Origin of the sequence: Aeromonas sp. S12(2024) (assembly GCF_041402305.1) — a bacterium.
GTDB lineage: Bacteria > Pseudomonadota > Gammaproteobacteria > Enterobacterales > Aeromonadaceae > Aeromonas > Aeromonas veronii.
In genome coordinates, this window is record NZ_JBGLRB010000001.1 from 401960 (window position 1) to 442875 (window position 40916).

Genomic DNA, 40916 nt, shown 5'->3' on the forward strand with positions numbered 1-40916 from the left:
CGTTTTATTCGCCGCCCTGCTCTATCCTTATGGGCGTTGCTGTTTCCCCGACGGGAGTCAGGAGGCTGCAAGCTGGACAAGCTGACGACAAGATGTGAACATGGCGCCCTTTATCGAGAGAGAGACTTGGCCAATGAGCTATGAACTGAGCGACACCGAGCGCAATGCCGCGCTGCAACTGAACGCTGATTACCGTTACGATCACTTCATCAGCAAGCTGGTCGAGCATGAAGAGCTATTCGTCCTGACTGACGAGCATGGCGTCATGATGCTGACCACCGACGATGAAGATTGCATCCCGGTATGGCCGCACCCGGAGTACGCCAAGGCGTGGGCCGAAGGCGAGTGGGCCGATTGCAAGCCGCAGTCCATCACCCTCAAGGTGTGGCTGGAGCGCTGGGTTGACGGTATGGAGCAGGACGAGCTGTGTGTTGCCGTGTTCCCGACCCCGGATCAGGAAGGCATCGTACTGGAGCCGGCTGACGTGGCTGACGCCATTGCCGAGAAGCAGGCCAAACGCGGCTGATCACCGAGCTATTCGCAACATCGGTTGCCAACAAAGACCCCGCTATCTGGCGGGGTCTTTTGTTTTAAGGACTTTTGCCGATGGGCTGATGCAATCAGGGCTGGCGATAAGTGGTGTCGATGATAGGCTCGGCCGGGAAAGTCTTGCCACTCTTGATGGCTGCCCTGGTCTCGGATTTTAGCTCTTCATCAATCCATAGCAGACCGCCATAGCTGTAACCGCTGTTGTCGCCCCCAAGAGGCCAGTAAAGCTGCTCGCTCTTGGGTGTTGCAGGTACTTTTGGCAGTTTTATCCAGCGCCATGCCCCTTCCCGGGTGTAGGGCACCTGATAAGCAGGGACGAAGCTTGCCAGCTCATAGAGCCGCTGCTGGATCTGCCGTGACAGGGCCGCCTTTTTGGCAAAGTCGAACTCCTTGTCATACTGCTCCACCAGAGCCGTGATGGCATCGTCATCGATGTTCATGATGTTGTTGGTCTGGGGCTTGTTGGCGTTGACCTTGTGGAAGAACTCCCAATAGGCGGGATAGCGGCTGCCCGCCCAGGCCATCCAGGCGCTCTGGTGCTTTTTCTCCAGCATCGATTTGAAACCGGCCGATGCATCCATCAGGTTGAGATCCAGATTAAGCCCCGCCTTCTTGGCCTCTTCCCGCAACAGCGTGAGCCGCTGGGCATGCTCTGCGGTGGTGTAGGTGATGGCGAGGGTCAGTGACTGCCCCTTGTCGTTTTGCAAAATCCCCTGTGGCCCTACCTTGTTAAAGCCTGCCTTGGCAAAGTATTCCCGTGCCAGTTTGGGATCGAACGGACGGGCCTTGATCTCGCTGTTGGTAAACTCACCCTGACCTGAGCCATAACTGTTGAGTCGCTGGTAATCCCCCCGCAGCAGGGTGGTGAGCATCTTGTCGAGGTTGAGGGCATGCTGGATCCCGAGCCGCACATCTAGATTATTCAGCAGCGGATCGGCGGTGTTGAGATAGAGCCCCATTGGCGATTGCGGGGTCTGGTTGTAGAACCAGGTGCGCCCGATATAACCCTTCTCGAACTCCGCGGTTTTGGTCTTGTCGTGCCACCAGTTGGGCATCACCAGCGGGAAGGTGTCGAGATCGCCGCGCAGGAAGTGCTGCCAGGCGATGTTCAGATCCCTGAGCACCTTGATCTCGATCCGCGCAGGATTGAAGCGATGCTGGAAGTAGCGCTCGTCATCCCCCCACCAGTTTTCAATCCGTTTGAAGGTGACCGATTTGCCCTTTTTCACCTGATCGATCTGATAGGGGCCGGTGACTGGCAACACCTTCCAGTTGTACTCCTTGACCCAGTTGGCGGTGAGCTTGATGGCGTGGCTCGGCTCCGGGCTGATGGGCAGTGATTCGAGCAGGTCCTGGCGGCTCTTTTCGGTGCCGCTGGTGATAGCCAGGGTGTGATCGTCAAACTTGGTGATGTCTGCTATCTGGGTGCTGTAGTAGTTGTTGTACCAGGGGTCGTTGATCTCTTTGCTGCGCATCATCTTGAGGGTAAAGAGCCAGTCATCGGCGGTGACCGGTTGGCCGTCTGACCAGCGCGCCTTGGGATTGATGCGAAAATAGAGGGTCTTGTTGTCGGCGCCGAAGGCCCACTCGTTTGCCAGCATCGGCATGGGGTTGCCGGTGACAGGGTGGGTGCTCAGCAGTGGCAGGTTGGTTTCCCGCACGTAACCGGCAAAGCCGCCGTTGGAGTCGGGGCCATATTTGCGCAGGGTCAGGGGGAAGCTGGTCATAAAGGTGCGAAAGGTGCCGCCGCGCTTGGCGGCCGGATCGGCATAGAGAGGATCCTGGTTGTTGCTCTCCCACTTCAAGTTGGCAGGCAGCGTGGCACTCCAGCCAAACGGGCTCCAGCACAGGGCCAGGGTGATGGCGGTGGCGCGAATGATAGGGGGGAGGCGGCGCTCCCCGGCGGTGATGGTCGATGGCATGTCCTTGCTCTCCTGAAGTCTGCTTCCTGCAGATCACACACTGGTGATGTCAGTCCCGATGGGGACTGGCTCATCATGAAAATTTTATCCTGTCAGGTCAATGAAATAGCGTGAATTAGCGGGTGGCCTAGGCCGCAACGCAGTGCAGGGTGATCCCCTTGGCCGCGATGGCGGCCCGCATGGGGGCGGGCAGGGCATCGTCGGTAACCAGCACGTTGATCTGGCCCGGCGCGCCAAGCTGGCTCGGGTGGATGGCGCCGAACTTGCTGCTGTCGGTGATGACCACATTGGTCATCCCCTTGGCCAGCACGCTGTTGACCACGTCGGCCCGCATCATGTCGCGGCCGGTGAAACCCATCTCGGGATGAAAACCGTCGACCCCGATAAAGGCCTTGGAGAAGTGCACCTGCTCGATGCAGAGGCGCGTGAGCGGCCCCACCACGCTCTCGCTCTGATGTTGGAACAGCCCGCCGAGCAGCACCACCTGAGCCGGGGTGTCTTTGAGCAGATGGGCGATATAGCTGCTGATGGTGATGATGGTGACCCGTTTGTGCAGGGCCAGATGGCGCGCCAGCATGGCGTTGGCGCTGCCCCCCTCGATAAAGACCGTCTCGCCATCTTCCACCAGCTGGGCGGCTCGCTCGGCGAGGCGCTCCTTGAGCAGGTAATTGATGTTCATCCGGGCATCCGGGTCATCGGTCTCCAGCGCCATGGCCGAGCCGTGTACCCGTCTGAGCAGTCCCTGTTTCTCCAGCGCGGTGAGGTCGTTGCGCACCGTCACCTCAGACACGCCGGTATGTCGGGAGAGTTCACTCACGCTCATCTTGCGAGCCTGATGGACCAGAGTGAGGATCAGTTGGTGGCGTGGATTCATGGTGCGCTCACATGCAAGGTGGTGGTTAGCGGCAAGCCACCCTCGGGTGGCTTGCCAATCATATGACGTCACAGGCGCCATGGGGAGCGCCCCGTCAGAGACTGTGCTCGGTGCGGGCGATGATATCATCTTGCGCATCCGGGGATAAGGCGGTGAAGAAGGCCGAATAGCCCGCCACTCGCACCACCAGATCCCGGTATTGATCCGGATTGGCTTTGGCTGCCAGCAGGGTCTCCCGCGAGACGATGTTGTACTGCACATGCCACCCCTTGTGCACTTCGAAGAAGGTGCGCAGCAGGCTCATCAGCTTGGCCTTGTCCCGCTCGTTCTCAAGGCTCGCCGAACTCAGCTTCTGGTTGAGCAGCACCCCGCCGAGGATGGCCGCCGTGGGCAGCTTGCCGATGGAGTTGAACACCGCCGTCGGGCCGAGACGATCCGAACCCGAGGAGGGGCTGGCCCCTTCCGCCAGCGGCGTACGGGCATGGCGACCATCCGGGGTAGCCATGGTGGCGGCACCGAAGGGCACGTTGGCGGAGATGGAGGAGGTGCCCGCATAGTAGGTGCCGCCGATGGGGCCACGGCCGAAGCGGGTGTTGTGCAGCCCCTTGAGCTCGTCGATGTAGCTCTGGTAAGCCTGTACCAGCAGCATGTCTACCTCATCCAGATCGTTGCCATATTTGGGGGCGGCGTTGGTGAGGCGCTGGCGCAACTGCTCCCCTGCCAGCCCGGCAAAATCTTGTTCGAGTGCGGCAGCCAGCTCTTGCTGATCCACAATCCCCTGCTCGAACACCAGTTTCTTCAGGGCTGCCAGACTGTTGCCGAGGTTGGCAATTCCCACCTGCAGACCGGAGACCCAGTCATAGACGGCGCCTCCCTCCTTGATGGTCTTGCCACGCTCGATGCAGTCATCCACCAGGGTGCTGCAGAGGATGTCATGGGCTTGAGCCTCCAGCACGCTGTCGACCACGCAGTCGATCTCGATGGATTTGCGGGTGAAGTAGCGCACCTGCTCATCCCAGCGGGCCATCACCTCGTCAAAGTTGCCAAAGCTCCCGTCTCGCAGCGACTGGGGCTGGGGCAGGAATACCTTGCCGGTGGTGGCATCGCGGCCGCCATCAAGGGAGGCCAGCAGGATGCGGGCGAAGTTGATAAAGCTCATGCCGGTGCAGCGGTAGCCCCACTTGCCGGGCACGGCGGTCTCGATGCAACCGATGGCGGCGTAGTGGTGGGCATCCTCCACGCTTACTCCGAGCTTGATGAACTCGGGGATCACCACTTCGTCGTTGTTGAAGGCGGGCATGCCGAAGCCGCAGCGGATCACCTGAATGCAGGCGTCGAGGAAATCCTCGCTCATCCCGGCATGGTAGCGCACCGAGAGGTTGGGTTGGGTGGATCGCAGCTGGCCGCAGGACTCCAGAATCGCGTAGGAGAGGCCGTTGACCGCGTCATGGGCAGTGCCATCCCGCCAGTTCTGGCCGCCGATGGTGACGTTCTGATAGAGCGGGCTGCCGGCGGAGGCTTTGGAGTGGGTGCCGGAGCGGATCTTGTTTACTTCCAGCAACTTGAGCCAGCACCCTTGCAGCAGTTCGATGGCGCGCGTCCGAGGCAGGGATTCCGACAATTCCACCTCGCGGCGATACCAGGGGTAGAGGTATTGATCCATCCGGCCAAACGACACCGAATGGCCGTTGGATTCGATCTGCAGGATGAGCTGGATAAAGTAGCAGAGCTGCAGTGCCTGCCAGAAGGTTTCGGGTGGCTGGTGGGCGATGTGGGCGCAGTTGAACGCTATGGTCTCAAGCTCGTTTCGGCGCTCGGGGCGAGATTCTTGTGCTGCCATATCATGGGCAAGTGCGGCGTAGCGCGAGATGTGAGCGCTGACCGCATCCAGAGTGATGGCGACGGCGTGCAGGAACTGCTCGCGCTGCAGATCGGCCCAATCCGCCAGATCCAGCCGACTGCGGCGCTCGGCCACCTTGGCCTTGAAGCCATCGAGACCCAGCGTGAGCAGCTCCTCATAGTTGACCGCGAGGTGGGCATCCCCCGAGGTCATGTTGCCCTCGGCCTTTATGATGCCGCTCTCCAGCAGCGCTTTTTGCTCGTCGGTAAAGAGGCCGAAGCAGCGATCCTGCACCGTCTGGCCGCGCCAGAAGGGGGTGAGGGCGTGGATGATCTCCTTGTCGGTTTCGCTGACCGCAAAGCCGGCGCCGGGGCGGTCAGCCAGCTCATCGATCTCCTTCTCAATCCAGCTCACCGTGTATTCGGGAAACAGTGGCGCCGCCCGCACCTGACTGGCCTGATTGCCGACGATCAGCTCGTCGTGCTTGATCCAGATGGTGCGCTCCTTGAGGTGATGAGCCAGCGCCAGAGCGCGGCGCACCGGCAGCGGCCGGGCGAGATGAGCCTGATAGGCCTCGGTGTAGTGGCGGGCACGCTCGGTGCAGACCGGTGGCTGAACGATGTGGATCAGGCTCTCTTTGTGGGCGCGGATCCGCGTGCTGAGGGTATTGAGGTCGAGCTGGGTCATGATCTTATCCTCTGGTCACAGGGGTCAGCCCCTGACGTTGGGCGTATGCGTGGGCAAAGCTGAGTAAATCGGGATCGTCGAGCGGTGTCTCCGGCGCCTGATAGGGCAGATCCAGCAGGGCATATTTACCCATCCCCAGGGTGTGGTAGGGGAGGAAGTGGATCTCCTGCACGGTGCCGAGGCTGGCGGCGGTGTCGGTGATGGCGCTGATCGATGCGCGGTCGTCATTGAAGCCGGGAATGAGCGGCACCCGGATCTGCATCGGCACGCCGTGCTCGGCGAGGCGTTTGAGGTTCGCGATGGGCAGCTCCACCTTGCCGCGGGTCCAGTGGAAGAAACGTTCTTTATCCACGTGTTTGAGATCCGCCAGCACCAGATCCAGTGAGGGGAGGCTTGGCTCAATCTGGTGCCAGGGCACATGGAGGCAGCTCTCGACCGCGGTGTGCAGCCCTTCTGCCTTGCAGCGGGCCAGCAAATCGGCGGCAAAGTCGGGCTGCATAAAAGGCTCGCCACCGGAGAGGGTGACGCCACCGCCGCTGCGCTCGAAGAAGGGGCGATCCCGCAGTATTGTGTCCATCAGGGTGTCCAGGCTCTCCTCCCGACCGCACACCTGCAGGGCTTCGCTGGGGCAGAGGCCGCGCAGCCGTTCCATATCATCGGCCTTGAGGTCAGAACGGCTGAGCTGGATGCCCTCGCTGTCACGCAAGATTGCCGGACAAGCCTGGCTGCAGAGCTGGCATCCCTCGATGCACTGGCGCCGGTCGAGTAGTATGTCCGGCTTGGGAGAGCGGCTTTCCGGGTTTTGACACCAGCGACAGGCCAGCGAGCACCCCTTGAGAAACACCAAGGTGCGAATGCCGGGGCCGTCGTGAGTTGAATATCGTTGCAGGTCGAAAATCATACCGCCTCCTTTTGTATTTGCATTCTATTTGCTTTCATTCGAAAGTTGATTTGATTTTGATCAAGCTATTTGCAGATGTTTTATCGCTAGAATGGCGACATATTGAACATCCCGTTAAGGAGTTAGAGATGGAGCTGTATCTCGATACCGCCGATGTAGCGGCAGTGCGTCGCTGGTCACGGATCCTGCCGTTGGCCGGTGTCACCACCAATCCTTCCATTACCGCCGCCGGGGGATTGCCGCTCTGTGAGCTGCTGCCCGCCCTGCGCGACGTGCTGGGGCCCAAGGCGCGCCTGTTTGCCCAGGTGATGGCCAAAACCGAAACCGAAATGGTGCGCGAGGCATTCGCCCTGCGTGAACTGGACCCGGATCTGGTGATCAAAATCCCGGTATGTGCAGAGGGGCTGGCGGCCATCAAGAGCCTGACAGCCAACGGTGTGCCGACGCTGGGCACCGCTGTCTATACCCCGCTGCAGGGCTGGTTGGCGGCGGTGGCGGGGGCGGAATATGTCGCGCCCTACGTTAACCGGCTGGATGCTCAGGGGGGCGATGGCATCGCCACCGTGCAGGAGCTGCAACAGCTGCTTGAGTTGCACGCCCCGAACAGCAAAGTGCTGGCGGCGTCATTTCGCACTCCCCGTCAGGCCCTTGACTGCCTGCTGGCCGGTTGCCAGTCCATCACCTTGCCGCTCGATGTGGCGGAGCAGTTGCTGAACGTACCGGCAGTGGATGCGGCATTGGCGAAGTTTGATCAGGATTGGCAGCGCGCTTTCGGTCGCTGATCCCGGTGACAAGCTGATTGCAGTGATTGAGGGGGGAGGGTGAAGAAGCGCGGGTGATGGGGATTGACCGACTAGACTGGAAAGAGGTGGCTACATTCGCTGGCCGCCTTGCAGTCTACCGGAGGTATCCCATGAGCGACCATCTGCTGCTCCCCCATGGTGAAGATTTGCGTCGTGCGGTGCGTTGGCTCAGCGAGCACCACCAGCACGATCTCGCCGCCATTGAAGAGGCCAGCCTGCGTTTTGATCTCTCGCCGCTGGATGAGGAGTTTCTGATCCGGCACTGGCTCGACAGCCAGCGCCAATCATGAATATCTGAGGTGAGGGATTAGAAGAAGTTGGCGAGGTTGATGCCAAACTCTTTGGGGTCGACCGTGTTTTCGATGCTCTCCTGCACCCCTGACTTGGCCAGATCCAGCCACTGCACGTCGAGGTAGTGACGCTGGGTGGCGTGATAGATCACCTTGACCACCGGCTTGAGCGGCTGCTGCTCGTTGCGCTGCATCACGATAGCAAGGCGCTGGTTTGAGAGCTGTACCAGAGTGCCCACCGGATAGACTCCCATGCACTTGATGAACTTGGTGACCAGTTCGGCATCAAAGTGCTGATTGATCCCCTTGAGCAGAATGCGGAAGGCCTGGGTCGGCTGCATACCTGCTTTGTAGACCCGATCTGCAGTGATGGCATCATAGACATCGACGATGCCGCTCATCCGGGTATAGAGGGAGAGCTGCTCCCCCTTCAGTCGCTGCGGGTAGCCGGAGCCATCGAGCCGCTCGTGGTGGTTGGCGGCCACCTCCAGCATGGTGGGGGTAATGCCAGGGGTATTGCTGAGGATCTCGTAACTGTGCACCACATGCTGGCGCATGATGGCGAACTCCTCATCGGTCAGCTTGCCCGGTTTGTGGAGCACCTCGTCCGGAGTCATGATCTTGCCCACGTCGTGCAGCAGGCCACCCAGGGTCAGCTCCTTGAGCACGCTGCGCTCCAGTCCCAGATAGCGGCCGAAGTTGGCCAGCAGAATGGCCACGTTCATGGAGTGCTCCATCAGGTAGGCATCCTTGGCGCGAATACGGGCCAGACAGAGCATGGCATCGCCGTGGGTGAACATGGTGTCCACCATCTCTTCGGCGACTTCGGCCAGCGGGGTGATGTCGATGGGTTCACCCGCTTTGAGGTGACGAATGAACTTGCCTTGCAGCTCGCGCGCTTCCTGATAGAGGCGGCGGATTTTAAGCTCCCGCCCTTCACCGTTGGCACTGGCACGGCGCCCTACCTGGGCGCTGTTGGCATTGAGATCGGGGGAGGTAACGGCGTCACTTTCGGCACTGCCCAGCTTGCTGCGGGCCAGATCGATGCGTACCGTGAGCACCCCCTGACGCACCAGATTGGCAATTTGCGACACGCTGGTCACCAAGCCCATCTGGGCGATCTCCATCCCACCTGTCTGGCTGGCGATAGCAATGACATACATGCCGGGTTTCAGCTGGTTGACGGGAATGACGGGATAGGATGCTTGAGACTTCATGAAGGCTTCCTGACTCTTATTATTATGAGTATCGTTCGGATGGGTCACACCGGAGAAGTGTAACATCGGATGACCAGTTCGTCATAATTGGCAACCCCTTAACAGTGGCGTTGTCGCCCCCGCCCGATATAATGACGCCCCTTTACTTGTTGGACTCCGAGGTTGTGAATGCGGCTTGATAAATTTCTGTGCGATTGTTCCGATTTGACCCGCTCGCTGGCAGGCAAACTGATCCGTCAGGGTGAGGTCATGGTGGATGGCATTGTGGTCAAGCAGCCCGCCTTTCATATCAATGAGCAGAGCCAGATCGAGTTTGACGGCGTGCTGCTGACGCTGGAGCAGCGCAACCGCTATTTCATGCTGCACAAGCCGGAAGGTTACGTCTGCTCCAATGAGGATCCGGATCACCCGACCGTCTTCTTCCTGATGGATGAACCGGCGATGGGCAAGCTGCACGTAGTGGGTCGCCTCGACCTCGATACCACGGGTCTGGTGCTGGTGACCGATGACGGTCAGTGGTCCCACCGCATCACCTCGCCGCGTCACGAGTGTGCCAAGACCTATCACGTTTGGCTGGCCGATCCGGTGAGCCCGGATGCAATCGAGCTGTTCGCCGAAGGGGTCTACCTGCGTAACGAGACCGATAAAACCCGTCCTGCCCAGCTGGAAATTCTCGGTGAGTGCGAGGCCCGCCTGACCATCCACGAAGGCAAGTACCATCAGGTCAAGCGGATGTTTGCCTCCATCGGCAACAAGGTCGTTGGCTTGCATCGCGAGCGTGTGGGTGGCCTGACGCTGGATGAAGATCTGGCCCCCGGTGAATACCGCGAGCTGACCGCTGAGGAGATTGCCCTGTTCTGATCAGGGATGGTGCCGGGGGTCAGTGAGTGCTGAAACCCAGCACCAGCGCCGTGCCCAGGGTGGCAATCAGTGCACCCGCCCAGGCGGCAACGGATGGCCGCTCCCCCGAGTGCCACCACAACAGCGGCAGCAGCAGTACCGGCGTGGTGGAGGAGAGAATGGCCACCATGCCCACCTCGCCCTGCCGCAGCGCCATCAGGATCAGCGTCATCCCCAGCCCCATCGCCAGAAAACCGTTGGTGGCAATCATGGCGAGGATATGGCGATTGACCGGTTTGAGCGGCATGGCCAGCGGCAAGCGCCCCAGCCGCAGGACGCAGTGGGCCAGCAGGGCACTGCCCATCCGGATACCCGATGCACTCACCGCATCCACCTCACCACTCATCATCACCGGCTTGGCGATGATGGCTCCCACGCTTTGACACAGTGCCGCCGTCAGGCCAAGGCCAATTCCCAGCGCCAGATTGCCACGGATCTGCTCCCACTCGTTGCTGCTACTGCGTCTGCCAAACAGGATCGCCAGCATTACGCCGGCAAAGACCAGCATGGCCCCCAGCAGTCGCCAGCCCGTCAGCTGTTCATTAAAGAGCCAGAGCCCAAGCAGGGCGGAAAACAGCGCATGGCAGGAGAAGAGCAGGGCACTGCGTCTTGGCCCCAACCGGTTCATGCAGGCAAACAGCGCGGTATCGCCCACGAAGATGCCGACCAGCCCCGAGATGGCGAGCAGGGGCAGGGCGCTTGCGGTGAGGGTTTGCCAGCCACCGGTGAGCAGACTCATGGTGCCGAGCATCAGGCTGACCAGAAACATGCGCCAGCGACTGTAGGCAAATGCGCCGAGATGACGGGCCGGTTTGACCGAAATTAGCGCTGCAATTGCCCATAAACTGGCCGACGCGAGGGCCAGCCACTCATAACCCATAAAAACTCCTGAAAAAATTAACCCGAAAGACTCCATCTCCCGGGCAAGCCCGATACAATACGGGGCGTTTTCGGGGATAACAAGAGCGGCATCAGGCATTCATCAGGCGCGCCGTCGGCCTTCCCCTCCTGCAGTGGTTTTATTCGAGGTTTTGTCATGAGGTATGGTTTCTTCCCCAAGCTGGCACAACGCTGGCTCTCCCCGCTATTGTTTGCCGTGCTGGCAGGGCCCCTGGCCCATGCCACCACCGTTGAGCAGCAGCCTCTGCTTGCCGATCGGCAAACCCTGGTAAAGGGCAACGGTGCCGAGCCGGAGTCGCTGGATCCGGCCCTGGTGCGCTCCGGTTTCCCGGGGGAGGCCGTACTGGTCGATCTGTTTGAAGGGCTGGTCAGCGAAGATGGTCAGGGGCATATCGTCCCCGCTCAGGCACAGCGCTGGGAGGTGAGTGAAGATGGGCTGGAGTGGCGATTCTTCCTGCGCCCCCAACTGAAATGGTCCAATGGCGAGCCGCTGGTGGCCGCTGATTTTGTCTATGCCTGGCGCCGTCTGCTCGATCCGGCCATCAACTCCCCTTCTGCCGGATTGCTGCTGGCAACGGGGATCAACAATGCGCAATCCATCTATGCCGGCGCGCTGGAGCTCGGCAATCTGGGCATTGAAGCGCAAAGCGATCAGATCCTGAAAATCACCCTGGAGCGGCCCGCCCCTTATTTCCTGCAGCTCATCAGTCAGCGCCCCTTTGTGCCGGTCAATCAGAAGGCGATAGCCAAATTTGGCAAGCAGTGGACCGAGCCCGGCAAGCTGGTCAGCAATGGTGCTTATCGGCTGGCAAGCTGGACGTCGAACGAGCGGATCGAAGCCGAGCGCAATATCCACTACTGGGATGACCTTCACACCCGTATCGGACGGGTCACCTATCTGCCTATCACTTCGCAACATGCCGAACGGCTGCGCTATGAGGCTGGTGAAATCCAGCTTACCAACAAGGTCTCCCTCGGCTATTACCAGAAGATGAAGCGCGAATCTCCGGAGCGGCTCTGGGGCTTGCCGCTGTTTGGCACCTATCTCTATGCGTTCAATTTGAAGCGCCCCGAACTGCAGGATGTGCGGGTGCGTCAGGCGCTCTCCATGGCGGTTGATCGACAGCAGCTCATTGGATCGGTGAGCGGGCAGGATGAACAGGCGGCATGGTCGCTGTTGCCGGAGATGCCGGGTTACCCCCGGGTGATATTGCCTGTGGCGCTTGAAGATATGCCAACCCGCCAGGCCAAAGCGGCAGCGTTGTTGTCAGCGGCCGGGTATAACAGTGCCAATCCACTCAAGCTGAGCATTACCTACAACAGCGCAGAAACCCACAAGCAGATGGCGATGGCCATTGCCGCCATGTGGCAGAAGCTGGGGGTACAGGTCACCCTCAACAGTCTGGAGTGGGGCGCCTATCAGGTGGCCAAGGATAGCGGTGATTTTCAGGTGGCCAGAAGCTTCCTGTTTGGCGATTACGTGGAGCCGTCTGCCATGCTGGGCAGCTTCCGTTGTCAGGATCTGCGCAACGAGAGCGGCTACTGCAATCCCGATTTTGATCTGTTGCTGGAACAGGCAGCCAATACGCTGGACAGCGCGAGCCGTGTTGAACTCTACCGGCATGCCGAACAGTTGCTGCTTGAGGAGGCGCCGATCCTCCCCGTGTATCATTACAATCAGATGAGACTGGTCGATCCCGCGCTGCGAGGGCTGCCCAGCCAGAATTTGAAAGGGACGATTGCCACCAAGGATCTCTATTTCAGCCCGCAGTGAGGAGCATTTCATGAAACTTGCCATCATTTCCGACATCCACGGCAGCATCATTGCGCTGGAGCGGGTGCTGACCCAACTTGAGCCTTGGCTGCCGGATCACTATCTGCTGCTTGGCGATCTGCTCAACCATGGCCCGCGCAATCCTCTGCCGGAAGGGTATAACCCGGCCGCGGTGGCCGATCGGCTCAACGAGTTGGCACCGCAGATCATCGCGGTGCGGGGCAATTGCGATTCCGAAGTGGATCAGATGCTGTTGCGCTTTCCCATCACCGCCCCCTACAACCAGTTGCTGGTCGATGAGCGGCGCTGGTTTGTCAGCCATGGCCATCTTTATCGCCCGGACGAGGTTCAGCTTCCGGCGGGTAGTCTGTTCCTGAGCGGCCACACCCATGTGCCGGTGCTGGAGTGGCAGGGAGAACGGATCTTGATGAACCCGGGGTCGATCTGTTTCCCGCGTGGCGAGTTGCCTGCCAGTTACGGGAGCTATGAGGACGGGGTGCTACGCGTCAATGCGTGTGAGGACGGGCGAGAGTTGTTGCGACTGGTGCTTTAACGGAGAGCAAAAATGCAAGGCCTGATAAGAGATGTCAGGCCTTGATACCGTAGGAGCGGGTGCCAGAGCGAGTGTTACCCTTGGCGTCATATGTGAGGCTGTTGCGATCGCGCAGCTGACTCAGAAAGGTTGCCAGACGACGGTTTGAGACGATGCTCAATTCAAGCAAGCGACCGTTGATATCATTTTGTGCCTGGCATGCATCCAGTTTTGCACGAAGCTGTGCCATCTCGTCGGGATAGGCTGCCAGCTGCAGTGCCAGTTCCGGCATCTCTGCCAGTGTCTTGTCCAGAGTTTCTATCGCAGCAAGCAACTGCTGTTTGCGCTCGGTCAGTGCGGGCAGGGCCAATGCCTGATGCTGTTCGAGCAAGCTGAACTCCTCTTCCAGAATGCCTTGCATCTGGCTGAGGTAATCATCTTGGGTGTGCAGTAACGAAGGTAAATCCATCATCCCAGAACTTTGTCCAGATTGGCCTCGAAACTGAACATCTTCTTGGCCACAGCGTCGCTGTTAACCTGATATTCGCCACTCTCGACGGCTTTTTTCAGCCGTTCGACCTTGCTCTCATTGCCAGTCGAGGCGGTATTGAGGTTTTGTTGCATCTTTTGCAATTGTTGCGCCTCACTGGTCAAGGAGACGGAGTCCAGCTTGACAGTAGTCGCTTTGTTTTCGGGCGATGAGGTGACTGACTTGCTGCCTGTCCCCTGGCTATTAGCGGTATTTTGCAACCGATTATTCGCCAAGTTGTTGATATTGTTGATGGCCATTTTAGTTACCTTCGTCTGCTTTAAGGATTGCTTACCTGTTTATCGGTGCGGCAGATCAAAACTTTAGAAAAAAGTTGTCAAGGATCCGGATTTAAAAAGTGACCGATACGGCACCTACCGCACTGACTTTACCCTCAACGGTTTTGCCGGAGCGAATATTGACGAGTTTGATGATCTCTCCGAAGCTGCCATCTTGCAAGGCTCGGGCCATGGTTTTGATCTGGAAGTTGCTGTTTTCTGCCGTCAAGGTGACCTGATCCCCTTTGCACACTACACAAACCTGGCTCAAACGGATGGGTTGCCCCGGTTTTAACTCCCTCTTGCTGCGTACTCCGACAAGAGGGGCTGTGTCAGTCAGGTAGTCGCCGCGGATCAGGGTCTGATCTTGATAGGCCAACACCAGCTGGCTTTCACTCAGCAGGTCCCCCTTGGCGATGGGGTTGGTCACAGTGACATAGGGCTTTTGAATGCTGACCCGCACCGGGAGATAGACGTCCCAGGGTTTGTCTTCCTCACACTTAAGGTAAACTGTTGTATTACGGCGAATTTCCATTTTTGCTGGTAAGCTGATAGTGAGCAGATCTTCGCAGCGGGTCAGTGGGAGCCGTTCATCCAGTGTGGCAGAGGTAACCTCAGCTCTGGCATCCAACGGAATATCCAGCTGGCTGTAAACGAACTCTTGTGCCTTTTCTTGCAGATAAGTAGTGACGTCCGAGGCGTAGCTGGAAGATATGCTGCCAAAAAAGAGGCTGATGAGTGAAAGTCGGTTAATCATTTTCGCTCGTTGGTCGATAAGTTGTTCACGCATATCACCATATTTAACTATGATTGCTTCAGAATCTGTTCGTTGTCACATCGATAGTCTGACGCAATCCATCACGCATGCATGATTAATGCCAAGCGTTTTTAGGGAGTGTTTATGGCCAGTATCCTGGACTCGGTCAACCAACGTACCCAGCTAGTGGGGCAAAACCGGCTGGAGTTGTTGTTGTTTCGTCTCAATGGACGTCAAAGATTTGGCATCAACGTATTCAAAGTGCGTGAAGTGTTGCAGTGCCCCCCCTTGACCGTGATGCCAAAATTGAACTCCTGCATTCGCGGAGTGGCTCATATTCGTGGCCAGACAATCTCGGTTATCGACCTCAGCATGGCGGTTGGCAAACGCCCGATTGATGATCTGAGCAAATGCTTCATTATCATCTCCGAGTACAACCGCTCTATTCAGGGTTTTCTGGTGCATTCGGTCGAGCGCATCATCAACATGAACTGGGAATCAATCCTGCCTCCGCCTAAAGGTGCGGGTCGCATCAACTACATGACTGCCGTGACTGAAGTCGACGGCGAGTTGGTCGAAATTCTTGATGTTGAACGGATATTGAACGAAATTTCGCCGGTTGCAACGGATGTGAGTGAGGAGTTGGTTCAGGCCAGTGTCGACCACCCGACTCTGGGGCGTCCTGTTCTTGTTGCGGATGACTCCTCAGTGGCACGCAAACAGGTACAACGTGCGCTTGAGGCTATCGGTGTCGAGTGCGTGTTGGCAAAAGATGGCCGCGAAGCATTGAACATGCTGCTGGAAATGACCAAAAATGGTCCTATCAAGGATCAGGTTGCGCTGGTTATTTCGGATATCGAAATGCCGGAAATGGATGGCTATACCTTCACTGCCGAGATCCGGAATAATCCCAATCTCAAGGATTTGCATGTTATTCTGCATACCTCGCTCAGTGGAGTATTCAACCAGGCAATGGTGCAGAAAGTTGGTGCGAACAATTTTATCGCCAAGTTCCAGCCTGATGAATTGGCCAAGGCCGTACAAAACGCACTCTAATAAAGAAGAACAGCTGCATGAAGACACTTTCGGACGACTTATACAAACAGTTCAGTAACTTTCTGGCGGTACAGAGCGGAATTGTGCTGGGGGATAACAAACAGTATCTGGTGAAGAGCCGTCTTTCACCTTTGATGGCTCAGTTTGGCATCGAGAGTCTGTCTGATCTGGTTACCCGTGCAATGAGTGTGCGAGAGCGTGACCTGAAAATGGCCGTGGTGGATGCCATGACGACCAACGAGACCCTCTGGTTTCGTGATACCTATCCGTTTCAGCTTCTTACCGACAAGATTTTCCCCGAGTTGGGGAAAAGTGGCCGCCCCATCAAGATCTGGTCAGCCGCATCCTCGTCAGGTCAGGAGCCCTATTCCATTGCCATGACGGCACTGGAGCAGCAGATGAAAAAGCCGGGTACCTTGCCTGGTGGCGTGCAGATTGTCGGGACGGATATTTCGACGACCATGCTCAATCAGTGTAAGGAAGGCGTTTACGACAGCCTTGCTCTGGCGCGCGGTTTGTCACCGGAGCGCAAGAAGATGTTTTTTGAGCCCTACGGTGACAACAAGATGCGGGTTGCTGAGCGAGTCAGAAAATTGACCACCTTCCGGCCACTCAACTTGTTGGAGAGCTATAGTCTGCTCGGCAAGTTTGACATTATTTTTTGCCGTAACGTGCTCATCTATTTTGCGCCGGAAGTGAAGTCGAAGATCCTCAACCAGTTTGCTGCCAGTCTCAACCCCGGTGGATATCTGATGCTGGGAGCGTCGGAGTCACTGGCCGGGTTGACCGATCGGTTTGAGATGATCCGCTGCAATCCGGGGATTGTCTACAAGGTCAAATAGGCCTGATGGCCTTGATATTCGGGGTCTGCCGAATATTGCCAGTTCATGCAAAGAGGGAAGCTACGAGCTTCCCTCTTTCTTAATCTACAGCTCAGTCTTTCTATTTACCTACCATATCTCGCCACTGCAAAAGTGGTTGCAACCTTAAGGTGGCCAAATGATGCCGTCTGACTCAAGGCACGAGATGCTCCTGCCGTTTTCGGTCTGAAATGTGCTCATACCCAAACCCATCGAACTGAGTGATTTGCTTATGGCACACCTCTTGCAAACAAAATAAACCAAGCAGGAGGTGTGCTATGGCTCTTTCATTTGACAAGGCATTCGGTGTGCATCAACACACCATAAGCGTTCGCGCCAAGCGTGCTGAGGTGCTTTCCAGCAATATTGCCAACGCAGATACCCCGGGCTTCAAAGCCAGGGATATCAATTTTGCTCAGGCATTGCAGGAAGCCCAGTCGCATCAGGGGTTTGGTTTGGCAACGACCAGCGAAAAGCATTTTGCCTTGAATATGGACGCCCCAGGTACCGTGCAATATCGCAACCCGCTGCAACCGGATACCGGTGACGGCAATACAGTCGATGTGCAGCAGGAGCGCAGCGAATTTCTGCGCAATAGCCTCGAGTATCAAACCTCCCTTGAATTTATGAATAGCAAGATCAGTGGCCTGCTCAAGGCCCTGAAAGGAGAGCAGTGATGAGTTTGTTCAAGGTCTTTGACATAGCAGGCTCGGCTATGAGCGCACAGTCAGTGCGCCTCAACACGGTTGCCAGCAACATGGCCAACGCGGACAGCGTCAGCTCCAGTGTGGAAAATACTTACCACGCTAGGCGGCCAGTCTTTGCCGCCCAGCTCGATCAGGCGATGTCTGACAAACAGGGCTCGGTCGGGGTTGAGGTTAAGGGGATTGTCGAGAGCAAGGCGCCACTGCTCAAGGAGTACAACCCCAACCACCCGATGGCGGATAAAGACGGTTTTATCTTCAAGCCAAACGTCAACATGGTTGAAGAGATGGCCGACATGATCAACGCCTCGCGCAGCTACCAGACCAACGTACAGGTTGCAGATTCGGCCAAAAAGATGCTGCAGCAGACGCTCCAGCTTGGCAAATCCTGATAGGAGGGATGTAGCATGGTCGATACAACCAATAATGTGAACGGTATCAGCCGTACCACGACCCAGACGACAGGCACCACTACAACGCCGAAGAAAGAGCTGGATCAAGCTTCTTTTCTGAAGCTGCTGACCATGCAGCTGTCGTATCAGGATCCTTTCAAGCCTGTTGATAACGCCCAGATGCTCTCCCAGATGACATCCATGTCGACTTCTGAGGGGATCAACAGCTTGTCCACCCAGATGGGCAATCTCAATACTCTGATGACATCTAGTCAGGCGCTGCAAGCCTCTGCACTGGTCGGACAAAATGTGCTGCTCCCTAGCAATATCGGTTATTTGGAGAAAGAGGGGTCCATATCCGGGGTTGTGGCTGTCGGTGTCGAGAACAAGTATTCGAATGTGAAAATCACGGTGGAAGATGAAAAGGGTCAGGTGATAAAGGAGTTTCCTCTGGAAGGTGATTTACGCGGCAATGTTGAATTTGCTTGGGATGGTAAAGACAAGAGTGGCAATCCGGCCAAGCCTGGAAAATACGTGATTAAAGCTAACGGCACCATGGATGGAAAGTCGGAAAGCATCTCGGCCCTGACCTATGGCAAGGTTGATAGTGTGGTCCTGGGGAACGGAACCAACCCGACTCAACTTAATCTGAGAGGTCTAGGCACTACAACGCTTAACAGTATCCTGCAAATTTCAGGATCTAATCAGAACAAACCAACAACTCAGTCAAAAACCACGTCGACAGCATCGATCTAAGGAGCTGGATATGTCATTTAACAATGCCTTGAGCGGTGTCAACGCGGCACAAAAAGACTTGAACGTCACCGCCAACAACATTGCCAACGTTAACACCATGGGCTTTAAGGAGTCCCGAGCCGAGTTTGCGGATGTCTATGCCAACTCCATCTTTGTCAATGCCAAGACCCAGGTCGGTAATGGTGTGGCGACCGGTGCGGTTGCCCAGCAGTTCCATCAGGGGGCGCTGCAATTTACCAATAACGCACTTGACTTGGCGATTCAGGGGAATGGATTCTTTGTGACCTCCGATGGCCTGACCAACCTAGATCGCACCTATACTCGTGCCGGTGCTTTCAAGCTCAATGAAAACAGTTATATGGTCAACAATCAGGGCCATTATCTGCAAGGCTATGAGGTGAACGTTGATGGAACGCCAAAAGCGGTGAGCATAAACGCAACCAAGCCTATCCAGATCCCGGATCGGGCAGGGGAGCCGAAACAAACAACCAAGATTGAAGCCAGCTTTAATCTGAAGTCTGATTCAACCCCGTTGGCTGCAGGTAACACTGCTGCAGACGCCTCCATTTTTGATCCGATCAATAATCCTAAAAGTTATGCCTCATCTACATCGGTCACTATTTATGATTCATTGGGTTCTCCTCATGTGATCACACAATATTTTGTCAAGGAAGCTGACCCAGCTGATGTGACAAAGCCTGCCAACCCTACCGCTTGGCGTATGTACATGTATGAGGGGGATAAACCCATTGATGTTGCGGGGGGGGTTCCAACAACGATGGCGGCTGGTGTGACTCCTGTTCCACCGCTTGCCGCACGCATCACCTTTGGTGCTGATGGCAAGATGGTGACGCCAACAACACCGGCAACCATCAAGACAGAACAATTGGGGGTCGCGCCCCCGGCAGGTGCTGGCATTATCACCAACGGTGCAGATCCAACCCAGGAAGTTGAGATTCAACTCGGCACTGTGACTCAGTATTCTTCTCCGTTTGAAGTCAACAAGTTGACTCAAGATGGCTCTACTGTCGGCCGTTTGACCAAGGTGGAGATCACGCCAGACGGGATTGTCTCTGCTACCTATAGCAATGCCACCACACTCAAGGTTGCCATGGTGGCCATGGCCAAGTTTGCCAACTCACAAGGATTGACTCAGGTTGGCGATACCTCCTGGCGACAGTCTCTGCTCTCTGGCGATGCCTTGCCGGGGACGCCCAATTCGGGCACTTTCGGGACCATCAAATCATCGGCGCTGGAGCAGTCCAACGTGGATTTGACCTCGGAGCTGGTTGACCTGATCACGGCCCAGCGTAACTTCCAGGCCAACTCCCGTTCTCTGGAGGTCAACAGTTCGCTGCAGCAGACCATCCTGCAGATCCGTTAATCGCGCAATAAATGATAACGAGAGGGGGCTTGGCCCCCTCTCTGTTTCTGTCGGATATCCATTCTCCTTATTCCCCCATATTTCTGCTGTTGGCACTCTAATTGCATTTCTCCTGTCAGAGTCATCTGTTTGACGGAGAATTCCATGGATCACCTGCTTTATATCGCCATGTCCGGGGCCAAAGAGACCATGAACAGCCTGGCTGTTCGCGGCAACAACCTCGCCAATGCCAATACCACCGGCTTCAAGTCCGATTTTGAGCAGGCCAGAAGCATGCAGGCGTTCGGAGAGGGCTTGCCAAGCCGGGTGTTTGCCATGGCTGAGCGCCCGGGTCAGAACCTGCAGCATGGCATGCTGATGACCACCGGACGGGATCTGGACGTGGCGGTGGATGGGCCGGGCTGGATTGCCGTGCAGGATCCCAAGGGCGGCGAGGCCTATACCCGCATGGGGAATTTGCAGGTCAATGCGACCGGCAATTTGCAGACCTCGACGGGCCTGAATGTGGTGGATGACGGTGGTCAGCCCATCGTGCTGCCGATGCCGATGGAGAAACTCGAGATCAATCGGGATGGCACCATCAGCGGTCGTCCTGAGGGGGCTGCCGCCAACTTGCCGGAAGATTTTCAGCGGATCAAGTTGGTCAACCCGGCCGCCGATGCTGTGGAGAAGGGGCAAGATGGTCTGTTTCGCCGCAAAGATGGCCAGAATGAACCCGCCTCTGCCAATGTCGGCCTGATTGCCGGCTCCCTTGAGGGGAGCAACGTCAATGTGGTGGATGAGATGACTAACCTGATCCGGCTGCAACGCCAGTTCGAAACTCAGGTCAAAATCATGAAGACGGCCGAAGAGAATGATGAAGCTCAAACCCAACTGCTGCGAATCAGCTAATCAAGGAGTTACCTATGAATCCCGCACTCTGGATCAGCAAGACCGGGTTGGATGCACAGCAGACCAATATTTCGGTCACTTCGAACAACCTGGCGAACGCCAGCACCGTGGGCTTCAAAAAGTCACGGGCCATCTTTGAAGATCTGCTGTATCAAAACATCAACCAGCCTGGTGGCCGCTCTTCTGCCGATACCGAGCTCCCCTCCGGCTTGATGCTGGGGGCGGGTGCCAAGGTGGTGGCGACCCAGAAAAACCACAGTCAGGGTAACGTACAAACCACTGACAACTCGCTCGATTTGATGATCAGTGGTCGTGGCTACTTTGAAATTCAGCTGCCGGATGGTAGTGCGGCCTATACCCGCAATGGTCAGTTCACCCTCAACGATGAAGGGACCATAGTGACCCCGGGTAATGGCTACCCGCTGCAACCGGAAATCCAGATCCCGGAAAACGCCCAGAGCGTTACGGTGGGTGAAGATGGTCAGGTCTCGGTGCAGCTCAAGGGCGATGGCGCTTCTCAGGTCGTCGGTCAGATCAACATCTCCGACTTCGTCAACGCCAGCGGCTTGCAGCCGATGGGGGAGAACATGTTTGTCGAGACCCAATCCAGTGGTGCTGCCGCTCAGGGGACTGCCGGTGCCGATGGCTTGGGGGTGATCAAGCAGGGGATGCTGGAGACTTCCAACGTCAACGTGACCGAAGAGCTGGTGAACCTCATTCAGGCTCAGCGGGTCTACGAGATGAACTCCAAGGTGCTCTCCGCCGTGGACGGCATGATGTCCTTCCTGATCCAGCGTACCTAATTAGGAGGTGCATGATGAAAGCCGTATGGATGCTGGGATTGTTGGTGCTGGGAGGGTGTAGCAGCACTCCCAATACGCCCAAGCCTGATGATCCCGAGTTTTCCCCCGTCTACGGGGAGTCGGAGCCGGTGTCGGTGCGACCGACAGGGGCGATTTTCCAGCCGGATCAGGTCAATGGCATCTATTCGGATATCAAGGCACACAAGGTAGGCGACATCATTACCATCGAGTTGTCGGAGTCGACCTCCGCCTCGAAAAAGGCCAATACCCAGAGTGGCAAGAATAACAAGTTCAATCTGGACCCGGTCAAGTTGGGTGGCGTGCCCGTGACCGCCAGCCCCTATGATCTCTCAGCCTCCATTGCTCAAGACAGCGCGTTCAAGGGCCAGGCCAAGGCGGATCAGAGCAACAGCCTGCAGGGCAATATTTCGGTCAGCGTGGCCAAGGTACTGCCCAACGGCAATCTGGTGGTGCGCGGAGAGAAGTGGATCATGCTTAATAATGGCAATGAATATATCCGGATCACCGGCCTTATTCGCCCGGAGGACGTGACGTCTGATAACAGCGTTTCGTCCCAGAAAGTGGCCAATGCCCGCATTTACTACGGTGGTACCGGCGATCTGGCCAATAGCCAGGAGCAAGGGTGGCTTACCAGCTTTTTCAATGGTCCCTGGTGGCCGCTCTAGGAGATGTTATGAAGTCACTCCGTCTTGTCACTCTGCTTTGCTGTCTGCTGCCCTTGGGCGTGGCCAATGCGGCCCGGATCAAAGACATCAGCTCGGTTGAAGGGGTGCGTAACAACCAGCTGATTGGTTACGGTCTGGTGGTGGGGTTACCCGGCACTGGCGAGAAGAACAACGCCTTCACCGAGCAGACCTTCCGCACCATGCTCAACAACTTTGGTATCAAGGTGCCGGATAACATCAAGCCCAAGATCAAGGATGTGGCGCCGGTGGCGATCCATGCCGACCTGCCCCCCTTCTCCAAGCCGGGCCAGACCATCGACGTGACGGTCTCTGCCATCGGCGAGGCCAAGAGCCTGCGGGGCGGCACTCTGCTGCAAAGCTTCCTGAAAGGGCTCGATGGGCGGGTTTATGCGGTCGCCCAGGGCAGTCTGGTGGTCGGTGGTCTGGGGGCAGAGGGGGCTGATGGTTCCAAGGTAGTGATCAATACCCCGACCGTCGGGCGGATTGCCAACGGTGCGACCGTGGAGCGGGAGGTGCCCAACTCCTTCAGTCAGGGGGACACCATCACCTTCAACCTTAACCGCCCAGACTTTACCACTGCGCGCCGTCTGGCCGATGTGGTCAACGATCTGGTGGGGCCAAATACCGCTCAGGCGCTCGATGCCACCTCGGTCAAGGTCTATGCCCCGCGGGATCCGGGTCAGCGCGTCTCCTATCTCGCCACCATCGAGAACCTGGAGGTGGATCCAGCCAACGAGGCGGCCAAGATCATCGTCAACTCCCGCACCGGAACCATAGTGATCGGCAGTCAGGTCAAGCTCAAACCGGCGGCTATCAGCCATGGCGGGTTGACGGTGACCATCGCCGAAAACCAGCAGGTCTCCCAGCCCAACCCGCTGGCGGGAGGAGAGACGACGGTGACCAACAACTCGACCATCAATGTCCAGCAGGAGCCGGGGCGGATGTTCAAGTTTGATACCGGTGCGACCCTGGACGATCTGGTCCGGGCGGTCAATCAGGTCGGGGTCGCCCCGGGTGATTTGATGGCCATCCTTGAGGCGCTGCAGCAGGCAGGCGCCATCGAAGGGCAACTGGTCATATTGTAACAAGCGGCAAGTGGTTGCCACGGGTGGCAATGAGGTAAGCAAAATGGCGGAGTTTGACAGCAACAGCGGCATGAATCTCGGGATGGTACAGGACATCAAGAACCTGGATCGTCTGCGCCAGATGAGCCAAAGCAAAGAGGGACAGGCCGAAGCGCTCAAGAGTGCGTCACGCCAGTTCGAGTCAATCTTTACCCAGATGCTGTTTCAGAGCATGCGTCAGGCCAACGGGGTGTTGACTCAGGACAACCCGATGAACAGCAGCTATACCCAGTTCTATGAAGGGATGCTGGATGAGCAGCGAGTTGCCGACATGTCCAGCAAGGGGGGGCTGGGATTGGCTGACATGGTGGCCAAGCAGCTCTCTCCCGAGACCTTTACCCATCAGGATGGACGGGTGCTCAAGATGCCGCAGCGCACCGAACGGACCTACAAACCCTATCAGCCACCCACGGCCGCAGCAGATGATTTGATCGCGGCATCAAAAGTTGGCAAAGATTTTGCTGAAAAAGAGATGGCCGAGGGGGCCAATGAGAGTCACGCACTCACTATGCCCCGTCGACCGCACCGCAGCATTCCGCCCATGGGACGCATGGCCAGCGAAGAGGGCAGTGCCACCGGTAGTGGGGGCAAAGAGTTCGATACACCGGAAGAGTTTGTTAATCGCCTGATGCCGCTGGCCAAGAAAGCGGCCGACAAGTTGGGGTTAAGCCCGGCGGTACTGGTCGCTCAGGCGGCACTGGAGAGCGGTTGGGGCAAGCGGGTGATCAAGGATGGCGAGGGGCAGGTGACCCATAACCTGTTTGGCATCAAGGCCGATCCGCGCTGGGAAGGGCCAAAGGCGGTGGTCAGCACGCTCGAGTATGAGCAAGGCGTAGCCTCCCGCCAGAAAGCGGCATTTCGCTCCTATGAGTCGTTTGAAGAGAGCTTCAACGACTATGTGGACTTCCTCACTTCCGGCTCTCGCTACAAGGGAGCCCTGGCGAAGGTGGATAGTCCTGATCGCTACTTCGAGGCGCTGCAACAGGCGGGTTATGCCACCGACCCGCACTACGCCAGAAAATTGAAACAGGTATTGCGCAGTGACGCCATTGCCCAATACAACGAGATGGAGCTGTAACGTATGGCAAGCGACCTGCTTGGGATTGGTTCATCGGGCGTGCTGGCACAGCAACGCCTGCTGCAGACCACCAGTAACAACATAGTGAACGTCAATAGCCAGGGCTATGTGCGTGAGCGTACGCTGGTGTATACCAATACCATCGGCCTGGGGACCGGTGACATCAAGACCCAGCGGGTAATCAACGACTATATGCAGGGGGAGGTGCGCCGTGATACCTCCGCCTATCATGCCTCCCTGACCCATTATGAACAGCTGGCTGGCGTTGACAGCTTGCTTGGGGATACCAGCAACAGCGTGGGGGCGGCCATCACCTCCTACTTCAAGTCATTTCACTCTGCCAATGAATCGCCTGCCGAGATCGGTGGGCGCAAGGTGGTGATGACGGAGTTGAGTGGCATGGTCAACCGTTTTCATACCCTCTCGGCGCAGCTCGACAAGCAGAGCGATACCCTCAACACCCGCATTGAAGATGAAACCAAGCAGGTCAACAGCCTGCTCACCAGCATCAATGATCTTAATCAGGCCATCATCCGCACCCAGGGGTCACCCGAAGAGAACCTGATGCTGTTTGATCAACGGGATGAGGCGATCCGCCAGCTGTCGGAGAAGATGGATATTCGCACCGTAGCCCAACCCAACGGCAGCATGCTGGTCAATATGAGCACTGGCCATTCGCTGATCCTCGATGGGGGCGTCGCCCAGTTCAAGGTGATTGCAGGAGATCCTGACTCCCGGGATCAGGAGCTGCAGCTGACCCTGGGGGCGAACAAGGCAACCATCGATCACGATACGTTTGGTGGTGCCATGGGGGGGCTGTTCAAGGCGCGTACCGACCTTGAGCCGACCAAGCGCGAACTGGGGCAGCTGGCCGTGGCGATGGCGGATGCGATGAACCAGCAGAACCGCCTCGGGATGGATCTGGATAACGAGATTGGCGGCGATATTTTCACCCTGCCTGCCAGCAAGGGCTTACCCTACGGCAATAACACCGGGACGGTCGGGGCGAATGTCAGCTTCGTGCCGGGCAAGGGGACATCAGTGACTCCGTTTGATTACGAAGTGCAATTTAGCAGTGCTACCGGTTATGAGGTGTTCTCGCTCGACAAGTCTGGCAATCGTACCTTGATCACAGCGGGGGCTACCCCACCAACAACCTTTGAGCTGCCCGGACACGGGATCTCGATCGATCTCACCGGCACGCCGGCTGCGGGTGACAAACTATTGCTGCAACCCACCAAAAGTGCGGCCGCCGGTCTGGGTCAGCTGATCACCCGACCGGAAGATTTGGCCCTGGCCTCTCCGCTTAAAGCGGAAAAGACCACCAATAATGGCGGCGGGGCGGATATCAAACTGGGTGGCGTATTCAATACAGGTGCGGGGTCAGGTTTTGGTACCAATAGTCTGAGCCCGACAGCGCCTCAGGTGGTCAAAATCGATGGCAGTGGTAACTATCAGGTGTTTCAAGCCGATGGCACTACCTTGATTGGCACGGCCCCCGCGAGCAGCAAGGGGCAAAACCTGATGTCTGCGATCGTCAACCCTTTCCCCGCCGGAGCCGCAGTCTATGCCAACCCGAAACAGGCCCCCGGCTACGAGTTCAGTATCACCGGCACGGTGGATGCCGGTGACAGCTTCAAGCTCAGTTACAACAGCAATGGCTTTGCCGATAACAGCAATGGCTTGGTTCTGGCCGAGCTGCAAAACAAGGATCTGGTGCGCAAGAGCACCAATGGCGGGACGACCAACGACAAGATGACCTTCAATCAGGCCTATTCCGGGTTGGTGATGGAAGTGGGTAACAATACCAGTCAGGCAAAAACGCTGCTCAAGGCCAATGAGTCCAAGCTTATCCAGAGCACCGGCATCTTTGAAAGCGTGTCAGGGGTCAATCTGGAGGAGGAGGCGGCCAATCTGATCCGCTTCCAGCAATCCTATGCGGCATCGGCGCAAATCGTCAGCACGGCCAAAACCATTTTCGATACACTGCTCTCTTCCGTGAGGTAACGTCATGCGCATCACCACCAACATGATCTACGACCGGAATTTATATTCCCTCAACAGTGCCAACGAGCGGTTGAATACTGCCTATCAACAACTGCAAACCGGCAATAAATTTCAGACAGCTGGAGAAGATCCCGCAGGGATGAGTCAGAAGATGGCACTGACCAAGGAGATTGACCTGTTCAAGCAGTACAGTGTCAATGGCAGCTTGCTGGAAAACAGCCTGGGGCATGAAGAGACAGTATTGGATTCTCTTAATTCGGCGATGCTCAGTGCCCAGACCCTGATCCAGAAGTCAAATAATGGCGCTATCAGCATGGATGATCGCAAGGCCATCGCCAGCGAGCTTGAAGGGTTGCAGCAGCAGATGTTCGACCTGATGAATAGCAAAAACTCATCGGGTGAATTTATATTTGGTGGCAATCAGAGCAAGACCCAGCCATATATAAAAGACGTCAACGGAAAATATATTTATCAGGGTGATCCAGGTCAGCGAAATATTCAGGTCTCACCCACAGTACAAATCGCTGCCAATGATTCCGGGCAGGATCTGTTTGAAATCGTGGCGACCAGAAGAACCGCCAGTGCAACCACCGCAAATATCAAGGTCGGGATAGGCGATCAGGGTAACTTTGATAATTTCTATAAGTCCAATTATAACTCGGCACTGCCCAGCAACACTTATACCGTATCAACCACCATAGGTCCGCCTGATACCTATGATATCAAGGATGCCGGTGGCAATACGTTGCAAACGGGTAACTACACTGCTGGCACCAAGATCCCCTTTAATGGTCTGGAGTTGACCCTTGATTTGCCTGCAGGTGGTGCGGCTCAGCAGTTTGATCTTAATCCACCGAAGAATGACAACATATTGAATGGTATGTCGGACTTTATTACGGCTCTGCGAGATCCGGCTATTTCTGCCGAGACCTTCGAGCAGAAAATAGCCGATGCTACCGTTCATATGAAGAATGCCCGCCTGAATATTGATCATGGGTTAGGTGAGTTGGGCGGCCGGATGAACAGTCTGGAGCAGGCTATGGGCTCCAATGAGGGATTGAGTACCCTCAACGCCGAGGCGAGAGCCAAGGTGTCGGAAGCGGATCTCTATGAAGTGATTTCCGCGCTGTCAAAAGAGGATGCGGCATTGAGTGCCTCACAACTCTCTTTCAGCAAAATAAGCCGTCTGACGCTATTTGACTATATTCGCTAATTAAAGAAGGGCCCCTTTGGGGCCTTTTCTTTTGTCCAGACTATGAAAATTGGTTCCGTGTCATCTCCTGCCAATTGTAACAAGCTGTTGCCGTCGCCAATTTAATGGTGGTTGTGGGGTTGACCTCCCTGCGGGATTGGATAATCATGCCGCCCGCACAACAGAGGGTTGTGCGAATTATTTGCAGCATCTCGTTAGGCGAGGCTCCTGTATAAACACAGGCCACTGATCTCACGACGTCCAGAGACGCCCAAGATCAGGACAGTTTTCATCGGATTAAGGTGTAAACCCAAGTGGCTTCCGGCATGCCGGATACGTTATACAGTGCTAAAGCTGGTACGTGGGGATGATGACACGCCGAACGGCGTCATTTCCTGCCTATTACTCGTCAATCAAATTGCTGTTTTCTTGTCGTTGCATCCGGTTATTTCCGGAGGCATTCAGGCTCGCCTGAAATCACATGAGGATATCTGTGATGAAGAAAACACATACCATTCTTAACCGTCACCAACTGCTCGATCTGGCCTCCCTGCAGGGTTGGCTGGAACATAATCTGGATCCGGTTCAGCGCGCCGATCAACTGCTGACCCTGCGTCCGGAAGAGCTCAACTGCATCTTTGATACCCTGCCAATCCCGCAAGGGGCCGAACTGCTTGGTTCACTCTCTGCCGAGAGTGCCGGGCGCCTGTTGCAGCGGCTCCATGGCAGCATCGTCAGCGTGTTGCAGGAGGCTATTCCCCGCCGTGAGATGGTCGCCATCCTGCGCAAACTGAGTCGTCAGGATCGCACCATGTTGCTGGCTCGCTTCCCGACCCAGGCGCAGGCCATGTATTACTCCCTGCTGGATTGGCCCACCGAGTCGGTGGGGGCCAACATGCGCCACGAATATCTGGCGGTGCGGGAGGAGGACACGGTCGGTCACGCTAAACAGCTGATCCACGATGCTTGGGATAATGCCCAGCTGTTTCGCCATATCTATGTGGTCAACGGGGATGGTCGTCTGCAAGGAAGCCTCTCCCTCAAGACCTTGCTGATCGCCGACCCGCTGGCCAGTGTCGCGACCCTGATGGATCGGGAGACGGTGCGGATCAATGCCCGTGCGGATCAGGAGTTGGCAGCGCGCCTGCTCATCGACCGCGATCTCTCGGTCCTGCCGGTCGAGGATCAGGGGCGACTGGTCGGTATTTTCCACGTCGATGATGCGGCGGATATTCTGGAGCTCGAATCCACCGAAGATGCCGAGATGCAGGGGGGATCATCACCGCTCGATACCCCTTACTTGCAGGCGACGCCCTGGCAGCTGTGGCGCAAACGGGTGGGCTGGCTACTTATCCTGTTTGTGGCGGAAGCCTATACCGGCACCGTGCTGCGGGCATTCGAGGAGCAGCTGGAAGCGGCCATTGCGCTGGCCTTCTTCATTCCGCTCCTGATCGGTACTGGCGGTAATAGCGGCACCCAGATCACCACCACCATAGTACGTGCCATGGCGGTCGGGGAGGTGAGTCTGCGCAATCTCGGCACAGTGCTGAAAAAGGAGCTCTCCACCGGTCTGCTCATTTCGGGTGCCATTGCCATGGCGGCCTGGGTACGGGCATGGAGTCTTGGCGTCGGTCCCCAGATTGGCATGGTGGTGACCTTTACCATCATCGCTATCGTGCTCTGGAGTGCTACGGTCGCGTCCATTATTCCCATGGTGCTGCGCCGTTTCCGCATCGATCCGGCGGTGGTCTCTGCGCCATTCATCGCGACGCTGGTGGATGGTACCGGCCTTATCATCTATTTCGAGATGGCCAAGTGGTTGTTGCCCGAGTTGCAGTAACCGGGAGATTGAGATGCAAAAGGCAGCCAGTGGGCTGCCTTTTGCATTTATCTTTCCGGTTTAGCCGAGCTGGAACAACAGTGGCCAGCCCTGCTCCTGGCAATAACGATGCTCCTTCTCCAGATTCTGCATCAGGAGACGGTTCTCCTCGCACCAGTCGATCGGCAGGGTCACGACCAGCTGATCCCCTTGCACTGCGACTTTCCACTCAGGCAGCAGGTTGTCCTGACGCTTGTGGTGAGCGGCGACTGCGAGGCGCAGGATGCGGATGCAGCGCAGCACCGTCTGCATGTCGTGGTTGGGTAGGGGCGGCAGCTCGGAGAGCTTGAGCCCCTTGCGCTGAAAGCGTACCAGCGCCGCCAGCAGCGCCTGATCGTCCTGGTTGAAGCCGGGCAGGTCGGTGTGTTGCAGGATATAGGCGGAGTGGCGATGAATGCCGCTGTAGTTGATGGCAAGGCCAATTTCGTGAAGCCGGGCCGCCCAGCCGAGGATGGCGCGATAGGGCTCTACTTCCATCTGCCAGGGCTCTTGCAAGGCATCAAACAGCGTCAGCACGCTCTGCTCCACCCGGGCTGCTTGTTTGCGGTCCATCCGGTAGTGGGTGCCTAGCGCTTGTGCGGTGCGCTCGCGAATATCGTGGTGCTGCAAGCGCTCCTCGAATTCATAAAGCAACCCTTCGCGCAGAGCACCATCGGAGTATTCGAGCCGCTCGATGGGCAGCGAGGTAAACAGGCCGAGCAGGATGGCGACCGCGGCGGCAAACACCTCCTGACGCTCCTCGGTAAGCCCTGTCAGCTTGAGGTTATCGACTCGCTTGCGCTCAATCATCAGCGCCTTGAGCCGCTCCAGCCCTTCCAGCGTAATGCTGCCGTCAGTCAGCCCTTCACCCTGCAGCACGTCGCGCACGGTACGAATGGAGCCTGAGCTGCCAAGGCAGCTCTGCCAGCCCAGCTTGCGGTACTGGTTGACGATGGGAGCGAGTTGGTGCTGCGCCTCCAGCACGGCATTGGTGAAGTGCTTGTCGCTCAGCTTGCCGCTGGCGAAGAAGCTTTGGGTAAAGCTGACGCAGCCCATCTTGCGACTGGTGAGGGCCTTGTGTTCAAACCCTTCACCGATGATGAGTTCGGTGCTGCCGCCGCCGATATCGATCACCAGTACCTGGCCCTCGATATGCTGGGTATGGGCAACCCCCTGATAGATGAGCCGTGCTTCTTCCTGCCCGCTGATGATCTCGATGGGGTGGTTGAGCACCTTGGCTGCTTCACTCACAAATTCGCGGGCGTTGCTGGCGCGGCGCAGGGTATAGGTACCTGCGATGCGGATCTGATCCGGTTTGATGTTGGTGAGCCGCTCGGCAAAGAGTGACAGACAGGCGAGGCCGCGTTCCATCGCCTCCGGGCTCATTCGTTTCTGCTCATCCATCCCTTCCGCCAGACGCACCCGCTCCTTGATGCGGTCGACGATGCGAAAACGCCCTTCGCTCAGATGGGCGATCACCATATGAAAACTGTTGGAGCCGAGATCCACGGCGGCATAGAGACTATTGTCCATTGTTTGACTCGATACGTTTGAGATAGTCGTAAATCGCCACCTGAGAGCGGATCTTGCGGCGGTTGCCCCGCTTCACATATTCGTTCTGCTGGTCGGCATCAATGACCCGCGCCTTGCAGGTATCACTCAGTTGTAGCTCGAGAATGTCCATGATGCGCTGCTTGAGCCGCTCGTCATAAATGGGGGTGCCCACCTCAATACGGCCGTCGATATTACGGCTCATCCAGTCGGCGCTGGAGATATAGAGCTGGGGGTTGCCCTTGTTGTGGAACACCATCACCCGCGGGTGCTCGAGGAAGCGGTCGATGATGCTGATCACCTTGATGTTGTCACTGAGGCCCGGTACGCCCGGACGCAGGGCGCACATGCCACGGATGATCATCTGGATCGGTACTCCCGCCTGCCCGGCAGCATAGAGGCGGTTGATGAGATCCTTGTCCACCAGATTGTTGATCTTGAGGATGATACCGCTCGGCTGGCCCGCCTTGGCGTTGGAGAGCTCGTTGTCGATGAGGCGATAGAGCTGACGGCGGCTGTTGATGGGGGAGACCAGCAGGTGGTTGAATTTGTAACGCTTATAGGGGTACTCGATGTATTCAAATACCCCTTCCACTTCGGCGGTGATATCCGGATTGCGGGTCAGCAGCGAGAAGTCGGTGTAGATCTTGGCGGTCTTCTCGTTGAAGTTCCCGGTGCCGATATGGGCGTAGCGCACCGCCTCGCCATTTTCGTGGCGGGTGATGAGGCAGAGCTTGGAGTGGATCTTGAGGCTCGGTACCCCGAACACCACCTTGACCCCGGCATCGGTAAGGATGTTGGCCCAGTCGATGTTGGCCGCCTCGTCGAAACGGGCGCGCAGCTCGACCACCACGGTCACCTTCTTGCCGTTGTTGGCGGCATCAATGAGGGAGTGGATGATCCGCGACTTCTTGGCCACCCGATAAATGTTGATGCGAATGGCGCTGACCGCCGGGTCGAACGCCGCCTGGCGCACCAGCTCGGTGAAGTGGTGGAACTTGTGATACGGGTAGTAGAGCAGGATATCCTGCTTGGTAATCGCATCGAAGGCGTTGACGAAGCCGTCAAAATCGCGGCAATCGAGGGCCGGCAGCTTGGGGTTTTCCAGATAGTCACGGCCCACGTTGGGGAAGCCGATGAAATCCTTGAAGTTGTGATAGCGTCCACCCGGCATGATGGCGTCGTAGGAGCTGATCTGCAGCTTGAGCTTGAGGAAGCTTATCATGGCGGCGGGCATCTCCCGCTCGTAGACGAAGCGCACCGGCATGGCGGTGAGGCGCTGCTTCAAGCCGTCACTCATCTTGTCCACCAGGCTCAAGTCCAGCTGGTCGGAGAGATCATATTCGGCATCCCGGGTCAGCTTCACCGCATAAGCGGCAATCTCGTCGTAGTCGAAGAAGCCTTTGAAGATCTCGTCGAGGCAGAAGCGGATGACGTTATCAAGAATGATGATCTGCTTCTTGCGGCGGGTCCCTTCCGGCGGCAGCTGGAAGAAGCGGGGCAGGTCGTCGGTCGGCACTTCCACCAGAGCGTACTGGATCACCTGACCGTTCTTCTTCATCTCGATGGCCAGATAGGTGTACTCATCCTTGAGGAATTTGACCGGATTAACCTCTTTGTTGAGCAGGATCGGGATGATGTGGCGCAGCACCTTCTCCTTGAAGAAGACCCGCAGCCACTTCTGAATGGCATCTGAGAGCTGGTTCTCGTTGACCAGAAAGATGTTGTGGCGGGCCAGCGCAATCAACAGCTCTTTATAGGTGTTGTCGAACGCTTCACCGAGCGCCATCACTTTTTGCTGGATGGCGCGCAGCAGCACTTTCGCTTCATCGTCGCCACCATGTACTTCATTGATGAGGATGCGACGCTTGACGTCCGATACCCGTACCTTGAAGAACTCATCCTGGTTGGAGGAGAAGATCCCCAGAAAACGAACCCGCTCGATGAGGGGCACCGTCTTGTCCATTGCCTCTTGCAACACCCGTTCATTGAATGAGAGCCAGCTCAGCTCTTTCTCTTCATACTGCTTGTCGGTGCTCATCTTGTGCCTCTGTTTCAGGTCGCGTCTGCGCGGCAGTTATGGCGTTAATATATGACAAATAAATGACAGTATTGTTACTGCTCGCTGAACGCTTCGTCGATGTCGACCACCAGATCGTCGGAGAGGGATTCCAGCGCGGTGATAAGCGTATCCATCGCGAGCCCGTCGGGCAGGGCAACCAGCGCATGGGCATAGAAGAGCGGGGCGCCGGAGTGGGGAGCCGGTTCACAGCCAGTGGTGAGATCGGCCACGTTGATCTCGAGCTGGCGCAGGATGCTGGCTACTTCATGGACGATGCCGGGGCGGTCGTTGCCGGTCACTGTCATCATGACTTGATGGGCTGGCTCGGCGGTAGGTGTCCCTTCGGCAAAGCTGATGGTCAGATCCGGTAGCAGGGCCAGTGCTTCGCACAGGCTGCGATAGTGCTCATCGGGGACAGAGACATGGAGGATACCGGCAAACTGGCCCGCCAGTTCGCTCATGGCGCTGCCCAGCCAGTTGCCCTGCTCGCGGCTGATGATAGCTGCCAGACTCTCGACGATCCCGGGTTTGTCTGCACCGATCACGGTGACCACCAATTGCTTTTGCATCCTGCTCTCCTTGAAATGGGATTTCTTACTCTATCCCTATTGTGCCTGCTGGGACTGGTCATATGAACCCCCGCCTGCTGACAAATAGATAAAAAGACGGGACTTTTCACTTTCTATACACGGGTCTGCTGCCTTGCTCCGTGGCGGCTGTGGTAAAGTAATTCCCCTTTCGTGTCGTGAACTGGATCGTGCTCTCATGAATACCCTTGTCCTATCGGGATTGTTGTTGCTGGCGCTGCTTGTGCTGGCGATCTTCTGGAGCAGAGGCAGACAGCAAAAGCGCCTGCCCTATGATATGCAGGAGACCCTGTTCAGTCCCGCTGAGCGATCGTTCCTTGGGGTGCTGGATCTGGCGGTGGGTGACAAGGCTCGGGTCTTTGCCAAGGTGCGGGTGGCCGATGTGCTGACGCCGCAGGCCGGGATCGGCAAAAGCAAATGGCAGCAGTACTTCAACAAGATCAGTGCCAAGCATTTCGACTATCTGCTTTGCCACCCCGCGGATCTCTCCTTTATATGCGCCATCGAACTCGATGACAGCTCCCACCGTCACCAGAAGCGCAAGGCGCGGGATCTCTTTCTGAAAACCGCCTGCGACAGCGCCGGTCTGCCGTTGCTGCAGATCCCGGCAAGTGCCAGCTATCTGGTGGAAGAGCTGCGCGAACAGATCCTGCCGCTGCTGGTCAAAACCAGCGAACCATTGATCGACGATTTGCCGCACGGGGCGCGCCGCGAGCCGACGTTCAACCCTCTGTTGCTGGACGGCGTGGATGTCGGTGCCGGGATGCGTGGTCGCACTGCCCATGCCGAAGCCATCTCGCCTGCGTCGCTCCGCGAGCCCACCATCCAGGCCGAGGGGATGGTGGAGGCGCCACAGAGTGAGGGTGAGCTGGTCGATAGCCTGTTCGCCGATGTAGAGGATGACGAGGAGCATGAAGTACAGCACTGCCCTCGTTGTGATGCGCCGCTGGTGGAGCGGGAGGCGAAAAAAGGCCCCCACGCCGGTCGGCTCTTTCTGGCTTGCAGCCGTTTTCCCGAGTGTCGTTACGCGGCGCCGCACCACCATAATCGCCACTGAATGCGCTTCACCGAGTCCCATGCTGCCCTCTGACGAGGGCAGTTTTCTTTCCGCTTTTGGCTGCGTTTGTTAACGGCGCCAAGGCAGAAAATTCCTCGGCAAAATTTATCTAATCTCTCGTTTCTGTCGATACACTTAGCCTGAATACGACAATTTTTGACAATGTGTCGGAATTTTGGCACTTTGTGTGCCAGCAAAAAGACAGTCGGTAGCTGTTTTATCATCAAATAAAACAATAAGTTAGTTCAGGACATCGCGAGGAATGGATATGGTGGAGATGGGCGTGTTGATTGTTGATGCCGATGCGCAGCGGCGCCAACAGTTGGGAACCGTGCTCTCGTTTATGGGGATCCCGTGGCAGGAGGTGGCACAAAGCGATCTGGATGTGGCCATCGAATCCTCCGGACCGCTGCAAGGGGTGCTGGTGGGTGAGCTGACCGACCGTCCCTTGTCAGAGCTGCTGGCCGCTTTCCCCCGTACCCCCTTCCTCTCGCTGGTTGAGGCCGATCTGCCTAACAGCAACTTTATCGGGGTCGCGCTCTCGCCCTTTACCTATGAATCCCTTACCCGTCATTTGCACTTCTGTCAGGCGTTCGTCTCCTTGCATCCCCGTCAGCAGACCCATGACAAGGGGCAGGCCCTGCTGCGCTTGCTGGTGGGTAAAGGGAAGGGGATCCAGGAGGTACGCCGCCTCATCAGCCAGGTGGCCGAGACCGATGCCAACGTGCTGATCCTTGGGGAGTCCGGCACTGGTAAAGAGGTGGTGGCTCGCGCTATCCACGAACTCTCTTCCCGCAGCAGTGGCCCCTTCGTGCCCATCAACTGCGGCGCTATTCCGGCCGAATTGCTGGAGAGCGAACTGTTTGGTCACGAGAAGGGGGCGTTTACCGGCGCCATCGCAGCCCGTCGCGGTCGCTTCGAGCTGGCGCAGGGGGGGACCCTGTTTCTCGACGAGATCGGCGATATGCCGATGCCGATGCAGGTCAAACTGCTGCGGGTGTTGCAGGAGCGGCTGTTCGACCGGGTCGGTGGCGGCAAGCCCATTCAGGCCGATGTGCGCATCATAGCGGCGACCCACCGGGATCTGGAGGCGATGATCCGCACTCAGGGTTTTCGTGAAGATCTCTACTACCGCCTCAACGTCTTCCCCATTGAGACGCCGCCGCTGCGGGATCGCATCGATGACATCCCGCTGCTGCTGCAGGAGCTGCTCAACCGCCATGCCGAGCAGCACCACGGCTTTATCCGGTTGACCCAGCGGGCGCTGGAGTCGCTGATGCAGTACCCCTGGCCCGGTAACGTACGCGAGCTCTCCAACCTGCTGGAGCGGCTGTTGATCCTCTACCCGCACCAGATCGTCGATGTGGCCGATCTGCCGAGCCGTTATCGCCTGTTGCCGAGCGAGCCGCGGGATGAGCGGCTGACCGAGATGGATGAACGGGATGCGCTGGCGGCGGTGTTTCAGGATCCGCCCGAGCTGGATCACGCCCTCGCCTCGGCCCGCACCATGCAGCTGCCGGAGGAGGGGGTCAACCTCAAAGAGATGCTGGCTGACCTTGAAGTGGAGCTGATCCGTCAGGCGCTGGAGTCTCAGGACGGGGTGGTGGCCCGCGCCGCCGATCTGCTAGGCATGCGGCGTACTACCCTGGTGGAGAAGATGAAAAAGTACGGGATGAGCAAGGACGTCTGAGGGTCAAAGCCTTGACGCAAATACGCAATCCATTGTTTTAGTTCATATAATTTAGTGGCATGGAAATTGAATAACCTGACCCAATAGCCAGTTTGAGGTCAGGTTTATGACAATCCAGCAGCAGGACATGCCACTCCAGTCCCACGAAGTGAGCCAGCTCTATGCCATCTTCAAGGCGCTCCCCACCGGGGTGTTGCTGCTTGACGGGGCCGGGGTGGTCACCCGCGCGAATCCGGCGGCCATCTCCCTGCTGGGGGAGCCGTTGGAAGGGGAGCTCTGGCGTCACATCATTGCCCGCTGCTTCGAGCCGCGCGAGGATGATGGCCACGAGATCTCCCTGCGTGACGGGCGCCGGGTCCAGCTCTCGACCCAACCGCTGCCGGATCAGCCCGGCCAGCTGGTTTTTATCAATGACCTGACCGAAACCCGTAAACTGCAAGACCGCATCAACCACATGAAGCGGCTGTCGGCGCTGGGCAATATGGCGGCCTCGCTCGCCCACCAGATCCGTACTCCGCTCTCTGCCGCCATGCTCTATGCCGCCAACCTGGCCAACCGCACCCTCAAGCCGGAATCTCGCACTCAGTTTCAGCAAAAGTTGATGGCCCGTTTGCAGGATCTGGAGAAGCAGATCAACGACATCCTGCTGTTTGCCCGCAACGGTGACAATCAGGTGGTCACCCCCATCTCGGTACAAGGGCTGCTGGCCGAAGTGCAGGCAGGAGCCGAGGCCTTCTGCCAGCAGCAGGGCTGCGAGCTGCACATGGAGGCGCCGGAGCCCGATCTCTGTCTGCTGGCCAACAGCAGTGCGCTGGCGGGGGCCATCAACAACCTGATTGCCAATGCCCAGCAGGCAGGGGCCACCTCACTCTTGGTCAGCGCGGTGCGCAGCGGAGCTCGGGTGGAGATGCGGGTCATCGATAATGGCAAGGGGATCCCTTCCCATCAGCTCGGTCAGGTATTCGAACCCTTCTTTACCACTCGCTCCCAAGGCACTGGTCTCGGGCTGGCGGTGGTGCAATCTGTAGTGCGTGCCCATCAGGGGGAGGTCGGTGTGGCCTCGGTTCCCGGTGAAGGCACCTGCTTTACTCTGTCGTTCCCCCTGCACCAGCAACCGGTGCAGCTTGGAGGTGTAGCATGACACAGGCCAGGATCCTGGTAGTTGAAGATGACAATGGCCTGCGCGAAGCGCTGGTGGATACCCTTTTGCTCGGCGGTTATGAGTGCCGTGAAGCGGACAGCGGCGAGCGGGCTCTGCTGGCCCTCTCCCGTCAGCCGTTTGACATGGTGATCTCCGATATCCAGATGGGGGGGATGGACGGTCTCACCTTGCTGGCCACCATCCGCCAGCAATATCCGCAGATCCCTGTGCTGCTGATGACCGCCTACGCCAACATCGACGGCGCGGTGCGCGCCATGCGTGAAGGGGCCATCGACTATCTGGCCAAGCCATTTTCGCCGGAGGTGCTGCTTAATCAGGTCAGTCGCTATGTGCCCGCCCAGAAGGTGGAGAAACGCGCCGTGGTCTACGGGGACCCCAAAACTGCCGAGCTGTTCCAGCTGGCGACCCGTGTTGCCAGAAGCGAAGCGACCGTGATGGTGACCGGCCCGAGCGGGACGGGTAAAGAGGTGCTGGCCCGTTACATTCACGATAACTCCAGCCGCGCCGAGCAGCCCTTCGTCGCCATCAACTGCGCCGCCATTCCGGAAAACATGCTGGAGGCGACCCTGTTTGGCTACGAGAAGGGGGCGTTTACCGGCGCGGTGCAGGGGTGCCCGGGCAAGTTCGAGCAGGCGCAGGGGGGCACCCTACTGCTTGACGAGATCACCGAGATGGATCAGGGGCTGCAAGCCAAATTGCTGCGGGTGTTGCAGGAGAAAGAGGTGGAGCGGCTCGGCAGTCGCAAGATGATCCCGCTGGATGTGCGGGTCATCGCCACCAGCAACCGGGATTTGAAAAAAGCGGTGCAGGATGGCCTGTTTCGCGAAGATCTCTACTATCGCCTCAACGTCTTCCCGCTGCGCTGGTCTGCCCTGTGCGAGCGGCCCGGTGACATTCTGCCGCTGGCGGAACATCTGCTGGCGCTTCATGCCAGTCAGCAGGGGTTGCCGACACCACAGTTGACGGACGCCTCGCGGGATCGGCTGCTGGCCCACCCCTGGCCCGGTAACGTGCGGGAGCTGGACAACGTGGTACAGCGCGCCCTGATCCTCAGCCCGGACGGGGTCATTGATTGTGACCACCTCATTCTGGAGGAGCTGGACGAGCAGGAGATGGAGTTTGTCAGCGTGGAGCGCAGCTATGGAGGCGATCGCCTCGGCAGCGAGCTCAAGCAGCAGGAGCACCAGATCATCCTCGACACCCTGCAAGATTGTAACGGCAGCCGCAAGGCGGTGGCCGACCGACTCGGCATCAGCCCGCGCACCCTGCGCTACAAGCTGGCCCAGATGCGGGAGGCGGGGATCGATCTGCCAGCCTGAGGCCGGGAGGGAAACCGTACTGTGTGGGGGCTGTCATGGTCTTGATGGCCCGGCTCGATTATCATGGGGCCCTTGGCGCTTTGAGCCTGGGCCCTGTTTTTATTGGTAAAGCAGGGGACCGAGCCTTAATAAAGGACCCCTATGATCTCTCATCGAAAACTCGAAACCGTACTGAACCATCTGCTCGAACCGCACGCTATCAAGGATTACTGCCCCAACGGCTTGCAAGTGGAGGGGCGTGAGCGTATTCGCAAGGTAGTGACCGGTGTCACCGCCAGTCAGGCGCTTATCGACGCGGCGGTGGCTGCCGAGGCCGATGCCATTCTGGTTCATCACGGCTACTTCTGGAGCGGTGAACCGGCCCAGATCACCGGTATGAAGCAGCGTCGGCTCAAGACCCTGCTGACCCACGATATCAACCTGTTTGCCTACCATTTGCCGCTGGATGTCCATCCTGAGGTGGGTAACAACGCCCAGCTCGCCAAGCTGCTCGACATCAAGGTGCGTCGCGGTTTGGAGCCGTGGAACAGCAAGAGCGTTGCCATGGTGGGCAAGCTGGAGCAGCCGATGAGCGGCCGCGATTTTGCCAAGCTGATTGCCGAGCGCCTTGGTCGCGAACCACTCTATTGTGGCGATACCGGCCCCGAGCTTATTCGTTCCGTGGCCTGGTGCACCGGCGGCGGTCAGAGCTACATCAATCTGGCGGCGGAGCAGGGCATCGATGCCTTTATCTCCGGTGAAGCCTCCGAGCAGACCATTCACACCGCTCGTGAGATGGGGATGCACTTCTACGCCGCTGGCCATCACGCTACCGAGCGTTACGGCGTCAAGGCGCTGGGGGAGTGGCTGGCGACCGTGCATGGGCTGGATGTGACCTTTATCGATATCGACAATCCGGTCTAAACCTGTCCACGGTCTGGCTACGAAACCGTGATCAAGGCTCATGTGCTGCTCTTCACCTTGTTGACGGTTTCTCGCTGCAGGTCGTGAACAGGTTTAAGCCTGTGCCTGTGGTGGGAAAATTCAGGAAATAAAAAGGAGGCCATCGGCCTAATGCCAGTCAGTTAAGCCTGACTGGCATTGTTTTTATTGGCTTTTTGCACTGCATACTTTTGTGGTCTTGGCTTCACACTGCGGGGATAACTCCGCTCCCTTCGCTCCGGTAATACAAACTGCCTCGCCTGTTTATCCAGCTCCGCCACCCGCTTCGGGATAATTCCCGGTGACAGGTACGGCATGCAGCTCAGTTCATGGATGAGGTACACCGATGCCATGTGAAAACTCAGCTGGCTCGCCGTGTATCCCTTCAGACTCGCGGCCATCTTTACCATCTGACTGCGCAGCAGATTGTACGCCAGCAGCACGCCCCACAGCTCTTGCCGTATCCCCGCCGCCTTCTTGCTGCGCAGGGTCAGCCGGTGTTGTTGCAGGCTGTGCCTCATCTCCCGATAGCCCAACTCGATTTCCCAGCGGTGGCTGTAGAGCTCAATGATGTCGGCGCCCGGGAAACGCATCGGGTCGACCATCGAGGTCAGCACTTGCCGCTCTTTGCCGTTGATGGTGCGGGTCAGTAAGCGGGCTTCTAGTGTCTCTGGCAGGCGCGGCCACTTCTTCCTCGCCTGTGGACTGGTTTTGAGACGCACCAGCACATCCTGACGCCCCAGCTTGCGCACCACCTCGTATTGCGTGCCCTTTTTGAGTGGCAGCAGCCAGTGGCGCTCGCTGCCAGTGGTCTGCCAAGCGTGGAGCAAGCCGAGGGAGTAAAACCCCTTGTCGAATAGGGTCAGCGAGTGGTCCGGCGTGCGTGCGACCAGCTGTTCGGCCAACACCATCTCGTTGACGGCGCAGCTCTCCATGACCGCCTGAACAAGCAGGTGACTGGTCAGCTCCATCTGACAGAGCATGCGTACCTGCGGATAGGCG

At 57.6% G+C, this 40916-nt stretch carries 38 protein-coding genes and 1 riboswitch; of the genes, 25 read left to right on the top strand and 13 right to left on the bottom strand.

Going from position 1 to position 40916, the window contains the following annotated elements:
• Positions 1-133 precede the first annotated feature (133 nt).
• The gene (locus ACB035_RS01805) at positions 134-526 is read left to right on the top strand and encodes a DUF2750 domain-containing protein (RefSeq protein ID WP_005334204.1); all 393 of its coding nucleotides are present in this window, start codon (positions 134-136) and stop codon (positions 524-526) included.
• Positions 527-620: 94 nt separating this feature from the next.
• On the opposite strand, the gene ACB035_RS01810 is transcribed toward ACB035_RS01805, so the two are convergent.
• From ACB035_RS01810 to ACB035_RS01825, 4 genes are all read right to left on the bottom strand, one after another.
• The gene (locus ACB035_RS01810) at positions 621-2471 is read right to left on the bottom strand and encodes an extracellular solute-binding protein (RefSeq protein ID WP_371166534.1); all 1851 of its coding nucleotides are present in this window, start codon (positions 2469-2471) and stop codon (positions 621-623) included.
• A gap of 127 nt (positions 2472-2598) precedes the next feature.
• Positions 2599-3345 (bottom strand): DNA-binding transcriptional regulator YciT, encoded by a 747-nt coding sequence (locus ACB035_RS01815; protein ID WP_005350628.1) that lies wholly within the window; start codon positions 3343-3345, stop codon positions 2599-2601.
• 94 nt (positions 3346-3439) lie between these two features.
• Positions 3440-5872, bottom strand: a complete 2433-nt coding sequence (locus ACB035_RS01820) for a formate C-acetyltransferase/glycerol dehydratase family glycyl radical enzyme (RefSeq protein WP_371166535.1) — start codon at positions 5870-5872, stop codon at positions 3440-3442.
• Between the two features lie 4 nt (positions 5873-5876).
• The gene (locus ACB035_RS01825) at positions 5877-6773 is read right to left on the bottom strand and encodes a glycyl-radical enzyme activating protein (protein WP_201936736.1); all 897 of its coding nucleotides are present in this window, start codon (positions 6771-6773) and stop codon (positions 5877-5879) included.
• 128 nt (positions 6774-6901) lie between these two features.
• Between ACB035_RS01825 and fsa the strand changes: the two genes are divergently transcribed.
• Positions 6902-7555, top strand: a complete 654-nt coding sequence (gene fsa, locus ACB035_RS01830) for a fructose-6-phosphate aldolase (protein ID WP_043823308.1) — start codon at positions 6902-6904, stop codon at positions 7553-7555.
• A gap of 131 nt (positions 7556-7686) precedes the next feature.
• Complete coding sequence (locus ACB035_RS01835) at positions 7687-7866, top strand: hypothetical protein (protein WP_042080202.1); 180 nt, start codon at positions 7687-7689, stop codon at positions 7864-7866.
• Between the two features lie 17 nt (positions 7867-7883).
• On the opposite strand, the gene ACB035_RS01840 is transcribed toward ACB035_RS01835, so the two are convergent.
• Positions 7884-9083, bottom strand: a complete 1200-nt coding sequence (locus ACB035_RS01840) for an HD-GYP domain-containing protein (RefSeq protein ID WP_201936733.1) — start codon at positions 9081-9083, stop codon at positions 7884-7886.
• Between the two features lie 168 nt (positions 9084-9251).
• Here ACB035_RS01840 and rsuA point away from each other — a divergent pair, with 168 nt between their 5' ends.
• Positions 9252-9944, top strand: a complete 693-nt coding sequence (gene rsuA, locus ACB035_RS01845) for a 16S rRNA pseudouridine(516) synthase RsuA (protein WP_108542280.1) — start codon at positions 9252-9254, stop codon at positions 9942-9944.
• A 19-nt stretch (positions 9945-9963) separates the two neighbouring features.
• Here the strand turns inward: rsuA and ACB035_RS01850 are convergent, their stop codons facing one another.
• Positions 9964-10863, bottom strand: coding sequence for a DMT family transporter (locus tag ACB035_RS01850; RefSeq protein WP_043823314.1), 900 nt, complete (start codon positions 10861-10863; stop codon positions 9964-9966).
• A gap of 156 nt (positions 10864-11019) precedes the next feature.
• On the opposite strand from ACB035_RS01850, the gene ACB035_RS01855 reads away from it, so the two are divergent.
• Positions 11020-12657, top strand: a complete 1638-nt coding sequence (locus ACB035_RS01855) for a peptide ABC transporter substrate-binding protein (protein ID WP_371166536.1) — start codon at positions 11020-11022, stop codon at positions 12655-12657.
• A gap of 10 nt (positions 12658-12667) precedes the next feature.
• The gene (gene yfcE / locus ACB035_RS01860) at positions 12668-13210 is read left to right on the top strand and encodes a phosphodiesterase (protein ID WP_371166537.1); all 543 of its coding nucleotides are present in this window, start codon (positions 12668-12670) and stop codon (positions 13208-13210) included.
• A 34-nt stretch (positions 13211-13244) separates the two neighbouring features.
• Here the strand turns inward: yfcE and ACB035_RS01865 are convergent, their stop codons facing one another.
• The 3 genes from ACB035_RS01865 to flgA all read right to left on the bottom strand — a co-directional run bounded on the left by ACB035_RS01865 (position 13245) and on the right by flgA (position 14753).
• Positions 13245-13661: a flagella synthesis protein FlgN gene (locus tag ACB035_RS01865; RefSeq protein ID WP_040066163.1), complete on the bottom strand. Its 417-nt coding sequence runs from the start codon at positions 13659-13661 to the stop codon at positions 13245-13247.
• The gene (flgM, locus tag ACB035_RS01870) at positions 13658-13978 is read right to left on the bottom strand and encodes a flagellar biosynthesis anti-sigma factor FlgM (RefSeq protein ID WP_335840981.1); all 321 of its coding nucleotides are present in this window, start codon (positions 13976-13978) and stop codon (positions 13658-13660) included. The genes ACB035_RS01865 and flgM overlap by 4 nt, the downstream gene beginning before the upstream one ends.
• A gap of 91 nt (positions 13979-14069) precedes the next feature.
• Positions 14070-14753: a flagellar basal body P-ring formation chaperone FlgA gene (flgA, locus tag ACB035_RS01875; protein ID WP_371166547.1), complete on the bottom strand. Its 684-nt coding sequence runs from the start codon at positions 14751-14753 to the stop codon at positions 14070-14072.
• 144 nt (positions 14754-14897) lie between these two features.
• Here flgA and ACB035_RS01880 point away from each other — a divergent pair, with 144 nt between their 5' ends.
• The 14 genes from ACB035_RS01880 to mgtE all read left to right on the top strand — a co-directional run bounded on the left by ACB035_RS01880 (position 14898) and on the right by mgtE (position 29547).
• A complete protein-coding gene (locus tag ACB035_RS01880) occupies positions 14898-15809 on the top strand; it encodes a chemotaxis protein CheV (RefSeq protein WP_005334174.1) in 912 nt (303 codons plus the stop codon).
• A gap of 17 nt (positions 15810-15826) precedes the next feature.
• Positions 15827-16651 carry a protein-glutamate O-methyltransferase CheR gene (locus ACB035_RS01885; RefSeq protein WP_005350656.1) on the top strand — a complete coding sequence of 275 codons (825 nt, stop codon included), beginning with the start codon at positions 15827-15829 and terminating at the stop codon, positions 16649-16651.
• Positions 16652-16947: 296 nt separating this feature from the next.
• Positions 16948-17346 (top strand): flagellar basal body rod protein FlgB, encoded by a 399-nt coding sequence (gene flgB / locus ACB035_RS01890; protein ID WP_005334169.1) that lies wholly within the window; start codon positions 16948-16950, stop codon positions 17344-17346.
• Positions 17346-17765, top strand: a complete 420-nt coding sequence (gene flgC / locus ACB035_RS01895; RefSeq protein ID WP_005350658.1) for a flagellar basal body rod protein FlgC — start codon at positions 17346-17348, stop codon at positions 17763-17765. The genes flgB and flgC overlap by 1 nt, the downstream gene beginning before the upstream one ends.
• 15 nt (positions 17766-17780) lie before the next feature.
• A complete protein-coding gene (locus tag ACB035_RS01900) occupies positions 17781-18521 on the top strand; it encodes a flagellar hook assembly protein FlgD (protein WP_005350659.1) in 741 nt (246 codons plus the stop codon).
• Between the two features lie 10 nt (positions 18522-18531).
• Positions 18532-19905, top strand: a complete 1374-nt coding sequence (gene flgE / locus ACB035_RS01905) for a flagellar hook protein FlgE (protein ID WP_042080196.1) — start codon at positions 18532-18534, stop codon at positions 19903-19905.
• Between the two features lie 144 nt (positions 19906-20049).
• The gene (gene flgF, locus ACB035_RS01910; RefSeq protein WP_005334159.1) at positions 20050-20796 is read left to right on the top strand and encodes a flagellar basal-body rod protein FlgF; all 747 of its coding nucleotides are present in this window, start codon (positions 20050-20052) and stop codon (positions 20794-20796) included.
• Positions 20797-20810: 14 nt separating this feature from the next.
• Positions 20811-21599 carry a flagellar basal-body rod protein FlgG gene (gene flgG, locus ACB035_RS01915; protein ID WP_005334158.1) on the top strand — a complete coding sequence of 263 codons (789 nt, stop codon included), beginning with the start codon at positions 20811-20813 and terminating at the stop codon, positions 21597-21599.
• Positions 21600-21613: 14 nt separating this feature from the next.
• Positions 21614-22285, top strand: a complete 672-nt coding sequence (flgH, locus tag ACB035_RS01920; protein WP_005350662.1) for a flagellar basal body L-ring protein FlgH — start codon at positions 21614-21616, stop codon at positions 22283-22285.
• A gap of 8 nt (positions 22286-22293) precedes the next feature.
• Positions 22294-23391, top strand: coding sequence for a flagellar basal body P-ring protein FlgI (locus tag ACB035_RS01925; protein WP_005350664.1), 1098 nt, complete (start codon positions 22294-22296; stop codon positions 23389-23391).
• Positions 23392-23434: 43 nt separating this feature from the next.
• Positions 23435-24508 (top strand): flagellar assembly peptidoglycan hydrolase FlgJ, encoded by a 1074-nt coding sequence (gene flgJ, locus ACB035_RS01930; protein WP_371166538.1) that lies wholly within the window; start codon positions 23435-23437, stop codon positions 24506-24508.
• A gap of 3 nt (positions 24509-24511) precedes the next feature.
• Positions 24512-26515 carry a flagellar basal body rod C-terminal domain-containing protein gene (locus ACB035_RS01935; protein ID WP_371166539.1) on the top strand — a complete coding sequence of 668 codons (2004 nt, stop codon included), beginning with the start codon at positions 24512-24514 and terminating at the stop codon, positions 26513-26515.
• A 4-nt stretch (positions 26516-26519) separates the two neighbouring features.
• On the top strand, positions 26520-27728 hold the full coding sequence (gene flgL, locus ACB035_RS01940) for a flagellar hook-associated protein FlgL (protein WP_371166540.1): 1209 nt from the start codon (positions 26520-26522) through the stop codon (positions 27726-27728).
• A gap of 183 nt (positions 27729-27911) precedes the next feature.
• Positions 27912-28081: riboswitch (M-box (ykoK) riboswitch) on the top strand.
• A gap of 122 nt (positions 28082-28203) precedes the next feature.
• Positions 28204-29547 (top strand): magnesium transporter, encoded by a 1344-nt coding sequence (gene mgtE, locus ACB035_RS01945; protein WP_371166541.1) that lies wholly within the window; start codon positions 28204-28206, stop codon positions 29545-29547.
• 60 nt (positions 29548-29607) lie between these two features.
• Here mgtE and ppx read toward each other — a convergent pair whose 3' ends face one another.
• The 3 genes from ppx to ACB035_RS01960 all read right to left on the bottom strand — a co-directional run bounded on the left by ppx (position 29608) and on the right by ACB035_RS01960 (position 33747).
• Complete coding sequence (gene ppx / locus ACB035_RS01950) at positions 29608-31098, bottom strand: exopolyphosphatase (protein ID WP_113738725.1); 1491 nt, start codon at positions 31096-31098, stop codon at positions 29608-29610.
• Positions 31088-33157: a polyphosphate kinase 1 gene (ppk1, locus tag ACB035_RS01955; RefSeq protein ID WP_005350671.1), complete on the bottom strand. Its 2070-nt coding sequence runs from the start codon at positions 33155-33157 to the stop codon at positions 31088-31090. Before ppk1 ends, ppx begins: the two co-directional genes overlap by 11 nt.
• A 74-nt stretch (positions 33158-33231) precedes the next feature.
• A complete protein-coding gene (locus ACB035_RS01960; RefSeq protein WP_042052937.1) occupies positions 33232-33747 on the bottom strand; it encodes a glycine cleavage system protein R in 516 nt (171 codons plus the stop codon).
• Between the two features lie 196 nt (positions 33748-33943).
• Here ACB035_RS01960 and ACB035_RS01965 point away from each other — a divergent pair, with 196 nt between their 5' ends.
• The 5 genes from ACB035_RS01965 to ACB035_RS01985 all read left to right on the top strand — a co-directional run bounded on the left by ACB035_RS01965 (position 33944) and on the right by ACB035_RS01985 (position 39896).
• Positions 33944-34822, top strand: a complete 879-nt coding sequence (locus ACB035_RS01965; protein ID WP_371166542.1) for a DUF2726 domain-containing protein — start codon at positions 33944-33946, stop codon at positions 34820-34822.
• A 268-nt stretch (positions 34823-35090) separates the two neighbouring features.
• Positions 35091-36512 carry a sigma-54 dependent transcriptional regulator gene (locus tag ACB035_RS01970; RefSeq protein ID WP_031227792.1) on the top strand — a complete coding sequence of 474 codons (1422 nt, stop codon included), beginning with the start codon at positions 35091-35093 and terminating at the stop codon, positions 36510-36512.
• A gap of 106 nt (positions 36513-36618) precedes the next feature.
• Complete coding sequence (locus ACB035_RS01975; RefSeq protein ID WP_005334126.1) at positions 36619-37653, top strand: PAS domain-containing sensor histidine kinase; 1035 nt, start codon at positions 36619-36621, stop codon at positions 37651-37653.
• The gene (locus ACB035_RS01980; RefSeq protein ID WP_110302912.1) at positions 37650-38993 is read left to right on the top strand and encodes a sigma-54 dependent transcriptional regulator; all 1344 of its coding nucleotides are present in this window, start codon (positions 37650-37652) and stop codon (positions 38991-38993) included. Before ACB035_RS01975 ends, ACB035_RS01980 begins: the two co-directional genes overlap by 4 nt.
• Before the next feature lie 141 nt (positions 38994-39134).
• On the top strand, positions 39135-39896 hold the full coding sequence (locus ACB035_RS01985; protein WP_111806622.1) for a Nif3-like dinuclear metal center hexameric protein: 762 nt from the start codon (positions 39135-39137) through the stop codon (positions 39894-39896).
• A 161-nt stretch (positions 39897-40057) separates the two neighbouring features.
• Here ACB035_RS01985 and ACB035_RS01990 read toward each other — a convergent pair.
• On the bottom strand, positions 40058-40916 hold an 859-nt coding region (locus ACB035_RS01990), incomplete at its 5' end, for an IS4 family transposase (RefSeq protein WP_371166543.1).

Excerpts from the sequence above, each read along its gene's own strand:
- ACB035_RS01805 (WP_005334204.1), top strand. The coding sequence starts at position 134 with ATGAGCTATGAACTGAGCGACACCGAGCGCAATGCCGCGCTGCAACTG.
- ACB035_RS01810 (WP_371166534.1), bottom strand. The coding sequence starts at position 2,471 with ATGCCATCGACCATCACCGCCGGGGAGCGCCGCCTCCCCCCTATCATT.
- ACB035_RS01815 (WP_005350628.1), bottom strand. The coding sequence starts at position 3,345 with ATGAATCCACGCCACCAACTGATCCTCACTCTGGTCCATCAGGCTCGC.
- ACB035_RS01820 (WP_371166535.1), bottom strand. The coding sequence starts at position 5,872 with ATGACCCAGCTCGACCTCAATACCCTCAGCACGCGGATCCGCGCCCAC.
- ACB035_RS01825 (WP_201936736.1), bottom strand. The coding sequence starts at position 6,773 with ATGATTTTCGACCTGCAACGATATTCAACTCACGACGGCCCCGGCATT.
- fsa (WP_043823308.1), top strand. The coding sequence starts at position 6,902 with ATGGAGCTGTATCTCGATACCGCCGATGTAGCGGCAGTGCGTCGCTGG.
- ACB035_RS01835 (WP_042080202.1), top strand. The coding sequence starts at position 7,687 with ATGAGCGACCATCTGCTGCTCCCCCATGGTGAAGATTTGCGTCGTGCG.
- ACB035_RS01840 (WP_201936733.1), bottom strand. The coding sequence starts at position 9,083 with ATGAAGTCTCAAGCATCCTATCCCGTCATTCCCGTCAACCAGCTGAAA.
- rsuA (WP_108542280.1), top strand. The coding sequence starts at position 9,252 with ATGCGGCTTGATAAATTTCTGTGCGATTGTTCCGATTTGACCCGCTCG.
- ACB035_RS01850 (WP_043823314.1), bottom strand. The coding sequence starts at position 10,863 with ATGGGTTATGAGTGGCTGGCCCTCGCGTCGGCCAGTTTATGGGCAATT.
- ACB035_RS01855 (WP_371166536.1), top strand. The coding sequence starts at position 11,020 with ATGAGGTATGGTTTCTTCCCCAAGCTGGCACAACGCTGGCTCTCCCCG.
- yfcE (WP_371166537.1), top strand. The coding sequence starts at position 12,668 with ATGAAACTTGCCATCATTTCCGACATCCACGGCAGCATCATTGCGCTG.
- ACB035_RS01865 (WP_040066163.1), bottom strand. The coding sequence starts at position 13,661 with ATGATGGATTTACCTTCGTTACTGCACACCCAAGATGATTACCTCAGC.
- flgM (WP_335840981.1), bottom strand. The coding sequence starts at position 13,978 with ATGGCCATCAACAATATCAACAACTTGGCGAATAATCGGTTGCAAAAT.
- flgA (WP_371166547.1), bottom strand. The coding sequence starts at position 14,753 with ATGATTAACCGACTTTCACTCATCAGCCTCTTTTTTGGCAGCATATCT.
- ACB035_RS01880 (WP_005334174.1), top strand. The coding sequence starts at position 14,898 with ATGGCCAGTATCCTGGACTCGGTCAACCAACGTACCCAGCTAGTGGGG.
- ACB035_RS01885 (WP_005350656.1), top strand. The coding sequence starts at position 15,827 with ATGAAGACACTTTCGGACGACTTATACAAACAGTTCAGTAACTTTCTG.
- flgB (WP_005334169.1), top strand. The coding sequence starts at position 16,948 with ATGGCTCTTTCATTTGACAAGGCATTCGGTGTGCATCAACACACCATA.
- flgC (WP_005350658.1), top strand. The coding sequence starts at position 17,346 with ATGAGTTTGTTCAAGGTCTTTGACATAGCAGGCTCGGCTATGAGCGCA.
- ACB035_RS01900 (WP_005350659.1), top strand. The coding sequence starts at position 17,781 with ATGGTCGATACAACCAATAATGTGAACGGTATCAGCCGTACCACGACC.
- flgE (WP_042080196.1), top strand. The coding sequence starts at position 18,532 with ATGTCATTTAACAATGCCTTGAGCGGTGTCAACGCGGCACAAAAAGAC.
- flgF (WP_005334159.1), top strand. The coding sequence starts at position 20,050 with ATGGATCACCTGCTTTATATCGCCATGTCCGGGGCCAAAGAGACCATG.
- flgG (WP_005334158.1), top strand. The coding sequence starts at position 20,811 with ATGAATCCCGCACTCTGGATCAGCAAGACCGGGTTGGATGCACAGCAG.
- flgH (WP_005350662.1), top strand. The coding sequence starts at position 21,614 with ATGAAAGCCGTATGGATGCTGGGATTGTTGGTGCTGGGAGGGTGTAGC.
- ACB035_RS01925 (WP_005350664.1), top strand. The coding sequence starts at position 22,294 with ATGAAGTCACTCCGTCTTGTCACTCTGCTTTGCTGTCTGCTGCCCTTG.
- flgJ (WP_371166538.1), top strand. The coding sequence starts at position 23,435 with ATGGCGGAGTTTGACAGCAACAGCGGCATGAATCTCGGGATGGTACAG.
- ACB035_RS01935 (WP_371166539.1), top strand. The coding sequence starts at position 24,512 with ATGGCAAGCGACCTGCTTGGGATTGGTTCATCGGGCGTGCTGGCACAG.
- flgL (WP_371166540.1), top strand. The coding sequence starts at position 26,520 with ATGCGCATCACCACCAACATGATCTACGACCGGAATTTATATTCCCTC.
- mgtE (WP_371166541.1), top strand. The coding sequence starts at position 28,204 with ATGAAGAAAACACATACCATTCTTAACCGTCACCAACTGCTCGATCTG.
- ppx (WP_113738725.1), bottom strand. The coding sequence starts at position 31,098 with ATGGACAATAGTCTCTATGCCGCCGTGGATCTCGGCTCCAACAGTTTT.
- ppk1 (WP_005350671.1), bottom strand. The coding sequence starts at position 33,157 with ATGAGCACCGACAAGCAGTATGAAGAGAAAGAGCTGAGCTGGCTCTCA.
- ACB035_RS01960 (WP_042052937.1), bottom strand. The coding sequence starts at position 33,747 with ATGCAAAAGCAATTGGTGGTCACCGTGATCGGTGCAGACAAACCCGGG.
- ACB035_RS01965 (WP_371166542.1), top strand. The coding sequence starts at position 33,944 with ATGAATACCCTTGTCCTATCGGGATTGTTGTTGCTGGCGCTGCTTGTG.
- ACB035_RS01970 (WP_031227792.1), top strand. The coding sequence starts at position 35,091 with ATGGTGGAGATGGGCGTGTTGATTGTTGATGCCGATGCGCAGCGGCGC.
- ACB035_RS01975 (WP_005334126.1), top strand. The coding sequence starts at position 36,619 with ATGACAATCCAGCAGCAGGACATGCCACTCCAGTCCCACGAAGTGAGC.
- ACB035_RS01980 (WP_110302912.1), top strand. The coding sequence starts at position 37,650 with ATGACACAGGCCAGGATCCTGGTAGTTGAAGATGACAATGGCCTGCGC.
- ACB035_RS01985 (WP_111806622.1), top strand. The coding sequence starts at position 39,135 with ATGATCTCTCATCGAAAACTCGAAACCGTACTGAACCATCTGCTCGAA.